Annotated in this window: 41 protein-coding genes; 24 read left to right on the top strand and 17 right to left on the bottom strand. The window is 69.2% G+C overall.

The window, feature by feature from the left end; all coding sequences use genetic code 11:
* The 3 genes from KBI44_10925 to KBI44_10915 all read left to right on the top strand — a co-directional run.
* A partial coding sequence (locus tag KBI44_10925; protein MBP9144987.1) for a DEAD/DEAH box helicase occupies positions 1 to 1,500 on the top strand: 1,500 nt, incomplete at its 5' end.
* A gap of 133 nt (positions 1,501 to 1,633) precedes the next feature.
* Positions 1,634 to 2,101 (top strand): hypothetical protein, encoded by a 468-nt coding sequence (locus KBI44_10920; GenBank protein ID MBP9144986.1) that lies wholly within the window; start codon positions 1,634 to 1,636, stop codon positions 2,099 to 2,101.
* Positions 2,098 to 2,829: a class I SAM-dependent methyltransferase gene (locus tag KBI44_10915; protein MBP9144985.1), complete on the top strand. Its 732-nt coding sequence runs from the start codon at positions 2,098 to 2,100 to the stop codon at positions 2,827 to 2,829. Before KBI44_10920 ends, KBI44_10915 begins: the two co-directional genes overlap by 4 nt.
* Here the strand turns inward: KBI44_10915 and KBI44_10910 are convergent.
* The gene (locus KBI44_10910) at positions 2,826 to 5,309 is read right to left on the bottom strand and encodes a DNA translocase FtsK (GenBank protein ID MBP9144984.1); all 2,484 of its coding nucleotides are present in this window, start codon (positions 5,307 to 5,309) and stop codon (positions 2,826 to 2,828) included. The two genes, KBI44_10915 and KBI44_10910, sit on opposite strands and share 4 nt — an antisense overlap.
* Positions 5,306 to 6,196, bottom strand: a complete 891-nt coding sequence (gene rsmA, locus KBI44_10905; protein ID MBP9144983.1) for a ribosomal RNA small subunit methyltransferase A — start codon at positions 6,194 to 6,196, stop codon at positions 5,306 to 5,308. Before rsmA ends, KBI44_10910 begins: the two co-directional genes overlap by 4 nt.
* Before the next feature lie 76 nt (positions 6,197 to 6,272).
* On the opposite strand from rsmA, the gene KBI44_10900 reads away from it, so the two are divergent.
* The 9 genes from KBI44_10900 to lat all read left to right on the top strand — a co-directional run bounded on the left by KBI44_10900 (position 6,273) and on the right by lat (position 16,697).
* Positions 6,273 to 7,325, top strand: coding sequence for a MoxR family ATPase (locus KBI44_10900; GenBank protein MBP9144982.1), 1,053 nt, complete (start codon positions 6,273 to 6,275; stop codon positions 7,323 to 7,325).
* A gap of 14 nt (positions 7,326 to 7,339) precedes the next feature.
* The gene (locus KBI44_10895; protein MBP9144981.1) at positions 7,340 to 8,284 is read left to right on the top strand and encodes a DUF58 domain-containing protein; all 945 of its coding nucleotides are present in this window, start codon (positions 7,340 to 7,342) and stop codon (positions 8,282 to 8,284) included.
* Positions 8,281 to 9,312 (top strand): hypothetical protein, encoded by a 1,032-nt coding sequence (locus KBI44_10890; protein MBP9144980.1) that lies wholly within the window; start codon positions 8,281 to 8,283, stop codon positions 9,310 to 9,312. Before KBI44_10895 ends, KBI44_10890 begins: the two co-directional genes overlap by 4 nt.
* Positions 9,309 to 10,304 (top strand): VWA domain-containing protein, encoded by a 996-nt coding sequence (locus KBI44_10885; protein MBP9144979.1) that lies wholly within the window; start codon positions 9,309 to 9,311, stop codon positions 10,302 to 10,304. The genes KBI44_10890 and KBI44_10885 overlap by 4 nt, the downstream gene beginning before the upstream one ends.
* On the top strand, positions 10,301 to 11,323 hold the full coding sequence (locus tag KBI44_10880; GenBank protein MBP9144978.1) for a VWA domain-containing protein: 1,023 nt from the start codon (positions 10,301 to 10,303) through the stop codon (positions 11,321 to 11,323). Before KBI44_10885 ends, KBI44_10880 begins: the two co-directional genes overlap by 4 nt.
* 32 nt (positions 11,324 to 11,355) lie before the next feature.
* Positions 11,356 to 12,213: a hypothetical protein gene (locus tag KBI44_10875; protein ID MBP9144977.1), complete on the top strand. Its 858-nt coding sequence runs from the start codon at positions 11,356 to 11,358 to the stop codon at positions 12,211 to 12,213.
* A complete protein-coding gene (locus tag KBI44_10870) occupies positions 12,210 to 14,018 on the top strand; it encodes a protein BatD (protein ID MBP9144976.1) in 1,809 nt (602 codons plus the stop codon). Before KBI44_10875 ends, KBI44_10870 begins: the two co-directional genes overlap by 4 nt.
* 73 nt (positions 14,019 to 14,091) lie before the next feature.
* Positions 14,092 to 15,243 (top strand): sensor domain-containing diguanylate cyclase, encoded by a 1,152-nt coding sequence (locus KBI44_10865; GenBank protein ID MBP9144975.1) that lies wholly within the window; start codon positions 14,092 to 14,094, stop codon positions 15,241 to 15,243.
* 110 nt (positions 15,244 to 15,353) lie between these two features.
* A complete protein-coding gene (lat, locus tag KBI44_10860; GenBank protein ID MBP9144974.1) occupies positions 15,354 to 16,697 on the top strand; it encodes an L-lysine 6-transaminase in 1,344 nt (447 codons plus the stop codon).
* Between the two features lie 24 nt (positions 16,698 to 16,721).
* Here the strand turns inward: lat and KBI44_10855 are convergent, their stop codons facing one another.
* The gene (locus KBI44_10855) at positions 16,722 to 18,758 is read right to left on the bottom strand and encodes an O-antigen ligase family protein (GenBank protein ID MBP9144973.1); all 2,037 of its coding nucleotides are present in this window, start codon (positions 18,756 to 18,758) and stop codon (positions 16,722 to 16,724) included.
* 221 nt (positions 18,759 to 18,979) lie between these two features.
* On the opposite strand from KBI44_10855, the gene KBI44_10850 reads away from it, so the two are divergent.
* Positions 18,980 to 20,515 (top strand): aldehyde dehydrogenase family protein, encoded by a 1,536-nt coding sequence (locus KBI44_10850; protein ID MBP9144972.1) that lies wholly within the window; start codon positions 18,980 to 18,982, stop codon positions 20,513 to 20,515.
* 39 nt (positions 20,516 to 20,554) lie between these two features.
* Here KBI44_10850 and KBI44_10845 read toward each other — a convergent pair whose 3' ends face one another.
* The 6 genes from KBI44_10845 to KBI44_10820 form a co-directional block, all read right to left on the bottom strand.
* Positions 20,555 to 22,111, bottom strand: a complete 1,557-nt coding sequence (locus KBI44_10845) for a PAS domain S-box protein (protein ID MBP9144971.1) — start codon at positions 22,109 to 22,111, stop codon at positions 20,555 to 20,557.
* Positions 22,112 to 22,187: 76 nt separating this feature from the next.
* On the bottom strand, positions 22,188 to 22,871 hold the full coding sequence (locus tag KBI44_10840; protein MBP9144970.1) for a class I SAM-dependent methyltransferase: 684 nt from the start codon (positions 22,869 to 22,871) through the stop codon (positions 22,188 to 22,190).
* Positions 22,872 to 22,878: 7 nt separating this feature from the next.
* Entirely contained in the window at positions 22,879 to 24,609 is a 1,731-nt protein-coding gene (locus tag KBI44_10835) for a TRAP transporter large permease subunit (protein MBP9144969.1), read from the bottom strand.
* 50 nt (positions 24,610 to 24,659) lie between these two features.
* A complete protein-coding gene (dctP, locus tag KBI44_10830) occupies positions 24,660 to 25,718 on the bottom strand; it encodes a TRAP transporter substrate-binding protein DctP (protein ID MBP9144968.1) in 1,059 nt (352 codons plus the stop codon).
* Positions 25,711 to 26,691, bottom strand: coding sequence for a hypothetical protein (locus KBI44_10825; protein ID MBP9144967.1), 981 nt, complete (start codon positions 26,689 to 26,691; stop codon positions 25,711 to 25,713). The genes dctP and KBI44_10825 overlap by 8 nt, the downstream gene beginning before the upstream one ends.
* A 79-nt stretch (positions 26,692 to 26,770) precedes the next feature.
* On the bottom strand, positions 26,771 to 29,683 hold the full coding sequence (locus tag KBI44_10820) for a TonB-dependent receptor (protein MBP9144966.1): 2,913 nt from the start codon (positions 29,681 to 29,683) through the stop codon (positions 26,771 to 26,773).
* A gap of 327 nt (positions 29,684 to 30,010) precedes the next feature.
* On the opposite strand from KBI44_10820, the gene KBI44_10815 reads away from it, so the two are divergent.
* Positions 30,011 to 32,326, top strand: coding sequence for a TonB-dependent receptor (locus tag KBI44_10815; GenBank protein MBP9144965.1), 2,316 nt, complete (start codon positions 30,011 to 30,013; stop codon positions 32,324 to 32,326).
* 66 nt (positions 32,327 to 32,392) lie between these two features.
* Here KBI44_10815 and KBI44_10810 read toward each other — a convergent pair whose 3' ends face one another.
* Positions 32,393 to 33,295 (bottom strand): diacylglycerol kinase family lipid kinase, encoded by a 903-nt coding sequence (locus KBI44_10810; protein ID MBP9144964.1) that lies wholly within the window; start codon positions 33,293 to 33,295, stop codon positions 32,393 to 32,395.
* A gap of 114 nt (positions 33,296 to 33,409) precedes the next feature.
* Here KBI44_10810 and KBI44_10805 point away from each other — a divergent pair, with 114 nt between their 5' ends.
* From KBI44_10805 to KBI44_10795, 3 genes are all read left to right on the top strand, one after another.
* The gene (locus KBI44_10805) at positions 33,410 to 33,736 is read left to right on the top strand and encodes a (2Fe-2S) ferredoxin domain-containing protein (GenBank protein ID MBP9144963.1); all 327 of its coding nucleotides are present in this window, start codon (positions 33,410 to 33,412) and stop codon (positions 33,734 to 33,736) included.
* Entirely contained in the window at positions 33,727 to 34,335 is a 609-nt protein-coding gene (locus tag KBI44_10800; protein MBP9144962.1) for a carbohydrate-binding family 9-like protein, read from the top strand. Before KBI44_10805 ends, KBI44_10800 begins: the two co-directional genes overlap by 10 nt.
* A gap of 110 nt (positions 34,336 to 34,445) precedes the next feature.
* Positions 34,446 to 35,021: a DNA-3-methyladenine glycosylase 2 family protein gene (locus tag KBI44_10795; GenBank protein MBP9144961.1), complete on the top strand. Its 576-nt coding sequence runs from the start codon at positions 34,446 to 34,448 to the stop codon at positions 35,019 to 35,021.
* 42 nt (positions 35,022 to 35,063) lie between these two features.
* Here the strand turns inward: KBI44_10795 and KBI44_10790 are convergent, their stop codons facing one another.
* The gene (locus KBI44_10790) at positions 35,064 to 37,553 is read right to left on the bottom strand and encodes a sulfatase-like hydrolase/transferase (GenBank protein MBP9144960.1); all 2,490 of its coding nucleotides are present in this window, start codon (positions 37,551 to 37,553) and stop codon (positions 35,064 to 35,066) included.
* Between the two features lie 190 nt (positions 37,554 to 37,743).
* Here KBI44_10790 and KBI44_10785 point away from each other — a divergent pair, with 190 nt between their 5' ends.
* The gene (locus tag KBI44_10785; protein ID MBP9144959.1) at positions 37,744 to 40,440 is read left to right on the top strand and encodes a TonB-dependent receptor; all 2,697 of its coding nucleotides are present in this window, start codon (positions 37,744 to 37,746) and stop codon (positions 40,438 to 40,440) included.
* Positions 40,441 to 40,593: 153 nt separating this feature from the next.
* Positions 40,594 to 41,235, top strand: a complete 642-nt coding sequence (gene folE, locus KBI44_10780; protein MBP9144958.1) for a GTP cyclohydrolase I FolE — start codon at positions 40,594 to 40,596, stop codon at positions 41,233 to 41,235.
* Here the strand turns inward: folE and KBI44_10775 are convergent.
* Positions 41,232 to 42,545, bottom strand: coding sequence for an MATE family efflux transporter (locus KBI44_10775; protein MBP9144957.1), 1,314 nt, complete (start codon positions 42,543 to 42,545; stop codon positions 41,232 to 41,234). The genes folE and KBI44_10775 overlap by 4 nt on opposite strands.
* Positions 42,546 to 42,658: 113 nt before the next feature.
* On the opposite strand from KBI44_10775, the gene KBI44_10770 reads away from it, so the two are divergent.
* The gene (locus tag KBI44_10770) at positions 42,659 to 44,602 is read left to right on the top strand and encodes an oligopeptide transporter, OPT family (GenBank protein MBP9144956.1); all 1,944 of its coding nucleotides are present in this window, start codon (positions 42,659 to 42,661) and stop codon (positions 44,600 to 44,602) included.
* A gap of 57 nt (positions 44,603 to 44,659) precedes the next feature.
* On the opposite strand, the gene KBI44_10765 is transcribed toward KBI44_10770, so the two are convergent.
* Positions 44,660 to 45,382, bottom strand: coding sequence for a hypothetical protein (locus KBI44_10765; protein MBP9144955.1), 723 nt, complete (start codon positions 45,380 to 45,382; stop codon positions 44,660 to 44,662).
* A 152-nt stretch (positions 45,383 to 45,534) separates the two neighbouring features.
* Between KBI44_10765 and KBI44_10760 the strand changes: the two genes are divergently transcribed.
* From KBI44_10760 to KBI44_10750, 3 genes are all read left to right on the top strand, one after another.
* A complete protein-coding gene (locus KBI44_10760) occupies positions 45,535 to 47,556 on the top strand; it encodes an alkaline phosphatase family protein (GenBank protein ID MBP9144954.1) in 2,022 nt (673 codons plus the stop codon).
* Positions 47,553 to 49,427: a DUF2723 domain-containing protein gene (locus KBI44_10755; GenBank protein ID MBP9144953.1), complete on the top strand. Its 1,875-nt coding sequence runs from the start codon at positions 47,553 to 47,555 to the stop codon at positions 49,425 to 49,427. Before KBI44_10760 ends, KBI44_10755 begins: the two co-directional genes overlap by 4 nt.
* Positions 49,428 to 49,607: 180 nt before the next feature.
* Positions 49,608 to 49,991 (top strand): hypothetical protein, encoded by a 384-nt coding sequence (locus KBI44_10750; protein ID MBP9144952.1) that lies wholly within the window; start codon positions 49,608 to 49,610, stop codon positions 49,989 to 49,991.
* Between the two features lie 166 nt (positions 49,992 to 50,157).
* On the opposite strand, the gene KBI44_10745 is transcribed toward KBI44_10750, so the two are convergent.
* Positions 50,158 to 51,033 carry a sugar phosphate isomerase/epimerase gene (locus KBI44_10745; protein ID MBP9144951.1) on the bottom strand — a complete coding sequence of 292 codons (876 nt, stop codon included), beginning with the start codon at positions 51,031 to 51,033 and terminating at the stop codon, positions 50,158 to 50,160.
* A gap of 10 nt (positions 51,034 to 51,043) precedes the next feature.
* Positions 51,044 to 52,513 carry a hypothetical protein gene (locus KBI44_10740; protein ID MBP9144950.1) on the bottom strand — a complete coding sequence of 490 codons (1,470 nt, stop codon included), beginning with the start codon at positions 52,511 to 52,513 and terminating at the stop codon, positions 51,044 to 51,046.
* Between the two features lie 194 nt (positions 52,514 to 52,707).
* Between KBI44_10740 and KBI44_10735 the strand changes: the two genes are divergently transcribed.
* A complete protein-coding gene (locus tag KBI44_10735) occupies positions 52,708 to 53,679 on the top strand; it encodes a TlpA family protein disulfide reductase (protein MBP9144949.1) in 972 nt (323 codons plus the stop codon).
* Here KBI44_10735 and KBI44_10730 read toward each other — a convergent pair.
* Both KBI44_10730 and KBI44_10725 read right to left on the bottom strand, forming a co-directional pair.
* Complete coding sequence (locus KBI44_10730) at positions 53,676 to 54,131, bottom strand: type II toxin-antitoxin system VapC family toxin (protein MBP9144948.1); 456 nt, start codon at positions 54,129 to 54,131, stop codon at positions 53,676 to 53,678. The genes KBI44_10735 and KBI44_10730 overlap by 4 nt on opposite strands.
* Entirely contained in the window at positions 54,128 to 54,385 is a 258-nt protein-coding gene (locus KBI44_10725; protein ID MBP9144947.1) for a hypothetical protein, read from the bottom strand. Before KBI44_10725 ends, KBI44_10730 begins: the two co-directional genes overlap by 4 nt.
* Between the last annotated feature and the right edge of the window lie 875 nt (positions 54,386 to 55,260).

Raw genomic sequence — 55,260 nt, 5'->3', positions numbered from 1 at the left:
GACCTTCACCCCGATCTGCTGAAGGGCGTGAAGTCCCTGGGCTTCACCCGCCCGACGCCGATCCAGAACGACGCCATCCCGCCGGCCCTCGAGGGCCGCGACGTCCTCGCCTGCGCGATGACCGGCAGCGGCAAGAGCGCGGCGTTCCTGCTCCCGATCATGAACCGCCTGATGGGCAAGAAGCGCGGCACGACGCGCGCCCTCATCCTCACCCCGACCCGCGAGCTCGCCGCCCAGATCGACGAGCACCTGCGCGATCTCGCCGTCCACACGCCGCTCTCGGGCGCCGCGATCTACGGCGGCGTCGGCATGGGTCCGCAGGAGCACGCCTTCCGCAGCGGCGTCGACGTCATCGTCGCGACGCCCGGGCGTCTCCTCGACCATTTCCAGTACAAATACGCGAAGCTCGAAGGGCTCGAGGTGCTCGTCCTGGACGAGGCCGACCGGATGCTCGACATGGGCTTCCTGCCGGACATCCGGCGAGTTCTCAAGCATCTGCCGACCAAGCGCCAGACGCTGTTCTTCTCGGCGACGCTCCCCTATCCGATCATCGAGCTGTCGCGCGAGATGCTCAAGGACCCGGCGATGATCTCGATCGAGCGCAAGTCGGCGCCGGCCACCGGCATCACCCAGTCGGTCTTCCCGGTTTCGCAGGAGCTCAAGACGTCGCTCCTGGCGTCGCTCCTCGAGCGCGGCGAGATCACCAACGCCATCGTCTTCACACGCACCAAGCACCGCGCCAACCGTCTCTTCGAGCAGCTGGAGAAGCGCAAGATCAACGTCGCGCGGATCCACGGCAACCGCAGCCAGGCGCAGCGCACCGAAGCGCTCACCGGCTTTCGCAGCGGGCGTTACCGGATTCTCGTGGCGACCGACATCGCCGCCCGCGGCATCGACGTCGAGGCGCTCTCGCACGTCGTGAACTTCGACGTGCCGAAGATCCCGGACGACTACATCCATCGCGTCGGCCGCACGGCGCGCGCCGAGGCGACCGGCGATGCCATCACTTTCGTCTCGCCCGACGAGGAGAACGAGTTGCGGGCCATCGAGCGCGCCATCGGCAAACGGCTGCCGCGCGTCACCGTGCCGGACTTCGACTACAGCCACAAGCCGGTCGAAAAGCTCGAGATCCCGCTGCAGGACCGGATCGCCGAGATCCGGGCCAGGAAGTCCGAAGAACGCGCCCGCGCCAAGGCCAACGCCGACCGCCGCGGCGGAAGCCGGCCCGGCGCCGCCGCCCCGGCGCGCGGCTCGCGTCCCGCCGCCGCAGGGGGCCGTCCAGCCACCGCCGGAGGAAGGACCAGCGCGGCACCGTCACGTCCGTCCGGTGGACCGGCCCGCCCGCGGGTTGCGGACGGCAACACCGGCGGCGCGCCCGCGAATCCGAGCGGCGCTCCCCGGAGCGTCTTCGGACGCGGCCCGGCGCCGGCCTCGCGCGGCGCCGCGCCCAGCGGGAACCGTTACGGCAAGACTCCGCCCGGACGCCGCCGCGACCGCTGACCGCTCGTGCGAAGCGCGGGAGGCCAGCGGAGCGAAAGGTAGGAAAGAAGAAAAGGACCGGTAAAGGGAAAAAAGAGCTGGATGATTCGGCCGTGAGGGACTCAGCGCCGCCTGTCTGATGCAGGATAGGCGCATGAGATCCTCCCGGCCGATTCCTTTCTCCTTTCTATTTACCGGTCTTTTGCTTTTCGGTTGTGGCGCAACGGCTGCTCCGACCGACCCCGCTACGTCTGCAGGAGAGAACCTGGTGAAGCCCGACGCCGCTGGCCGGTTCGACCTTTCCGTTTCCGATCGAGCCGAGGTAGCTCCCGGGATCGTCCTGACTCTCGAGCGGGTGGTGGCCGACAGCCGATGCCCGGTCGACGTCACCTGCGTCTGGGCGGGCGAGATCCGGCTTGCCTTCGCCCTCGAGTCGCCGCAGGGCGAGGCACCGCGCTTCGAGTTCGAGCTCGCAACGACGGCGCCGACTGCCGAGGTACGCGGCCTGCGCTTCGAGCTCCTCGGTGTTACCCCCGAGGCGCGCTCGACGCGAAAGCTCACCGCCGCCGACTATGGGATCGCGCTGCAGGTCACTCCCTCCGCGTCGCGGGATCTCCAGTGACGGCTTTGCTGCAGAGCGCCGGGCACTGCCCCACCTGCGATCGCGACGTGACCTTCGTCGCCTCGCAGGAGTGGCTGCGCGACTACTTCGCCTGTTCGCACTGCGGCAGCATCCCGCGCGAACGGGCGCTGATGCTCACCATCGAGCGTTTCTATCCCCGCTGGCGCGAGCTCGTCATTCACGAATCTTCGCCAGGCAGCCGCGGCGCGAGCGTGCGCCTCGCGGCGGAGTGCCCGAGCTACATCCCGTCGCACTACTTTCCCGGCACGCCCTCCGGAGGCTCGGTCGGCGGCGTGCGCTGCGAGGATCTCGAAGCCATGTCGTTCGCGGACGGCAGTGTCGACCTCCACGTGACGCAGGACGTGCTCGAACACGTCTTCCGGCCGGACGAGGTCTTCCGCGAGATCGCCCGCACGCTCAAGCCCGGGGGCGCCCACATCTGCACGGTGCCTTTGGTCCACAAGGAGCGCCCCAGCCGGCGGCGCGCGCGGCTCGGCCAGGGTGGCGAGGTCCTCCACCTCGAGCCCCCCGAGTACCACGACAATCCACTCACTCCGGAAGGCTCGCTGGTCACGTTCGACTGGGGCTACGACATCTGCCGTCACATCTTCGACGCCTCCGGCCTGTTCACGGAGATCGCCTGGATCGACGACCTCTCACGCGGCATCCGCGCCGAGTACATCGAAGTGCTGGTCACCCTGAAGCCGGCTGCCGGAGGCAGAGCCTAGCGGTCGAGCGTCTCGTCGACTTCCGTGAAGTAGTTGGGCGGCACGAGGACGTCGCGCGGCTTGCTGCCCTGAGCGGGCCCCAGGAGGCCTTCGCGCTCCATCATGTCGATGAGGCGCGCGGCGCGCGAGAAGCCGACCCGCATGCGGCGCTGCAGGAAACTCGCGGAGGCCTGGCGCTCCTGGACGACGAGCCGGGCGGCCTGGTCGAAGAGGTCGTCGTCGATCGGTCCCGCGCCCCCTTCGTTGCCATTCTCCTCCGGACCCGCGAGTACCGCCGGGTCGAGGACGGGCTTGCCCTGCTTCTTCAGCCAGCGCACCAGCGCGGCCGTCTCCTGCTCGGAGATGTACGGACCGTGCAGGCGGATCGGCCGACTGCTGCCCGGGGGCAGGAAGAGCATGTCGCCCTTGCCCAGGAGCTTCTCGGCGCCGACGCCGTCGAGAATCGTCCGCGAGTCGTGCCGGCTCGCCGTCGCGAACGACAGCCGGCAGGGGAAGTTCGCCTTGATGGTGCCGGTGAGAATGTCCACCGACGGCCGCTGGGTCGCTACGATGAGGTGGATGCCGACCGCGCGCGCCATCTGGGCGAGCCGCGCGATCGAGGTCTCGACCTCCGCCGCCGCGACCATCATCAGATCGGCGAGCTCGTCGATGATGATCACGTAGTACGGCAGCGGCTTGAGATCGGATTCGCGCACCGGGCCCTCGGTGTCGGTCAGCTCGAGGCGCTTGCGGACTTCGGGGTCGCGGATCGCCCGGTTGTAGAAGTCGATCGACCGCACATGCACCTCGGCGAGGAGCTTGTAGCGCCGCTCCATCTCGGCCACCGCCCAGCGCAGGGCGTTCGCCGCCTTCTTCGGTTCGACCACGACCTCGGTCTTCAAGTGCGGGATATCGGCGTAGACCCCGAGCTCGATGCGCTTCGGATCGATGAAGATGAACTGCACCTGGTCGCGCGTCGCCTTGTAGAGGATCGAAGTGATGAGGCTCTGCAGGCCGATCGACTTGCCCGATCCGGTGGCGCCGGCAACGAGCAGATGCGGCATCGTCGCGAGGTCGGCGTAGTAGGGTTCGCCGTGGATCGTCATGCCGATGGCGAGCGACAGCAGCGAGGGCGACCGGCGGAACGCGTCGTTGGCGAGCATCGAGCCGAGCCGGATCATCCCGCGGCGCGGATTCGGCACCTCGACGCCCAGGGTCGACCGCCCCGCGATCCGGTCGATGCGCACCGACTCGGCCTTCAACGCGAGCGCCAGATCGTCCTGGAGGTTGACGATCTGGCTGACCTTCACCCCGGGGGCGGGCTGGAACTCGAATACCGTGATCACCGGGCCCGGGCCGATGCCCTCGATGGTGCCCTCGACCCCGAATTCGTGGCAACGGGAGCGGATCGCCTCGCCGAGGCGGACGAGCTCGTCCTCGTCGATCGTCGGCTTCTCGTTCTCGAGCTGGAGGAGATTGAGCGGCGGCAGCTCCGACTCGGTCTGGGTTTCGACGAAACCGAACTCCTTCTGCTTCTCCTTGCGCGCCGGCGTCTCGGGGGCAAACGCGCCGGTGGATGGAGCGAGCGCCGACGCCGCTCCGCCTGGCAGCGGCATCGGATTCGAGGGTGCTGCGACCCGACGGACCGTGACCGGGCGGTCCGCCGGCCGGTCGGGGCCGCGCAACGGCAGGTCGAGGCGGCCGCCGGCCGCCGGCAGCGCGACCTCTCCCGAGGAAGGATCGGCACCGGTGTCGGAAGCCGGGGAACCCGGACGCTTTCCCGACGCGACACCGGCGAGCCTGTCGAGACGCTCCTGTTTCTCTTCGGCGACACGCTGCAGGTGCTTGACGACGACGCGATTGCGCGAGCGCTCCTTCTCCTTGCGCTCGGCCTTGCGGGCGCGCGCCAGCCGCCACTGATCGAGCATGCCGGAGAAGCGCCGCCGCCAGCGGTCGAGGAGCTCGCCGAGGCTCGTCTGGACGAGCAGCGCGACGCCGACGATGCAGAGCGCCAGCAGGAGGACGAACGCGCCGGCGAAGTTCATCCGCTGCGCGAGAGCGCCGGAGAACACGACTCCGAGGGCGCCGCCGGAATCGATCGCCTCGCCCCTCCAGAGGAGCGACGGAACCAGCAGTTGCAGCAGCGCCGGCAGACTCCCCATCATCAGGACCGCTCCGGCGCCCCGCCCGACGACGGTCGGCCGCGCCCGGGGGCGCAGCCGCCGCAAGGCGGCGACAGCGAGGAGGAAGGGGATCAGCAGGCAGGTCAGGCCGAGCAGGCCGAATCCGGCGGCGGCGATCTCGGCACCGAAGCCACCGATCCAGTTGCGGGTCGGCGCGGCGCCGGAGACCTGGCGCAGGAAGCTCGGGTCGGAAGGCGCGAAGCTCGCGAGGCTGGCTCCGCAGAGGAGCGCCAGCGCGGCGAAGACGACGCCGACGATCTCGCGCCCCTTGTCGGGGGAGATCTCGACCCGGGGCTGCTCACGACGCGGTTCGCTCAAGGTTTTCTAGGGTTTCCCGTGCTTTCGATGGCACCGAGAATACCACCCGGCGCAGCGGCCTCCGTTCCGGCGTGCCCGGAAAGGGCGCGGGAAAGGGCCAGAAAATCGTCCATCGCCAGACTCTCAGCGCGCGTCTTGGGGTCGTAGCCGACGGTCGCCAGGGCGGTTTCGACAGCCGGGCGCGAAAAGCTGCTGGTAAAGGAGTTGAGAAGCGTCTTGCGCCGCTGACGGAACGCGGCGCGCAGGAGCCGCTCGAACTCCGGCATATCGCTTTCAGGGAGCGGCGCAGGGTGCAGACGCAGACCGACGAAGGCGCTGTCGACCTTGGGTGGCGGGACAAAGGAACCGGGCCGGACGATACCCAGGCGGATGACGCTCGCCCTCGCCTGTGTGAGCAGCGACAAGGAGCCGTACTCGGGATCCCCGGGTTTGGCCGTCAGCCGGTCGACGACCTCGCGCTGCAACAGGAACGCCGCCCGCTCGACCTGGGGATAGGCGCGCAGGACGCGGTCCACGATCGCCGTCCCGATCTGGTACGGCAGATTTCCGCAGACCAGCGTCCCGGAGGGCACGGCGGACCAGTCGAACTCGAGAACGTCGCCCACCTTTACCGAGAGCTTTTCGCTCGCCAGGCGCGAGCGCAGGGTCTCCGCCCACTCCGGATCGAGCTCCAGGGCGAGAACCTCGGCGCCGGCGGAGAGCAGTTCGGCCGTCAGCACGCCCCCTCCCGGGCCGATCTCGACGACGAACGGGGGTAAGGCTGCCGGCCCGGTACTCGCGAAGAGAAACTCGAGCAGCGGCCGGCAGAGGCTCCCCTCCCGCAGGTGATGCTGCCCCAGGGCCTTCTTGCGGCGGGGCCGCGCCGGGAATGTAGTCTCTGCCTTCAAGTTGTCGCTCCGCCGCCATCTTGGCACAGCGCGGATGGCATTTCCCTTGCAGCCCGGGCCTCATGGGAGTGTGTGCATGGAACCCCAATGGAATCCTGATCCGACCGCGAGCACCCGAACCTCGACGCCGCCGGCCCCTCCCGCGGCGCCGGCAGCACCCGTCATTCCGTCCATCGAGCGCGAGTCTCTCGCCCTGAAGCAGGTCGAGGCCGAGATCCGGCGCGTCATCGTCGGCCAGGACTACCTCGTCGAGCGGCTGCTGGTGGGCCTGCTGGCCCGCGGCCACGTTCTCATCGAGGGCGTCCCCGGCCTCGCGAAGACGCTGGCCGCGAAGACGCTGGCACGAACGCTGGCCATCGACTTCAAGCGCGTGCAGTTCACGCCCGACCTGCTGCCGGCCGACCTCGTCGGCACCCTGATCTACGATCCGCGCAAGGGCGAGTTCGAGCCCCGGCGCGGTCCGATCTTCACCAACGCGCTGCTCGCCGACGAGATCAACCGAGCTCCCGCCAAAGTGCAGTCGGCGCTCCTCGAGGCGATGGAAGAGCGACAGGTCACTCTCGGTGACACGACCTACAGCCTCCCCGAGCCCTTTCTCGTTCTCGCGACGCAGAACCCGATCGAGCAGGAGGGCACCTATCCCCTCGCCGAGGCGCAGATCGACCGCTTCATGCTGAAGCTCAAGATCGGCTACCCGACCCGGGCCGAAGAGGAGGAGATCCTCGAGCGCATGATGGTCGAGCACGAAGTGGAGATCCACCCGGTGCTCGACCAGGCGCGCCTGATCGAGTTGCGTCGCGCCTGCGACGCGATCTACCTCGACGGCAAGCTCCGCGGCTACCTGCTCGACCTCGTCACCGCCACGCGGCAACCGGCGGCGGCCGGGATGAAGGAGCTCGCGCCGCTCATCGCCTTCGGCGCCTCGCCCCGCGCGACGCTCTTTCTGGCGCGCGCCGCCAAAGCGATGGCGCTGCTTTCCGGCCGCGGCTACGTCATCCCGGAGGACGTCAAGGAGATCGCCCCCGATGTCCTGCGGCATCGCGTCGTGCCGACCTACGAAGCCGAAGCGCAGAACCTGACCAGCGACGACCTCGTCGCCCGGCTCCTCGACCGCGTCGAGGTCCCTTAAGTTCGGGCACCCTGATGCTCTCCGCGCTGCGCGAGCGCTGGCGGCGCCGCGAAGCGGCCGCCCCCGCTTCGACGAAAACGGTACGACGAGTACCGGCCGACCTGCTGGCCAAGGTCCGGCGGATCGAGATCTCGACCCGCCGCCTGGTCGACCAGGGGGTCGCCGGCACCTACCACTCGGTCTTCAAGGGCCGCGGCATGGAGTTCGCCGAGGTGCGCCCCTACCAGCCGGGGGACGATGTCCGCACCATCGACTGGAACCGGACCGCCCGCATGGGCGCGCCGTTCGTCAAGCAGTTCGTCGAAGAGCGCGACCTCACGGTCTTCCTCGCCATCGACGTCTCGGGCAGCCTCGGCTTCGGCTCGCGCGCCATCCTGAAGCGCGAGCTCGCCGCCGAGATCTCCGCCCTGCTCGCCTTTGCCGCATTGCGCAATCACGACCGCGTCGGCGCGGCCCTGCTCTCGGACCGTCTCGAGCTGTTCCTGCCGCCGCAGCGGCGACGCAACCAGGTATTGCGGCTCGTGCACGACGTTCTGCAGCATCCGGCCGCCGGCGGTACCGACCTCGAGCGGGGTCTGGGCGCGGTGCTCTCCAACCTCCGCCAGCGCTCGGTGTTGTTCGTGGTCTCGGACTTCGTCGGCGCGCCGCCGGTCCAGGCGCTGCAGCGCGCTGCGACCCGTCACGACGTCATCGTCGTCGAGCTCGCCGACCCGAAGGACCTGCAACCGCCGGCCGCCGGACCTCTGGTGCTGCGCGACGCCGAGACCGGCGAGGTCGCCTTCTACGACGGCAGAAGGAACGCCGCCGCGGAGATCGCGCGGGCCCGCGGCGAGCGCGAAGCACTCCACGCCACGATCCGCAGCCTGGGCCTCGATCACCTCGTGCTCGCCACCGATCGCCCCTACATGCCGGAGCTGGTGGCCTTTTTCGAGTCGCGTCGAAAGCGCCTGCGCCGATGAGAATCCTGCGGTCACTCGTCGCCTTCGCCTTGCTCCTTTCGGCGCCGCAGACCGCGTCATCGGCATCTCCAACGGCGGCCGGCACGGCTCCCGGTGCGACAGTGGCCGCCCCACCAGAGGCGCGGGTCGGGGTCGAGCTCGAACCGGCTGCCCTCGCCGTCGGGGATCCCGTCTCCGCCACCCTCACGCTCGAGCTTCCCGGCGCCGACGCTGCCCGAGAGGCGACGTTCCCCGACTGGTCGAGCGGCTGGGGCGACGTCGAGGTGCTCGCGGCCTCGCCGGTCGAAAAGACCTCCACTCCAGCAGGGGTAAAGCTGGTGCAGCGGCTCCGGCTCACTGCCTTCCGGCCGGGCAGAACAGCGCTGCCGCCGGTCGAAGTTCGACTTTCGGGCGAGCCCGGACGACGCGCCCTCACGCCGCCCGATCTGGCACTCGAAGTACGGTCGGTGATCCCGGCGGACGACAAGGAGCTCGCGCCGGCGCCGCCTTCGCCGCCGCGGTCGCTCGCGGTGCCACGGAGCTTCTGGTGGACCCTCGCGACCGCCGGCGCGCTCACCGCTCTCGCGGCCGTGCTCGCCTGGCGCCGGCGGCCGGGCATCGATCCGCTCGCCGCTCCGGAGCTCTCGCCGCTCGACGAGCTCGAGCGCGCGCTGGGGCTGCTCGCCGCGGAAGCTCCGGCGGGGGCGTTCGTCCACCTGAGCCAGGCGCTGCGGCGCTACCTCGGCCGCCGCCTCGGTTTTCGCGCCCTCGAGAGCACGACGACCGAGGTGCAGCGCCGGCTTGCCGCTGAGCGTTTCGACCCGGCGCTGGTGCAGCGCGCCGTTCGACTGCTGCGCCTCGCCGACCAGATCAAGTTCGCGCTCCGCCCGGCGGAGAGCGCGGAGGCGGCGGCGCGCATCGGCGAGACCCGCGAGCTCGCGGGCGCGATCGAGAGCCACCTCGCACCACCGGTCGCAGTCGAGCCGGCTGCAACGGCAGCTGCCACGGCGGCGGGCGGTTCGGCGGCCGGGGGACGGGGCGCGGCATGACCAGCCTGCCGCAGTTCGCCGATCCGCTCTGGCTGCTCGCCGCGCTGCTCGTGCCGGCTCTCGTCTGGCGTCACCATCGCCGCGGCGGTCGCGGCGCCCTCCTCGCCAGCCGCCTGCCGCGCACCACGGGCGGCGCCTGGCGCCTCCACCTGCCGTTCTACTTCCGGGTGATTGCGCTGCTGGCACTCATCGTCGCTCTCGGGCGGCCCCGGCTCGGCTACTCCTGGGAGGAGGCGACAACCGAAGGGATCGACATTCAGATCGTCATCGACACTTCGGGCAGCATGGGGGCGGAGGACTTTCAGCCCAAGAACCGCCTCTCCGTCGCCAAGCAGGTGGTCCGAGAGTTCATCGCCAAACGTCCGGGCGATCGCATTGGAGTCACGATCTTCGGCGGCACCGCGCTCACCCGGTCGCCGCTCACGACCGATCGCGCCATGCTCGACGAGCTGGTCGCTTCGATCGAGCTCAACATCGTCCAGGACGGGACGGCGATCGGCGTCGCCCTGGCCAACGCCGCCAGCCGGCTGAAGGACAGCAGCGCGAAGTCCAAGGTCGTCGTGCTGGTCACCGACGGTGTCAACAACGCCGGCGAGATCGACCCGCTCTCGGCGGCCGCGGTCGCCAAGGGTCTGGGCCTGCGCGTCTACACCATCGGCGTCGGCCGCGAAGGCCGCGTGCCGGTGCCGGTGCAGGTGCGTGATCCGCTCACCGGACGGATCGAGACCCGCCGCGTTCCGATGGAGGTCCAGGTCGACGAGAAGCTCCTGCGCGCGATCGCCGAACGCACCGGCGGCGCCTTCTTCTCCGCAGTCGATCCGGGCACGCTGCGTGCCGTCTTCGACCGCATCGACCTGCTCGAGAAGACTCCGATGCAGGTCAAGCGCTACATCCGCTACCGCGAGAGCTTCCAGCCGTTCGCCTGGACGGCGCTCGCCTTTCTCCTTCTGCCATTCGTCGCCGGCGCCCTGCGGATGACCGCCGAGCCATGAACTTCGCCGATCCCCGCCTGCTCTGGCTCGCGCTCGCGGCGCCGCTCGCCGCGGCGGCCGCATTCTGGCTGCACCGCCGCCGCGCCACCGCCGAAGCCGCCTGGGCCTCGCGTGCCATCGAGCCCCGGCTGCGCTCCGGCAACCGGCCGCGCGCCGCGGCGTGGGCGGCGATCCTGCTCGGTTTCGCGACCCTGTGTCTCGCGATCGCGCTCGCGCGCCCGCGGTGGGGCGAATCGATCGAGAAGGTCGAGCATCGCGGCGTCGACATCGTCTTCCTGCTCGACACGTCCGCCTCGATGGCGACCTACGACGTTCTGCCGTCGCGGATCTGGCTGGCGCAGTCGTTGGTGCGCCGCATGGCGCAGGAGCTGCCCGGAAACCGGGTGGCGCTGGTCCAGGCGGAGGGCGTGGGCGTGGTCATGGCGCCGCTCACCGTCGACGTCGCCGTGCTCGATCTGCTTCTCGACGCCGTCGAGCCGGGCTCCCTGCCGCTTCCCGGCACGCAGTTCGCTCCCGCGCTGTCGCGCGCGATCGACCTCTTCCCGGCCGGGCACGACAAGCAGCGCGTCCTGATCCTGCTTTCCGACGGTGAGGACCACGACGAGGAGCTGTCACCGGTGATCGATCGCCTGGTCGAAGCCGGAATCGTCGTGCACACGGTCGGAGTCGGCACGAAGCAGGGCGCGCCCGTTCCGGTCGCCGGTGCCGAGGGCGAGTTCAAGCGCACCAGCACCGGTGAGATCGTGATCAGCCGCCTGCAGCCGGCCGTGCTGGAACGGCTCGCCAAGGCCACCGGCGGGATCTACCTCGAAGCGACGAACGCCGGTGTCGATCCGCGGCCGCTCGTCGAGCGAGTCTCGGCCATGCAGAAGCGCGGCATCTCGAGCTCGACGGTGGCGACCCTGGAGGAGCGATTCCAGTGGCCGCTCGCCGCTGCCGGCGTGGCGCTCGCCCTCTGGCTCACGCTTTCGCCCTATGTCCGCTGGCCACGCCGCGCGGCGCGCGAGGAGGCACCCTGAAGCGCCTCGGCCTCCCTGCCGCCCTGCTCACGGTGATCGCTCTGTGCGCCGCCGACGCTCCCGCCGCTGCGCAAGCGGCGGCCGGCACGCCGCCTGGCGGCCCCGGAACCCCCACCCCTCCTGCCACTCAGGGCACCCCGGTGCTCGAGCCCTATCGCTTCAACGCCCGCGAACGCACCGCGCGCGCACTTGCCGCCTGGGAGAAGGGGCGGCCCGAGGAAACGGTCGCTCCACTCGACAGCGCACTGCGGCTGCAGCCGGGCGACCCGCTCGTCGAGTACAACGCCGGCACGGCCCACCTCGCCGCGAGCCAGCCGGACGCCGCGCAACTGCTCGAGCAGGCGGCGAAGCATGCGCCGCCCGAGCTCGCGGCGGATGCCCTCTACAACCTCGGCAACGCGCGTCTGGCGACGAAAGACGCCCGGGGGGCGATCGAGGCCTACAAGAGCTCGCTGCGTGCCCGGGCCGACCAGGCGGGCGCGAAGCGCAACCTCGAGCTCGCGCTGCGCCTGCTCGAGGAGCAGCAGCGCCAGCAGGAGAAGCAGCAGCAGAAGGACTCGCAGGAGAAGCAGAAGCAGGAGGACGGGGAGAACCCGAGCCCGCAGCAGGGCGGCGGCAACGAGCCGCAGGACCGGCAAGGGCCAGCGCAGCCGGACCCGAAGCAGCAGACGCCTCCTCAGCCCGGCGACGGCCAACCCCAGACGGGACAGCCGCCGCAGGCGCAACCACCGCAGAACCGGCCGCTGCCGCAGTTCCAGGAGCAGCAGGATATGACTGCAGAGCAGGCAGCGGCGATTCTCCAGGCGGTCGAGAATCTCGAGCGCCAGCAGCGCCGTGATCAGGCGCGTGCCCTGGCGCGCGCCAAGACCAGCGTGGAGAAGGACTGGTGAGCCGGCTCGCTGGCGCCACCTGCCTCGCGGCGCTGCTCCTCGCGCCGCCGGCTCCCGGCGCCGCCGCCGAGCCACCGGCGTCCGCCACGGCGGTCCTCGAGCCCGCGGTCATCGGGGTCGGCGAGCTCGCGAGCTTCACCATCACGGTGACCTCCGGCGGCTTCGGCGGAATCGACGCCCAGCCGGCGTTCGAGCTCGACAACCTGGAGGTCGCCGGTGGGCCGTCGCAGTCGCACAGCCAGAGCTGGGTGAACGGCAAGACCTCGAGCAAGCTGCAGCTCACCTGGCGCCTGCGCCCCAAGGGCGTCGGGCCGGCGCGCGTGCGGTCGATCGCGCTCACCGTGGCGGGCCAGGCGCTGCGGCTCTCGGACAAGGAGATCGAGGTCCGGCAGGAGCCGCCGCCCCGCCCGCAGCCCGCGCCCGGCCAGCCGGGAGCGCCGGGCGCCCGATCGTTCGACCCATTCGAAGATCTGTTCGGGCGTGCCGGTGCCGGCCGGCGGCGGAATCCGTCGGCGGCCGAGATCGCGCGGCCCAAGGTCTATCTGCGTGCCGAGCTCCAGCCCGCCGCGGTCTACGCCGGCCAGCAGATGACCTACACGCTCTGGCTCTACACGCAGACGGATGTCGGCGCCTACCAGCCGACTCGCCTGCCTGCCTTCAAGGGGTTCTGGGTGCGGGAGATCCCGCAACCGGCAGAGCTCAAGCCGGACTGGCTCGAGCCGAACGGCGAACGCATCGCCCGCTTCGCCATTTTGCGCCGTGCCCTCTTTCCGCTGCAGGCCGGGCGGTTCTCGATCGAAGCCGCAGAGGTCGATCTCGTCGCGCGGATGGCGGAGATCGGCCCGTTCGGAACCCCCTTCGGCCGGTCGGAAACACTGCACCTCAAGACCGAGCCGATCGCGCTCGAAGTCCTCGCCCTGCCCCCCTCGCCGCCCGGCTTCACCGGCGCCGTGGGCGACCTCACCGTCTCGGCCCGTCTCGACCGCTCGACGATCGCCGTCGGCGAGGCCGCCACACTCACCATTCGCTCCACCGGAAACGGCAATCTGCAGAGCCTGCGCGCGCCGCAGCTGCCGATCCCGGACGGCATCCGGACCTTTCCTCCGCGTCAGGAGAGCGCCGAGCGGCTCACCGACGGGAGTCTCGTCTCGTCCCAGGAATGGAGCTACGTACTCGTCGCCGAACGGCCCGGGAGCTTCGAAGTACCGGCGCTCGCGTTGCCCTACTTCGACCCGGCGAAGAGGGAGTTTCGCCAGGCCTCGACCCGCCCGCTGAGACTCGCCGTCACAGGAGATTCGGCGACGGCCGCGGCGCCCCCGCCCGCCGCCCCCCCAGAGCCGTCACCCGCCGCGGCCACGGAGCCCGCCCCGGCCCCGCGCTCCGGCAGGATCTGGCTCTGGGCTGCGGGCGGGGGTCTTCTCGTCGCCGGCCTGCTGGGCGGGGCCGCCCTGGGGCGCACTCACCGGACGTCACGCTCGCGCGGCACCGGCAGGCCGCTCGCCTCTGCCCTGCGGGCGATCGAGGCCTCGGCCACGAAGGCAACGCCGCGCGAGACCGCAGCGGAGATCGAAGAGGCGCTGCGCGCCCACCTGGAGGCGCGCTTCGAGATCGCGCCCGGCACGCCGGTCTCGCATTGGCATGCGCTACTGACCGCCGCGAGGGTTGATCCGGCGACGGCAACGGAGGTCGCCGAGCTCACCCGGGAGCTCCACTATCTGCGTTATGCCCCCGAGCTGGCCGCCGCCGACGAGCTTCGTTCCGATGCCCTGTCGCGGGCGCGGCGCCTTGCTCGGGCCCTGCGCTAGGCGACTGCACAGCTGCCTCTGCGCTACTTCTGGTATCTTTCGCCCGAGTTTTGAGCGACCAGAGCGCTTCGGCATGAGCGAAGTCTTCAGCCTCGACCCCCACGCACTCGAGCAATTCCTCGAGCGTCGACGTGCGTCCCTGCCGAATTTCGAGCCCGAGATGAGCCTCGCGGACAATCTCGTCGAGGTGCTGCGCAAGGCGAACGAGTTCGTACCCTCGCAGGCCGGGTCGATCCTGCTCGACAACCCGCGCCTGAAGCAGGTCGATCGCAGCCGCAACCGGCTCACCTTCCTCGCTGCCTTCGGCGACAAGGCGCAGCTTCTGGTCGGCCAGACACTGCCGGCCGACCAGGGTATCGCCGGACATGTCTACCTGTCGGGCAAGGCCTATTCGTCGAGGGATGTCGCTTCGGACCGCTTCTTCGACGCCTCGATCGACGCTGAGACCCAGTACCGGACCCAGTCGCTGGTCGCCATCCCGATCCGTATCGGAACCGACGTCTGCGGAGTCCTCGAGTTGATCAACCGCCGGGGTGCCGACTCCTACACCGAGCAGGAACGCGACCTGCTCGAGATCTTCGCTGACTACATCTCGATCTCGATCCAGAACGTCCTCGACGGCAGGCTGGCCCAGGAGGCCGCAAAGCGCGACAACCTCACCGGGCTCTTCAACGACCGCTACCTCCACTCGGCGCTCGAGCAGACCCTCGTGCGCTGCCGCACCGAGGAGCTCGACCTGGCGCTGCTCTTTCTCGATCTCGACTACTTCAAGCTGGTCAACGACCGGCACGGGCACCTCGCCGGCTCGCAGGTTCTGCGCGAAACCGGGCAGCTTCTGCGGCGGTCGGTCGGCCTGGCCCGCGCACTGGTGGCGCGCTACGGCGGCGACGAGTTCGTGGTCGTCCTGCCGGATGTTCCGGCAGTGGAGGCGATGGCGATCGCCGAGCGCCTGCGCGCCGACATCGAGCAGGCGGTCTTCTGCAACGCTCCGGGCGAGATTCAGCCCGAACCTCTCTTTCTCTCCGGAATCGGCTGCTCGATCGGGGTGGCGACGCTGTCGCGACACGTCCCGAGAGAACAGAGCCTCGCGATCGCCAAGAGCCAGTTGCTGCGCCTCGCCGATTCGGCGATGTACCGAGCCAAGGAGTCGGGCCGGAACCGTGTGATGCTCGCCGACACCGAAGCCGACCTGAACTCCGGCCTGGCGCGCACCGCGGCGCGTTGACCCCTTCGCGACCGGCCTGATAGGCTGGTGCTGCAGCGCAAGCCCCTGCGAAGGCCTTCCTGCCTTTCGAATCAATGACTTCCAGTAGCCCGATCGACGCGAGGCCCCCGATGACGATCCCCGTCCACAACTCCGTTCGCTTCACCCCGCAAGAGGTGCGAGAGGTTCTTTCGCGGCACATCCTCGTCGACGGCTATCACATGGTTCAGGACATCGAGAAGAGCCATGGCGTGTTCCTCCACGACGCCGTCCGCGGCCGCGACGTGCTCGACTTCTTCGGCCATTTCTCGACCTCGCCCCTCGGTTTCAATCATCCCAAGCTCGCCACCCGCGAGTTCGCCCAGCGGATCCTGCCGGCGGCCCTGAACAAGCCTGCGAACTCCGATATCTACACCACGTTCATGGCCGAGTTCGTCGAGACGTTCGCGCGCACGGTACCGGAGGCTTTTCGCCGGCACCTCTTCTTCATCGAAGGCGGAGCGCTGGCTGTAGAGAACGCGCTCAAGGTCGCCTTCGATTGGAAGGTGCGCAAGAATCTGGCCGCGGGCAGGGGCGAGCTCGGGTCACAGATCCTGCACTTCCGCCAGGCGTTTCATGGCCGCAGTGGCTACACTCTCTCGCTCACCAACACCGCCGATCCGCGCAAGACCCAGTACTTCCCCAAGTTCCCCTGGCCGCGGGTCGTCAATCCGATGCTGCGCTTCCCGCTGACACCGGAGGGGCTCGAGACGACGATGGCACTCGAGCGCCAGGCCGTGACCGAGATCGAGACCGCGGTGGCGAAGCACGGCCACGACATTGCCGCCCTCATCGTCGAGCCGATCCAGGGCGAAGGTGGCGACAACCACTTCCGCGCCGAGTTCCTGAAGAGGCTGCGCGAGCTCGCCGACGAGCACGAGTTTCTGCTGATTTTCGACGAGGTCCAGACCGGCTTCGGCACGACGGGGAAGTGGTGGTCGTTCGAGCATTTCGGCGTCGAGCCGGACCTCTTCTCGTTCGCCAAGAAGACCCAGATCTGCGGCCTCGCCGCCGGTCCGAGGATCGACGAAGTCGACTCGGTGTTCAAGATCTCGTCGCGCATCAACTCGACCTGGGGCGGCAACCTCGTGGACATGGTGCGCAGCCAGCGGATCATCGAAGTCATCGAGGAGGATGCGCTGCTCGCGAACGTCACCGAGGTCGGAGCCCACCTCCTCGAAGGCATCGTCGAGCTCGAGCGCCTCTTCCCGGGCAAGGTCACCAACGGACGCGGCCGGGGCTTCTTCCTCGCTTTCGATCTGCCGGACACCGACACCCGGAACCGCACGCTCACCGCTCTCAACGACAGCGACGTGCTGGGCCTCGCCTCCGGCGACCGCGCCATCCGCATGCGCCCACCGCTCGTGCTCACCCGCGGCGAGGCCGACCTCGGCCTGCGCCGCATCGAGCGCGCCCTGGCGACCATCCTCGGCTGACCTGCGCCGGGCAGCCCTCGCGGCTTACAGCGGCGCGCAGCGGTCGCGCGGGAAGGCGGCGGGGGAGGACTCGTGCATGGCCGCAGCGGAGGGTAGCTTCATCCGACGCACGGCCGCCCGTTCGACCCGGATGCGCGCCACGTCCGCGGGCCAGGGTGACCGGCGGAAAAGGTGCAGCGAGACCGCGAGCGCCGGTGTCGTGTCGATCTGGGCGGCGAGCTCCACCTCGTCGACGGCCCCACCAGGCGATCCGGGTGCCCCCGGAGCCAGTACCGCGTCGGCCGCCTGCTTCAGCATCTCGACCCGCCAGCCGGCGTCGACCCCCGGCCAATGTTCGAGGCGCAACAGGGCCCGCTGGAGGAGCTCTTCGCGCCCGCGCCAGGCGCTCGCCGCCGCGAGGCGCGGTTCGGCGAGCAGGGCTCGTGCTGCACAGTCGACGGCCGAGCTCCTCTCGCGGTCGCCGGCGACCGCCGCGAGATCCCTGCTCATCGTCGCCAAGTGAAACGGTGCGAAGCCGCTCAACGGGTCGAGCGCCAGGGCGCGCTCCGACGCCTCGCGTGCCAGATCCGTCCGTCCGGCTTCGAGCGCCAGCGCCCCTGCCCGCAGCCATAGCGCGGCGACGCCGCGGGCGCTGCGGGCGGCCGCAATCGCCTCGACCGCCCGCTCGCCGACCGGAGCGTCCGAAGACCATGCCCACCGGGCCCTGTAGAGCGCGAACTCCGGGTCGAGCGCCATGGCCTGCGCGACGAGCGGCGCGGCCTTGGCCCGCGTGCGCAGTCCGGCGGCGCGATCGTAGAGTGCCTGGGCGCGGGCGAGCGGCAGGAGAATCGTCACCGCCGCCGCGACATAGAGCCAGACCGGAGCCCCCCAGGCGTCGAGGCGCCGGAGCCGACCTCTACCGGAGGACGCCTGGCGCTGCCCGAGGATCTTGCCCGCCGCGCCTTCGCCGGCCAGGGCCGCCCCCGCCGCCAGCGCCGCCGCCAGCGGCAGGGCGGTGACCGAGAGTTGGGCTCCGCCCAGAGCGGTGAGCAGGAAACCGGCGACACCGGCGAGGCCGGCCTCCACGAGCGCCCGGTCGGCGGCCGACGCAAGGCCACGCCAGCGCCGGAGGCAGAACAGTCCGACGACGGCGCCGGCGAGCGCCAGCCCGACGAATCCGAGCTCGTAGGCCAGTGCCAGCGGCAGCGAGTGCATCTCACCGACGACCTCGCCCGGGGGGTTCACTCCCGGCAGCGGCTGCAGCTGTTCGGCGAGCGTCCAGGGGGTTGATCCGGGTCCCCATCCGGCCACAGGCCTCTCGATCACGCCATGCCATCCGGCGCGCAAATAGACCTCGCGCGCCGAGGCCGAGGAGTCGTCGCCGCGCGCGATCGCCACGGCACGCGGCACCAGCAGCGCCAGTCCGAGGAGGGCCAGGCCGCAGACCAGATGCCGGGCGCGCTCGAAGCGCGCCGCGCCCGCGAGCGCCAGCAGCGCGAGCGCCGCACCGCCGACGAAAGAGCGCGTTTCGACGAGGGCGACGACCGACGCCACGACGGCGACGAGCGCCAGCCAGCGCCCTGCCCCGCGACGGCGCAGCGCCGGCATGGTGAGCGGCAGGGCGATTACCAGGAAGGCTGCGAGGAGGTTGTGGTGGCCGAGCGGCATCGCGGTGCGCGAGCTGCTGTGCTGCACCTCCTGGGCGACCGCCCAGATCGCGGTCGCGCCGACTACGGCGCTCCAGGCCGCGAGGCCGACCTCGCGCCGGCGGTCGGTCGACCAGCAGCGGGCGACGAAGGACGGCAGCAGGAGATAGGCCGGAAGGAGCAGGGCCCCGACGCGCCCCGCGCGCGCCACGGGCGAGACCACGAGGCTGAGAGCGACCGCCGCGACGAGAGCAGCGGCGAGCCAGCGTCCGGCCGGGCCGAGGCGTAGCGGATCGCGCCAGGAAGCGGCGCCGACGATCGCGGCAGCGAGCACCAGTCCCTGTCCGACGGCTCCGGCCGGGAAGGCGGCGGCGCCAGGGAAGGTGCCGCTCCAGAAGGCGAAGCTGGCGAGGAGAAGCGCAGGAAGCAGGGGCATCGAAGCTCCGCATTGTATCGGCAGGCGTCGGCCGGCGTCGGCAGGAGTCGGCGGGAGTCGAGAGGCGATGCCGCTCCCGTCCGGCTCCGCCCGCCCGGAAGCACCTCCGCTGGCCGGCTGCGATAGAATTGCTCGTCTGCGCACGACGCCTCCGGCGCCCGTCCGAACCCGTTCGAGCCACGTCGAAGCGAATCCCCACCGAACCCGAAGCGGAGATCCTCATGACCGTCGCCAGTCCGTCCGAAGTTTCCTCCCTCCTCTCCCGCCTCGGCCTCGCCGAGGAGAACTCCGGCGCCTTCGCCGGCGAATGGCTCGAGACCGCCGGACCGCGGGTCGAGTCGATCAACCCGGCCACCGGAAAAGCGATTGCCGCCGTCCGCGACGCCACCTCCGCCGACTACGAGAAGGTCGCCGCGAGCACCGCGCAGGCGTTCCACGAGTGGAAGCGCTGGCCCGCACCGCGCCGCGGGGAGGTCGTGCGGCAGTTGGGCGAGGCACTTCGCCGCCACAAGGACGACCTCGGCCAGCTGGTCACGCTGGAAGTCGGCAAGGTCCGCACCGAGGGTCTGGGCGAGGTGCAGGAAATGATCGACATGGCCGACTTCTGCGTCGGCCTCTCGCGCCAGCTCTACGGCCTGTCGATGCATTCCGAACGGCCCCTGCACCGCATGTACGAGCAGTGGCACCCGCTCGGCCCGGTGGGCGTCATCTCGGCCTTCAACTTCCCCGTCGCCGTCTGGGCCTGGAACGCGATGATCGCCGCGGTGTGCGGCGATTCGACGCTCTGGAAGCCCTCGGAGCAGGCACCGCTCTCGGCGATCGCCGTGACCCGGATCGCGCAGCAGGTTCTCGCCGCCAACGGCGCGCCGCCGATCTGGAACCTCGCGGTCGGCGACCGCCATGCGGTGGGTGCGCCGCTCGCCGCCGACCGCCGCTTCCCGATGATTTCGGCCACCGGCTCGGTCAGCATGGGCAAGTCGATCGGCAAAGTCCTGGCGGACCGCCTCGGACGGGCGCTCCTCGAGCTCGGCGGCAACAACGGCATCATCGTCACCGCCGACGCCGATCTCGACCTCGCCCTGCGCGCCGTGCTCTTCGCCGCCGTCGGCACGGCCGGCCAACGCTGCACGACGACCCGCCGCCTCTTCCTCCACAAGTCGATCGCCGCGGAGATGAAAGCCAAGCTCGTCAAGGCCTACGGTTCGGTGCGGATCGGCGATCCGAGCGATCCGACGACGCTGATGGGACCCCTCGTGCACGCCAAGGCGGTCGCCGACTATCGCCAGGCGCTCGAAACCGCGGTCGCGCAAGGTGGCAAGATCCTCTACGGCGGGAAGACTCTCGACCGCCCCGGCTTCTTCGTCGAGCCGACGCTCGTCGAGGCGACGGCGCACATGCCGATCACCTGCGAAGAGACCTTCGCGCCGATCCTCTACCTGTTCGAGTTCGAGAGCCTCGACGAGGCGATCGAGATCCACAACAGTGTGCCGCAGGGCCTCTCCTCGGCGATCTTCACGCTCAACATGCGGTCGGCCGAGAAGTTCCTGTCCGTCGACGGCAGCGACTGCGGCATCGCCAACGTCAACATCGGGACCTCCGGCGCCGAGATCGGTGGAGCGTTCGGCGGCGAGAAGGAGACCGGCGGCGGCCGCGAGGCCGGGTCGGACTCCTGGAAGTTCTACATGCGCCGCCAGACCTGCACCCTGAACTTCGGCGAGACCCTGCCGCTCGCCCAGGGTGTCACCTTCGACTTCTGACGCCCTGCCTGTCGGGCCGGTCCCCCGCGGGCCGGCCCCTCAGGAGTCCGGGCAGAGCGCCTGGCGCAGGACCCCGGCGAGCTCGGGAAGGGTCAGCGGCTTCTTCACCAGTGCCCGGACGCCGACCTCGGACAGGAGGTCTCCAGGGAAGTCCTCGATGTGCCCGGTGAGCATGACGACGCCGAGCCCGGGCCTCATCCGGCCGATCTCCCGCGCCAGATCCACGCCGGTCATTCGCGGCATCAGGAAGTCCGTAATGACCAGATCGAACGCCTCGGGCGTCGCGCGCAGCGTCGCCATCGCCAGGAGCGGGTCCGAAAGGGCCGTCACCTCGTAACCGAGGGCGATGAGGCGCCTGCGACCGAGCTCAGCGAGAGCCGGCTCGTCGTCGACGAAGAGGATGCGCTCACCCCTGCCCCGCGGCAAGACGGGCTCGAGGCCGACCTCCTCTGCCTCTTCGGTCTCGAGCGCGGGAAAAAGGCAGCAGACGGTGGTTCCCTGATCCTGCTGGCTCTCGATCCAGGTCGCGCCGCCGTGGTCGCGAACGATACCGTGGACCATCGCCAACCCGAGCCCCGTGCCCTGGCCCTGCGCCTTCGTGGTGAAGAACGGCTCGAAAGCTCGCGCCAGGGTCTCCGCGCTCATGCCGGTTCCGCGGTCACGAATGCGCAGGAGCGCGAACGGGCCCTCGCGCAGCCCGGGGTGGGCGCGGGCGAAACTGTCCTTGGCGTAGAACGGCTCGACGCCGATCTGGATCGCTCCGCCCGCAGGCATCGCATGGGTGGCGTTGGTCACCAGATTCATGACCACCTGGTGGACCGAAGTCGGATCGGCGAGGATGCGGTTGGGAGTGCGATCCAGGTCGAGCAGAATCTCCACGGTCGACGGCAGCGTCGGCCGGAGGAGACGGGAGGCTTCGATCAGCGTCTGCCTGAGATCCATCGGTCGCCGGACGACCTCCTGCCGCCGGCTGAACACGAGAATGCGCTCCACCAGTTCCTTGCCGCGAGCCGCGGCCTCGAGGACCCGCTCCAGGTCGCCGTCGTTCTCCCGCCTCGCTGCCGAGTCGCGAACCAGCTCGGTGTAGCCGACAATGACGGCCAGGATGTTGTTGAAGTCGTGCGCGATGCCGCCCGCCAGGCGACCTACCGCCTCCAGCTTCTGCGCCTGGCGCAACTGCTCTTCGAGCCGCTGATGCTCCTGCTCCGCCGCTTTGCGGGCGGAGATGTCGACGATCGAGCTGATGACGAAGAGACCCTCGCCGGTCGCTACCGGAGTGAGGCCGATCTCGACCGGGAACTCGCTCCCGTCCTTGCGCAACCCGAAGAGCTCGCGTCCAGCGCCCATCGAGCGGACCCTGGGGGCGGCGAAGTAGGTGGCTCGCGAACCGGGGTGGGCGCCACGGTAGCGCTCCGGCACGAGCAGCTCGACCGGCTGCCCGAGCAACTCCTCGCGCGAGCGTCCGAAGAGCCGCTCGATCTCCCGGTTGACCAGCACGATCCTTCCTCCCTGATCGATCATCAACAGGCCGCTGGGCGACGACTCGACCGCCGCGCGCAAACGAACGTCGACGACCCTTGGCGCATCCGGGCACATGCGAGCCACTCCTTTCCTTTCGCGGGCGCCTGCAGGGCGATCCGCCCCTACCCGTTGAGGCGGTTCGAGTGTACCCCTAATCGAGGTGGGGAGCTGCGCAGGCCTGGCTGCTGCGCTCGAGTGCCGCAGGCAGCTCGGCGAGATCCGGCGCAAGCCAGCCGTGGCAGCCGACGCCGGTAAGGCCGAAAGAAGAAAAAAGCTTCTGGTAAAGGGAGGGCGGTCGCAGTTTCAGCGCCAGCTGGTCGCCCTCCACCTCTTCCTGGTTCGTCAGGAGCTCCAGGTAGGCGAGGCCTCCGGTCAGCGTGACGAGCGCCGCTAGTCCTCTCTCGATGGCATCGACTTCGAGGTAGTGCAGGACGTCGGCGCAGATCACCAGATCGAACGGTCCGTCCAGGTTCAGGCTCTCGAGATCGGTGAAGCCTCCCTGGACGATGTTACGGCGTTTGCCGAACCGATTGACGGCATAGGCCGAGGGTTCGACTCCTTGATAGAAGAGCTTCGGGCGCAATCGCAGGAGCTCGGTGCGCCACCTCCCTTCGCCGCAGCCGACGTCGAGCGCCGAGCGGATCGGGCGCTCGAGGAAGCGCTCGGCCATCGCCACCGCCAGCGCCACTCTGCGGCGCAGGGCCGACGGGCCTTCGATGCGGCTCGCGTCGCGCCGGTACCAGCGGTCGAAGTACTCGCGATCGTAGGTCTTTTGCCTTTCCTTTACTGGTCTTTTCGCTTCTGCCTTGTCTCGAACCGCGCTCTCAGTTTTCACCTGCGGCTCACCGGTCGAGAAGGACCAGCGTCAGCCAGGGGAGATAGGTGATCGCGAGCACTCCCACGGCGCGGATCGCCAGCCAGGGCAGCACCGCCAGAGTGATCTCGGACATCGGGCGCTCGAATCGGTACGACGCGAGGAAGAGATTCACCCCGACCGGCGGAGTCAGAAAACCCAACTCCAGGTTGGCGATGAAGATGATCCCGAGATGGATCGGATCGACACCATAAGCGAGAGCCAGCGGCACGATCAGCGGCACGACGACCGCGGTGGCCGAGAAGATGTCCATCAGGCACCCGACCACGATCAGCAGCAGATTGAGCGCCAGGAGAAAGACCCACTTCGAGCCGATGTGCGCCTGCGCCCATTCCAGCAGGTGCATCGGCACCTGCGCGTCCACCAGGTAACTCGTCAGCCCGAGCGCCACGCCGAGGATGAGCAGCACGCCGCCGACCACCAGCACGCATTCGCGCAGCACGTGCGGCAGGCGGCGCCAGGAGATGTCGCGATGGACCGCGAGCCCGACGACCACGGCGTAGAGGACGCTCGCGCCCGCCGCCTCGACCGCCGTGGCGCGGCCGGTGAGCATCAGCACGACGATCAGGACGGGCAGGAGGATCTCCCACTTCGCAGCCCAGGACGCGCGCGCCAACTCCCCAAAGGAGAAAGGCTGGCCACCGATTCCGGACCGCCGCCCTTCGCGGAGGCCCCAGAAAGCGACCGCCCCGACCATCAACATGCCGGGAAGGATGCCGGCCTTGAAGAGGTCTGGGATCGGAACGGAGGCCACGATGCCGTAGAAGATGAGCGGCAGCGCCGGCGGGAAGAGCAGGCCGAGCGCGCCGGAGGAGGTCAGCAGCCCGAGCGAGAAGCGCTCGCGGTAGCGCTCCGCCTGAAGCGTCTGGAAGAGCAGCGCGCCGAGCGCGAGGATCGTCACCCCCGACCCGCCGGTGAAGGTGGTGAAGAAGGCGCAGAGCACCGCCGTCACCACGGCAGTGCCGCCGGGCAACCAGCCGACGGCGGCGCGGAAGAGCGCCAGCAGGCGCAGGGCGGCCTTGCCTTCGGCGAGCAGGAACCCGGTCAGGGTGAAGAGCGGAATCGACGGCAAGGTCGGGTGCACCGCCAGGCGGTAGCTCTCGATCGGCACCACCGCGATCGGCACGCCGTCGGTCAGGAACAGCCAGACGGCGGCGCCACCGAGCAACACGAAGAGCGGCGCCCCGGCCGTCGCCCCGAGCAGCAGGACGACGAGACCCGCGAGCTTGGGAGCGCCCTCTGTCCACAGCGGATACTGCCCGAGGAGCGTGCCCACGACGAGCCCCAGGGCCGCCAGGGCCCGTCCGCTCAGGAGCGGCGAGGCCATCCAGGCCAGCCGCAGCGCGAGCACGACGAAGGCGACCGGCAGCACGAGCTGCGCCACCCAGATCGGAATGCCGAGCGCGACCTCGCCGCCGGCCTCGCGGTCCAGCCGCACCATCTCCAGCGAAGCTCGCGCCAGGAGGATCGAAACCGCGGCGCCGACCGCGCCGGCGAAGATCGCCGCTGCGTGCCGCCATCGTCCTTCCGGAAACAGCGCCGAAGAGGCGATCGCCAGGAGCTTGCCTTCGCGTGCGGCGTAGGCCGCCCCGAGGAAGCCGAGCCAGAGCGTCAGGTGCTGGACGAGGGGCAGCGCACCGGGCACGCCGCTGCCGCCGAGCTGCCGGAGCACGAGCTCACTCGCGACGATGAGCGCCATCGCCGCGAGCGGCAGGATGGCGAGAGTCGATTCAGCGCGGCGCAGGAAGCTCAGTTGCCAGCCCCTCCGCCCGGAGCCGCCGCCGGGCGGGAACGGAACTTCGCAATCGCGGCCTCCGCCGCGGCGAGGATCTCCGCCGGCACCCGTCCGTCGCGCGCCGCGACGGCGAATCGCTGCGCCTCGCCGCGCCAGGACTTCTGCTCCTCTGCACCGATCTCGACGACCGACAGTCCACGCTGGCTCATCTGGTCGATGGCACTCTTGTCCTGCCGCGGAACCTCGGCTTCGAGCCCTTTCTCGGTCGCCTTCGCCGCCGCGAGGACCAAGGCCTGGTCGGCGGGCGAGATCTTGTCCCAGGCGCCCTTCGTGAGCACGACGCCGCCCACCAGCGGGGCCAGGCCCATGCCGAGCATGTAGGGCGTCTGGCGGTACCACTGCAGCGAAAGCGCGGCGATCGGCGTCGTCGGAACGACGTCGATCATCTTGGTCTGGAAGCCGAGCAGAATGTCGGTGGCGGCGAGGGGCACCGGCTGATAGCCGTTCTTCTTCCACGCCTGCACCGCGCTGTCGTCCCCCGCCCAGACGAAGAGCTTCTGCTGCTTCAAGTCGGCCAGGGTGCGAATCGGCTGGCGCGAGAAGAGGTGGATCCAGCCGCCGTGCCCCCAGTGCAGCAGCACGTAGCCCTTCGCCGCCAGCCGCGCCTCGAGCGCCGGGCGCAGCTCGGCGAGCACGAAATAGAGCTCCTCGAAACTCTCGAAGTACATCGGAATCTGGAAGACGTTGAACGCGCTGTCGATCTCCGTCAGCCCGGCCACCGTGATCGCCAGACCCTGGAACTGTCCGGCCCGGGTCTTCCTCATCGCATCCGACTCGTCGCCGGCGACCCCTCCGGCGTAGATCCGCAGTTGCACCCTCCCCGCGGTCTCCTTCGCCCAGCGCTCGCCCATCGCGCGGATGGCCTGATCCCAGATCGAGCCCTGCGGGGCGAGCGTCGCCATCTTGAGCGTCTGCGCGTGGAGGGCCGTTGTGAGAGAGAGGAGCGCCAGCAGCCATGCCGCGGCGACCGTGAGTCGCGCCGGCCGGTGCCGGGACGTGTCAGTTCTATTCATCAGGAGCCTCCTCCCCCGCCGCTGGCGGGAGCTGACCTTCGGATTCGTCGGCTTCATCGACGAAGAAGAAATCGTCGATGCGATCGAGCAGCGTCCGCGCACGGCGCTGGGAGACGAGATTCAACAGACGATCGGGAGGCGAGGCATCCGGGTCGATCGCCAGCGCCTTCTCGAGCGTCTCCCGGTATTCGCGGCGCGCCTGGCGAGCCACCGCCGAAGAGCGCGCCCAGGTGACGTAGGGGCTCGCACGCCGGCCATGCGAGAGCTCGATGGCGCGGTCGAAATGCTCGCGCGCGCGCGCGGCGGACCCGCCCATCATCGCCGGCATCGAGTCGAAGACCAGCAGCGCTTCGTGCAGGGACCCTTGATCCCAGGCCTCTTCGAGCGCCAAGGCGCGCTCGAAGATCGCGCGCACGGTGGGCAACTGGGCCACTCGCTCCGGACGATCGAGACCGAGCGCGACCGCCGAGCCCCAGGCGACGCCGGTCCAGTAGAGCGTCTCGACACCCTGCGCCGAGACCCTGGAGAGCGCGGCGTCGAGCTCCGCGGGAGAACCTTCGAGATCCCCGCCGGCACCGTCGAAGTCGAGATCGAGGGCCCGCTTGCAGTAGCCGAAGGCCCGCAGATAGAGCCTCTCCGCCCGCAGGCGGATCTGCTTCGCGCGTTCGAAGGACTCGACCTCGATCGCCTCGGCCTCGGGCTCGAGGAAGCCGCCGGCGTAGCTCGAGTAGCCGCGGCAGAGACCGAGCTGGAGGCCGGTGTGCCGCGGAGCCTCCTGGGCCAGACTCTCCATCGTCTTGAGCGCGAACGGCAGAGCGTCGCGGACCAGCTCCGGATCGTCCTCCGTGCTCCAGGAAGAGCCACCCTGGGTGAGCGCGGTGCCGACCTTTCCGGCCACGTAGCTGTTCACGGAACAGCCGGCCAGAAGGAGAGCCGCGGCAGAGAGCGGCAGCAGGGGGGAGACGCGAGCCATGGTCGAGGTCATTCTAGACAAAAAAAAGAGAGGGGCGTCGCCGCCCCTCCCTCTCCCTGCGGATTCGTCTTCCGAAAGATCAGAAGTCGAAACGGACGCCGAACTGGATGGTGCGCGGCGTGCCGAAACCGGTCTCCTTGCCGAAGTTCGCGTTCGTCGGCGTGGAACCGGCGGCGTTGCCCCAGGACATGTTGACGCCCGGGATGAAGCGGTTCGCCGCATCCGTGCAGTTGAAGCACTCGGCGAAGATGCCGATGACGCCGGGGCCGACGGTGATGTCCTTGCCGATCCGCAGGTCGAGCGAGTAGCCGTCGGGCTGACGCTCGCCGTTCCTTTCCTGATGCACGCCGAGGATGGTCGGACGGTCGACGTTGTTGGTGTCGAGGTTCACGTCCGAGCCCGCGGTGATGGTCCACGGCGAACCGGTCGCATAGCGGAACGAACCCGCGACATTGATCCCCCACCAGCCGGTGTCCCAGAGACCGCTCAAGAGACCGCGCCAGGCCTGGTCGCGGTTCGAGACGCCGTAGTTCAGGTCGAGATTGTTGACGTCCTCGGCCTGGATGCCGGCGAAGTTGCGCTCGTTCGAGTCGTGATCCTTGTCCTGCGACCAGGTGATCGCCGCGTAGTACTGGAATCCGGCGCTCATCCGGCGCTTGGCGAGCACGGTGATGCCGGTGAACGCCGACTCGGCGTCCGAGAGGCTGGTCGTGACGCGACCGTAGTAGGCGTTCGGGCGGGTCCGGCTGTAGCGCGGCAGTCCGTTCGCCGCCAGCGTGCCGTCGTACTGCAGGTTGGTGTCCGTGAGGCGCTGCAGCTGCTTCGCCTCGGCATAGGTGATGTCCATGCCGACGACGGTCTGCGAGGCCACTTCACGCTCGAAGCCGAGGGTGAGCCGGTCGGTGTACGAATTCTCGAAATCCTCGTCGATAGTGAAGACTCCCGGCGCGCGTGGCGTCGGAACCCGAGTGAAGTCGATACGCTCGGTACCCGAAACCGTGAAGTTCGTCCCCCAGCCGGGCGCCAGCGGATCGGTCGGCGGCAGCACAGCGCCGCCCGGTCCGGTCGGCGCGTTGATCTGGTACTGGGTTCCCTGCAGGCCGTTCGAGGTGAAGAGCTGGGCCATCAGAATCGCCGGCGTCCGCGACCAGAAACGGCCGGCCGAGAATCGCAGGACCGACTTCTGGTCGCCCGGCGACCAGGTGAGGCCGAAGCGCGGCGAGATCTGGTCGGTGATGTCGGCGTCGGGGATCTCGGTCGACAGGTTGTAGGAGCCGTTGGCGTTGCGATCCCGCGGGTTCAGGATCGGGTCGTTCGGATTGTCCTGGCTCTCGAAACGGACGCCCGCCGAGATCGTCAAGTTCGACTTCATGAACCACTGGTCCTGGATGAAGAGCGCCGTCTCCTTCTGACCGAAGTCCGCCCGGCCGGCCTCGTCGGCCGTCAGGCCGCCCAGACCGCCGAACTGGTTGTAGGAGGCCCAGCGGCCGGCCAGGAAATCGGCGCGGCTGTTGAACCGGAAGACGCCGCGCCAGTTGCCCTTGAAGATCTGGTCGATGCTGGTGTCGTTGTACTCACCGCCGAACTTCAGGATGTGGTCGCCGGTCAGCCAGGTCACCGTGTCGGCGATGCCCTTGCGCTCGGTGGTCGAGACGATCGGCAGGAACGACACCTCGCCGTAGGCGCCCAGGCCGGAGACCTGGAAGTCCGGCAGGTCGAGGCCCTTGTCTTCGCGCGGCGTGTCTTCGACGATGTAGTTGATGTTCAGGTCGTTGAGCACGTTGTTGCCCCACTGCGAGCTGTAGCTGGCGACCCAGGCCTCGGTGTCGAGGCCTTCGATGCCGTTGTACGACTCGGTGCGGGTGGTGGCGCTCGAGGTGCCGTTCACGCCGGTGTAGTTGGTGAAGTTGCCGCGCAGCATCAGGCGGTGCTCCTGCGTCGGCTGCCAGTCGAGGCGGCCGAAGAGCACGTCACCATCCTGACCGAAGGTATAGGTGTCCGGGGAGGCGAGCTCGGGATAGCGCGCGAAAACTCCGGCGTCCAGAACGCGCGGATCGATCGGCACCGTCTCGCTCTTGTTCACTTCGTCGTAGGAGAGGAAGTAGAACAGCTTGTCGCTGACGATCCGGCCGCCGATCGAGCCGCCGTACTGGTCCTTCTCCTGGTCGGCCGGCTCGGTGCCGTTGGCGAAGTCGGAGATCAGGCTCTGCGGCTGGTTGTAGTAGAAGGCCGAGCCGTGCAGGTTGTTGGTGCCGCTCTTGGTGATCACGTTGACGAAGCCGCCGCCCGAGCGCCCGAACTCGACCGAGGCGCCGTTGGTGATGACCGAGAACTCCTTGATCGACTCCTGCGAGACGGAGAGCGGAGCGCGGCCTTCGGCGCCGCCCACCGTGCCGCCGAAGAAGGCGTTGTTGAAGTCCACGCCGTCGAGGGTGACGTTGGTGTTGATGCCGCGCTGGCCCGAGATCGCGAGGTTGCCGCGCTCGCTGTCGAACCGCGTCTGCGGCGTCAGGAGGACGAGGTTGCGGAAGTCGCGCGAGGCGAGCGGCATCTTCTCGATCTGCTCGGTGAGAATCGTCGTCGAGTTCGAGGTGTTGGTCACCTCGATGACCGCGATCTCCGAGGTCACGTCGATCGTCTCGACGATCGCCGAGACCTGCATCGTGAAGTCGATCGTCGGCGTCGAGCCGAGGACCAGGCGGACATCCGCCCGGCTGGAGGTGGCGAAGCCGTCGAGCGCGGCGGTGAAGCTGTAGTTGCCGGTCGGCAGGTTCAACAGGCGGTAGAAGCCTTCGCCGTCGGTGGTGGCGGTCACGACCAGGCCGGTCGCGAGATTCGTCGCCGTGACCGCGACGCCCGGGAGGACTGATCCGTCCTCGGCGCTGATCGTGCCGGAGACGCGCGTGGTGGTGACGTCGGTCTGGGCCCAGACCGTCGCGGCGAACGCCGCGGACATCAGGCCTGCTGCGAGAACCCTCTGCAACCTCTTCATAAAGTCAATCTCCTTGAAACAGGGAAGGAAAGCGGTCCATCCAGACAGCTGCGAGCGCGAGAACATCCCTCTGCGAGGCACGGCGCATTTCCAGGCGAAGGCGGAACGACGACGGCTGAACTTCGTATACGGAATCCTACCCGACCGGCGGGAGCCTGTCAGCCGCACAAGGAACTGTGCAGTTCGCCCCTCCCGCGCCCTCCTCCCGGATTCGGGAACCCTTGTCGCGCCTGCCTCCAGTGGGGCTTCGAGGAGCTCGAAAGACACGCTTTTCACGCCGAGTCCGGGTGTTACACTCTCGCAAAATTTCAACAGGAGACTGCAAACATGGCCATCTTGCCGTCGCGGAGAAACCTCGCAGCCTGGATCGCTTTCGCCCTCCTGCCGTTCACAAGCGGCGCCGGCTTCGCCCAGCAGGCGGAAAGCCAGGCGCCGCCTGCGGCGCCCGCCGGGGCCGCCGAGTCCGCCGCCACGGAAGAGGAGACCGCGGTCGTCCTCGACGAGATCACCGTCACGGCGCAGAAGCGGGAAGAGAACGTCCAACTCGTGCCGCTTTCGATCACCACCCTCGACACGGCGAAGTTCAACCTCCTGACCTCCGGCGCCGGTGACGTCAAGGCCCTCTCTGGACGGGTCCCGAGTCTCCTGCTCGAGTCCTCTTTCGGCCGCGCCTTCCCGCGTTTCTATGTGCGCGGCCTCGGCAACACCGACTTCGACTTGAACGCCTCGCAGCCGGTCTCGATGGTGGTCGACGACGTCGTCCTCGAGAACCCGGTGGTCAAGGGCATGCCGCTCTTCGACGTCGCGCGCACCGAAGTCCTGCGCGGCCCCCAGGGGACGCTTTTCGGGCGCAACACCCCCGCCGGCATCGTGAAGTTCGACACCGTCCGGCCGTCCCAGGAGCGCGACGGTTTCGTCAGCGCTTCGTTCGGAACGTTCAACACCGTCGACGCCAAGGCGGCGTTCGGCGGCGCCCTCACCGAGACGCTTTCCGTGCGGGCCTCGGTGCTCTACCAGTCGCAGTCCGACTGGATCGACAACGGTTTCACCGGTGAAAGTGACGCCCTGGGCGGCCACGAGACCGGCGCCTACCGCCTGCAGCTCCTCTGGGAGCCCAACGAGCGCCTGAGCGCGCTGTTCAACATCCACGGCTGGGAGCTCGACGGGACGGCGCGCGTCTTCCGCGCCAACATCATCAAGTCGGGGACCAGCGACCTGACGAGCGACTTCTCGCAGGACAAGGTCTACCAGGACGGCCGCAACTTCCAGGAGATCAGCGCCCAGGGCGGCGCCTTCACGCTCGACTACAAGTTCGACTTCGCGACTCTCACCGCCATCACCGGCTACGAGACGCTCGACATGCTGAGCCGGGGCGACATCGACGGCGGCTTTGGAGCGGTCTATGCGCCGCCCTTCGGCCCCGGGTTCATCCCCTTCACCTCCGAGTCGGCCGACGGCATTCCGGACCTCGACCAGTTCACCCAGGAGATCCGTCTGGCGAGTGACACGGGAGGCGCCTGGGACTGGCTCGTCGGCTTCTTCTATTTCGACGAGAGCCTCCAGGCCGACAGCTTCAGCTACGACACGCTCGGCGGAGGCGTCCAGGACGGGTACGCCTTCCAGGTCCAGGACACCGAATCCTGGGCGCTCTTCACTTCGGTCGATTTCCGGCCGACCGATCGCTGGTCGCTCAAGGGCGGCCTGCGCTACACCACCGACGAGAAGGAGTTCTCGGTCGAGCGCCCGGACCCGACCTTCCAGACCCCGACGGCGGGACCGATCCGGGCGTCGACCGACGCCGACCTCGTCACCTGGGACCTCTCGGCGAACTACGAGGCCACCGAGACCGTGAACTTCTACGGCCGCGCCGGCACCGGTTTCCGCGCCCCGTCGATCCAGGGGCGCATCCTGTTCTGCGCCGACTTCCAGGGCGGCACGAACCCGGCGACGAACTGCGTCTCGATCGCCGACGAGGAGGAGGTGCTGTCGTTCGAGGTCGGCATGAAGAGCGAGCTGCTCGACCGCAAGCTCCGGCTGAACCTCGCTCTCTACGAGTTCACCGTCGACGGCCAGCAGCTCGTCGCCGTCGGCGGGCAGTTCAACACCGCGACGCTCCTCAACGCCGACCAGAGCAAGGGCTACGGCTTCGAGGCCGACATCGACTGGATGCCGGCCGCCCACTGGCTGATCAACCTGGGTGGCAGCTACAACCACACCGAGATCGACGATCCGAGCCTCGGGGTGACCCCTTGCGGCGGCGGCTGCACGGTGCTCGACCCGATCGTCGGCGGCCTGGCGCGCGTCGACGGCAACCCCCTGCCGCATGCGCCGGAGTGGATCGTGAACGGCATCGTCGACTACCGGCGCCCGGCCGGTTCAGGCCTCTTCTCCGCCAGCCTCGACTGGGCCTACCACAGCGAGAAGAGCTTCTTCCTCTACGAGTCGAAGGAGTTCAACGGCGACTCGCTCGAGATCGGCGCCCGCGTCGCCTATGCCTTCTCCGACGCGCGCTACGAGCTGGCGATCTTCGGCCGCAACCTGACCGACGAAGAGATCGTCCAGAACGGCATCGACTTCAACAACCTGACCGGCATGACGAACGACCCGCGGACGGTCGGCGTCGAGTTCGTCTTCAGCTTCTGAGGCGAGCCGCATCGGCCCGGCCCGGCGACCCCGGGCCGGGCTTCCTCGCTTCACCCGTCCCAGACTTCACGCTAGCCTTCCCTCCTGCGAGCGCACGACGGCGAGCCGCTTCGGCTCGAGGCTCACTGCGAGTCCGCCGGCCGCATCGCCGGACAACGAAGCCATCGGCACCGGGGTGATCGCTTCGCCGTCGCCATAGAGCATCGACGGACGATCGAAAGCGAGGCGGGCCCGGCTGGTGCGCAGGATCGAAACCGCCGGGTGCGTGAGGTGCCTGCCGGAGTAGACGCGCGGAAAGACCGAAAGCAGCCGCAGGCGAGAGACGCGGTGCACGATCACCACGTCGAGCAGTCCATCGGTCGCGTCGGCGTGCGGAGCGATGTGCATGCCGCCGCCGAACCAGCGGGTGTTGGCGAGCGAGACGAACATGACCTCGCCCTCGAACCTCCCGCCGTCGTGGTCGAGCGTCGCGCGGAGCGGCGTGAAGCGCGCCAGCACCCGGATCACCGACCAGACATAGACCAGCGGGCCGCGCAACCGGCGGACGCTCTTCGCGTACTCGGCGCACTGGCTGTCGAAGCCCGAACCGGCGACGCCGCAGAAGATCCCCTCGCCAGCCCGGCCGAGGTCGATGCGGGTGACCGGACCCTCGACGGCGCGACCGATCGCCGCGATCGGGTCGAGCGGAAAGCCGAGCTCCCGCGCCAGATCGTTGCCGGTACCGAGGGCGATCGGGGCGAGCGCGCAGGCGCTGCCGGCGAGGCCGCGCGCCGCCTGGTGCCAGGTGCCGTCGCCGCCGCCGACCAGCAGGCGCTCGATCCCGTCACCGGCGGCGCGCCGCGCGCACGCCGTCAGATCCGCCGCACTCTCCGGAACCTCGACCTCGATGCCGTGCCGGCGCGCCGCCGCGGTGATCGCCGCAATCGAGCGCCGGCCGCGGCCGCGCCCGGCGGCAGGATTGAGGAGCATGCGTGCGGTCATTCAGGGGGCCCGGGCAGGATCCTAGCCCGGATCTCTCGCCAGCTTTCTGGCGCAGCGCCACTTCTGACCGCGCCTGCTGCGTCGCTTCGCTAGTATCCACGCATGCCGAAGCCGCAATCCCAGGTGCTGGTGTGCGTGAACGAACGCGGTCCGGACTCCGAGAAACCCTGCTGCGCCGCGCGCGACGGGCTCTCCGTCTATCAGGCATTCAAGGACCTGGTGCGAGCCCGCGGGCTCAGGGACGAGGTGCTGGTGACACGCACCGGCTGCCTCAAGCACTGCAGCCGCGGGGTCACCGTGGTGGTCTGGCCGGGGAATCTCTGGTTCGCCGGCGTGACGCTGGGCGACGTCCCCGAGATCCTCGAGCGCTCGGCGCTCGCCGGCGAGGCGGTCGAACGCCTGGCGATGCCACCCGGCCCATGGGAGTGACGCCCCCGCGGGTCGGCGTCGTCCACCTTGGCGCTGGCCGGACGGAGCTCACCGCGTTCGTGCGTGCCGATGGCCGGGCGCAGGCGTGCTGGCCGACGCAGGTCGAGCTCGCGTGGGAGGAGTCGCACCTCCACGTCCGTTTCCACTGCTGCGACGACGACGCCTGGGGCACCTTCACCGAGCGCGACGACCCGCTCTGGCAGCAGGAGGTCGTGGAGCTCTTTCTCGCTCCGGGCGAGGCGGTGCCGACCCGTTACTTCGAGTTCGAGCTCAGCCCGGCCGGTGTGCTGTTCGATGCTCGGGTCTTCAATCCCCACGGCGATCGCATCGGCATGCAGGTCGACACGCAATGGAACTGCAGCGGCCTCGAGTGGGGCGCCGAACCGACCGGCGAGCGTGCCGACTGGCGTGCCCACCTCGCCATCCCATGGCGCGGCCTCGATCTCGCAGCGCCGCCGTCGACGCTCAGGGCCAACTTCTACCGCATCGAGCGTCCGCACGGCGGAGAGCCGGAGTTCTCGTGCTGGTCGCCGACCTTCACTTCGCCCGCCGATTTCCATCGTCCGAGTCGATTCGGCGTTCTCGACCTGATCCGCTAGACTCCCGCCTCCCCGAAGCAGAGGAGGCCACGCAAATTCGCGACACCAACGTCTCACCGCTGTTCGACGTCGACACCGCCGTGGCGCATCTCTCCCGCAAGGATCGGACGATGGCGCGGCTCATCCGCGAGGTCGGCCCCTGCCGGCTCACGATCGCACCGCGGCAGACCCCCTACCAGGCGTTGCTCGAGTCGGTGGTCTACCAGCAGCTGACCGGCAAGGCGGCCGCGACGATCTATGCCCGAGTCTGCGCGAGCTTCGGCTCGCGCCGCTGCCCCGGTCCGGAGAAGATCGCCGACGCCCCCGAGGAGCTCCTGCGGGCCGCGGGGCTGTCGCGCAGCAAAGTCGCCGCGGTCAAGGATCTGGCGCAGAAGTCGTTGGCCGGAGAGATTCCCACCCGGCGGGCGGCCGAGAAACTCTCGGACAGCGAGCTCGTCGAGCGCCTGACGAGCGTCCGCGGCATCGGCACCTGGACGGTCGAGATGTTCCTGATCTTCACTCTCGGCCGGCCGGACGTGCTGCCGCTCGACGACTACGGCGTACGCAAGGGCTTCGCCCGCACATTCGGGAGGGAGGTCCTGCCCAAGCCCAAGGAACTGCTCGCGCTCGGAGAAAAGTGGCGACCGTATCGAACCGCCGCCAGCTGGTACCTCTGGCGCGCGCTCGAGCTCGAAGCGAAGAGCTGACCGCCCTTCACCTCCGTTGACTGAAAACTCGCAGCGCCGGATCTAGGAATCGGGATCGGCGGGCGCGACCTTCGCCCGCGCGTTGCCCACAATCGCGGCGCGGGCCTCGGCCTCCTTGCCCAGCTGCGCTTCCCTTGCCGCATCGCCGGCGCGCCCCTGACGGCCGTAGGCATCCGCCAGGACGTAGTGCCCCAGCGGCGCAAACGGGCCTTGCGCGTCGATCTCGAGCCCGCGGCGCGCCTCGCGTTCGGCGCCGGCCAGATCCCCGGTCGCGAGCAGCGCCCGCGCCAGAAAAAGGCGGCCCATCGCGTACTCGCCGTTGATGGCGACGGCGCTCTGCAGGGCCGCGAGCGCTCCGGCCCTGTCCCCCATCGCTTCGAGCAGCCGGCCGAGATTGAAGAACGCCTTGAAGCTCCCGGGATGATCGGAGATCTCCTGGCGATAAGCGGCGGCCGCCTCGGCGAGCCGGCCCTCCGCCTCGAAGATCAGGGCGCGGTTGTAGCGCGCGTGCTTGGCTCGGGGGTCGATTCGCTGGGCACGATCGAGCGCCGCGTGGGCCGCCGGCAGATCCTTCCGGCGAAAGGCGACGACCGCCAGACCGACCTCGGCGCGCGCCGTCCGCGGTTCGACCTCGAGGGTCTTCCGCAGGCCTTTCTCGGCGTCTGCATCACGGCCGGCGTCGAGCTCGACCTGGGCCAGCCGATAGAGAATCTGGGCGTTCTTCGGATCGACCTCCAGGTACTTGCGATAGCCGGCGACCGCAGCGTCGATCTCGCCGCGGGCGACGTAGGTGTCGGCGAGGCCGATCATCGCCCAGTCGTGATCGGGGCGGCGCGCGAGCGTCTCGCGGTAGTACTCGGCGGACTTCGCCCAGTTGCGCTCGCGATAGTGCACGTTCGCGAGAGTGAACCAGGCGTCGACGACCTCCGGGTCCTCCGCCAGCACCTCTTCGAGCAGGGAGATGGCCTTCTTCGAGTCCTCGCCACGCGCCAATCCGCGCGCCCGGCCCATCTTGGCGAAGACGTCGAGCCGGTCCTTCGGGTCGGGCAGGTCCCGGAACGACTTGCCGGTGTCGAGCGCCTGGCCGCCGATATAGCCGAGCGCCGCCAGCGCCCGCATGGTCTCCTCGTCCTCTTCGACGGGCGCCGTGCCGGAGGCCGCGGGCTGGACGGTGGCATCGAGCGCCGCGAGCTCCGCCCGGAGCTCGCGGACGACGCGGCGCTCGTCATCGGCCAGGTTGCGCACCTCGCGCGGATCGGCCTCGACGTCGTAGAGCTCGGCGCGCGGCGCCTCGATGAAGTGCCAGCGGTCGCGCCGCAGGGAGCGCAGCTCCGACCAGCCGTAGTGGAGGCGCGGCAGGAAGATCTCGCTGTAGGCGCGCGGCGGCGACCCTGCCGGGTCGGCCTCGCCGGCGAGGAGCGGCACGAGGCTCCTCCCCTGTCCCGGCTCCAGGCCGCCCGCGACTCCGGCGAGCTCGAGCAGCGTCGGCGCGACGTCCGCATGGCCCACCGGGGTCGGCACGACCCGGCCTTTCGCGGCAGCGAACGGGGCATCGAGCAGAAAAGGCACCCACGACGTCGAACGATAGATGAAGTAGCCGTGGTCGAGCTCGCCATGGTCGCCCAGGCCCTCGCCGTGATCGCCGACGACGGCGACGATGGTGCGGTCGCGCAGACCACGCGCCTGCAGGTATTCGAGGAGCCTGCCCACCAGGCTGTCCGTCCAGGCGATCTCGGCGTTGTAGGGCGCCTCGGGGTAGCGGCTCTTCCACGGTTCGGGCGGGGTATAGGGTGTGTGCGGATCGTAGAGGTGCACCCAGGCGAAAAAGCGTTCGCCCTGTCCGGCGGCGCCGTTCTGCCCCGCCTGCAACCCATCGATCCACTGCATGGCGTGGGCGATCGTCTCGTCGCCGGGGCGCTGGATCTCCCCCAGGCTCAGGGTCTTCATCTTCTCGAGGTCGAAATCGTCGAAATACTGCTCGAACCCCTGGGCGATGCCCCACTTGTGGTCGAGCACGTAGGCCGAGACGAAGCCGCCGGTGCGGAAGCCGGCCGCGGAGAAGGCCTCGGCCAATGTCTTGCGGTCGTCCGCGAGCCGGTAGCCGCCGTTGTCGCGCACTCCGTGGGCGGCAGGCAGGAGTCCGGTCATGAGCGTCGCATGCGCCGGAAGGGTGAGCGGGGTCACCGAAGCCGCGTGCAGGAAGTTCGCACCGGTCGCCGCCAACCGGTCGAGCACCGGAGTCTCCGCCGCCGGTGCGCCGAGCGGTCGTCCATAGACGCCGATGCGGTCGGCGCGCGTGGTGTCGAGCGTCACCAGCAGGACGTTGAGCTGGTCAGGCCGGACACCCGACGGGAGGGGGCCAAGCGTCTTCTCGACCGTGAGGCCGCGGGAGGACACAGCCGCGTCCGAGTCGCCGGCGCCGCCAGAGCCACCGCAGCCGAGGGTGGCGAAGGCGCCCGCGAGGCACACGGCCAGGCCGAGCCCGATCCAAATCGGCGGAGTCCGTCCATGGGGCCGTCGCAGCGCGGGCATCCCCTTTATCCTACGAAATCACCAGACTGGGCGCCGCAACCCTTGTCGGCTCTCGCCTTCGGCGCTATTGTGCCCGCCACGAACCGCGTACCGGATACATGGCAGTGATCTTGCGCTCGCCCATCGAGCCAGGGTCGCGATGCCGCGAACCTTCTTCGGACTTCCGAAGGCGAACAAGGAGGCTGGAAAGATGACAAGTCGGTTTCGGAGCACACTGGGAATGGCCCTCTGCGCGGCGCTCCTCGCGTCGGGCGCATGGGCACAGAGCAAGACAACGGCCGCGCTGACCGGAACGGTGACCGACGAATCGGGCGCTGCGGTGCCCGGCGCCAGCGTCGAAGTCTCGAGCCCTTCGCTGATCGGCGGCGCCCGCACTTCGGTCACCGAAGAGAGCGGACGCTTCCGCTTTCCCGAAGTGGCGCCCGGTCTCTACTCCGTGACCGTCAGCCTCGATGGTTTCCAGACCGTCCGCCTCGAGGGCGTGACACTGGTGACCGGAGCGACCCAGGACGTCGCGGTAAAGCTCGGCGTCGCGACCGTCAGCGAGACCCTCGTGGTGACCGCTGACGCCGCGACGGTCGACACCGCGAGCTCCGCCACGAACACCAACCTCGACAGCGACTATCTCCAGAACCTGCCGACCGGCCGCTTCCAGCCCGACGTCCTGAATCTCGCACCCGGAATCAACAACGATGTCGCCTTCGGTTCCGCCGGATCCGGACTCGCCTATCAGCTCGACGGGGTCGATACTTCGGACCCGGAGGGCGGCACGGCCTGGTCGTTCGTCAACTACAACATCGTCGAGGAGGTCCAGCTGGTCGGCCTCGGGGCGCCGGCAGAGTACGGCAGCTTCACCGGCGTGGTCTTCAACAGCGTGACCAAGTCGGGCGGCAACGAGTACAAGGGTTTGGTCGACGCCTACTACTCGAACAAGAGCCTCTCCGACAGCTTCAGCGGCGAGGAGTTCGAAGGCTTGAACCCGACCAACGAGTCGTTCATCGACACCACCGCGCAGATCGGCGGTCCGTTCATCCAGGACAAGCTCTGGTTCTTCGTTTCCGCCCAGTACTTCAAGGAGGAGAGCTCCAACGGCGGCCCGATCCGCACCGAGGAATCGCCGCGCCTCTTCGGCAAGCTCTCCTGGCAGCTGAACGAGCAGAACAGCATCGACGGCTGGCTCGAATGGGACCGCTACGACATCATCGGCCGCGGCGCGGATTCCGTGACGCCGCTCGAGGCGACCGTGACCGAGGACGCCCCCGAGTACGTCGGCAACGTCTCCTGGCGCTCGATCCTCTCGGAGAACACCATCCTCAACGTCTCCTACGGCGGCTACGACGGCTACTACTACCTCGATCCGAACCAGGGCTACGACATCGCCGGACGGTACGACGGCGCGACCGGCCTCTACAACACCAACTCCAACTTCTTCTACCTTGCCGATCGCACGCGCAACCAGATCGTCGCGTCGGTCTCGCACTTCGCCGACGACTTCATCAAGGGCGATCACGACTTCAAGTTCGGCATGGAGCTCGAGCGCTCGACGGTGCGCAGCCGCTATGGCGCGCCGACCGGTGTCTGGTTCTACGACAACTACGGCTACTACGACGACCCGGGCACGGAAGAGTACGACTACGTCCCCTACACCCAGGGCTATTACAACTACAGCTACGACCTGAAGGGCACCGTCGAGCGCCAGTCGCTCTTCGCGCAGGACAGCTGGCGGATCACGCCGACCTTCACGGTGAACGTCGGCGTCCGCGCCGAGTTCAACCACGGTTCGGTTCCCGGCGAAGGCAACATCTTCGACAACACCGCCGTCGCGCCCCGGCTCGGCTTCGCCTGGGACATGACCCGGGACGGCAAGACCGTCCTGAAGGGGCACTACGGCCGCTTCTTCGAGAAGTTCGTCGCCACCGAGTTCTACTACGCGAGGGAGGGCGCCTACACGCCGCTCGAATACCGCAACATCTATCCGAGCGGCTACATCGAGGACCTGGGCCAGGTGACCCCTGGCGTCGTGGTCATCGAGGAGGACCTCGATCAACCCTACATGGACCAGTACACCCTCGGTATCGACCGCGAGCTGGGGGGCGGCATCACGGCCTCCTTCACGTACATCCACCGCGAGAAGAAGGACTTCATCGAGACCGTCAGTCGGGATGGCATCTTCGTGCCCATCAACGGGATCGTCGAGGAGACCGGGAGACCCGCGACGGTCTACGACTATCTGAACCCGGAAGACGACGTTCTCGTCTACCGGAATGTCCCGGACCTCCACCGCAAGTACGAAGGCTACATGTTCGTCCTCAACCGGCGGCTGCGCGACAACTGGCAGATGCTGCTCTCCTACGTCTACTCGGAAGCGACGGGCAACATCGACAACCTGAGCGCCAGCGGTCAGTACGGCGGCGACAATGCCAGCAGCTTCCTCGACACGCCGAACTCGCTGGTCTTCGCCGAAGGCAAGCTCACCAACGATCCGACCCACGCCGTCAAGCTGCAGGGCTCCTACGCCATCCCGAAGCTGAATCTGCTGTTCTCGGGCAACTACACCTTCAACACCGGCGACACCTACAACCTGCGTTCGACCTGCCTGGTCGTCGATGGCGACTGCTACGACTTCAACCAGGGCACCGTGCGCTTCCACGGTGAGCCGCGCGGTTCGCGACGCCTCGAGGACAAGAGCGAGCTCGACCTGCGGGCCGAGTGGTTCATGAACGTCGGCGACGCGGATGGCCGCTTCGGAATCTTCCTCGACATCTTCAACGTCACGAATCAGGCGCGATTCACCCTCGTGCAGGATCGGGCGGGCAGCACCTTCGAGGAGGGGCGCTCGACGAACTCGCCGCGCACCTACCGGTTCGGGGCGAAGTACAGCTTCTGATTCCGCCCTGAAGGCGGAGGCAGTCCGAAAGCTGGGGGCCGGCGAGCGTTCGCCGGCCCTTTTTCCGTTCCGGGCTCGCCGCAGGCGCCGTCTCACCGGAAGTTCATCTGGCCACGCCTTCTGCCGCGTAATGAGAGCGGAGGAAGTCGAATCATGGTCACGCATCCGAAGCTGTCGCTCCTGCCGCACAACCTCTCCCCGGCGCCGCACGGCTTCGATCGCCCCCGGATGGAGAGGGCCGTGCGCGAAATGCTGCTCGCCATCGGCGAGGATCCGGCGCGCGAAGGACTTATGGACACTCCGGCCCGGGTCGCGCGCTCCTGGCAGGAGCTCTTTGCGGGACTGGGAGAGGAGGCCGGCGTCCACCTATCGAGGACCTTCGAACAGGAGTCCGAGGATCTCGTGACGCTGGCCGACATCGAGTTCACGAGCTTCTGCGAGCACCACCTCCTCCCCGTATTCGGCCGGGCGCACATCGCCTACCTGCCTTCTCAGCGCCGTGTCGTCGGTCTCTCGAAGCTCGCCCGCACGGTCGAGGTCTTCGCCCGCCGGCCGCAGCTTCAGGAACGGATGACGGCGCAGATCGCGGACGCGCTGATGGAGCACCTCGCCCCCGTGGGCGCCCTGGTCGTCGTCGAGGCCGAGCACATGTGCATGAAGATGCGCGGCGTTCGCAAGCAGCAGCCAGTGATGAAGACCATGGCGGCCCGGGGGCGCCATCGGGAGGACGCCGGGCTCCGCGAGGAAACCCTGCTCCTCCTGCTGGGCCGCCCCGCCGGGGAGCACCTGGCCTAGAGCAGAGCGGGGGTCCGAGCCGGCCCGCGCCAGGCCACCCAGGCGACCGACAGGCCGGCGACCACGGCGAGGCCGAGAGCCAGTCCCCACCAGATGCCGACCAACCCCAGCCGCTCGGGACGCCCGAGCCAGGCGGCGAGTGGAAGCCCAAGTGCGTAGTAGCCGAACAGATTGAAGAGTGCTGCCGGGCGCGTCCTGCCCATGCCGCGCAGAACGCCGCTCCCGACCACCTGCAGGCCGTCGAAGAGCTCGAAGGCGGCGGCAATCGGCAGGAGCGTCGCCACCAGGGCGACGACCGAAACGTCGAGTGTGAACCAGGTGGGGATGATGTTGCGTCCGCCGACGAACAGCAGCGCGAAGAGCGACATCACCCCCCCTCCCAGAACGAAGGCGACCCACGCCGCGCGTTGTGCGGCCCGCGGTTCGCCGGCACCGATCAGGTTCCCGACCCGGGTCGCGGCGCCTAGACTGATTCCCAGCGGCACCATGTAGGTGATCGAGGCCAGGTTGAGCGCGATCGAGTGCGCCGCGAGCTCGGTCGGGCCCAGCCAGCCGGCCCACATCGAGGAGATCGCGAAGGCCCAGTACTCGAGCGCCAGCATCACCGCGACCGGCAGCCCGAGGCGCGCGATCTCCGACAGCCCCTTCACCCGCAGCCGCGTGAGGTCCAGCACCGTGGCGGCCCCGCGCTGCAGACGGAATCGGCGGATCAAGAACAGCAGCGCCAGCAGCATCATCGCCTCGGTGACGGCCGTCGCGACGCCGGCGCCGACCGCCCCCATCTTCGGCACCCCCCAATGGCCGAAGATCAGCAGCCAGTTGAGAAACGTATTGAATCCGCAGGCGGCGAAGCTCACCCACATCGCCGGCCGCACGATGCCGCGCGCCTGCAGGTACTGTTTGAGCGCCACGAAGAGAAGAAAGAACGGCAGGGCGGGGATCTGCACCACGACGTAACGATGCGCGAGGGCGACCGTCGCCGCATCCTGGCCGAGAAGCAGCAGCAGGCGCTCCGTGCCGAGCCAGAGGGCGCCGAGTGGCAGGCTGATGCCGAGCGCCAGCACCCCGGCGTGGAGCAGGACGTCCCCGAGCCGCTCGCGATCGCGCGCCCCATGCGCCTGGGACGCGATCGCGTCGATCCCGAAGATCAGTCCGATGGCGCAGATCGAGGTCCCCATCACCCAGATGCGGCCGAGCGAGACGGCATTGAGCGAGAGGACGTCGATTCGCCCGACCATCAGCAGATCGATCGTCCAGAGCAGCATCGACGAGAGCTGGGTCAGGGCCACCGGCGTGGCCAGCACGGTCAAGCGGCGAACCTCCCGCCAACTGGCGCTCGAAACCCCGAAGGACATCGCTGCAAACTATCGCGCCGCGGGCGATTTCGCTCATGTAGTATCCAGGTCTTCTAGCGGAGATCGACATGACACGCGACCCCCTCGCCCTGCGCTCCGAGAGCGTCGCCGAGTTCACCTTCAAGGCCGTCGCGGCCGGAGTCGTCCTCGGCGTGCTCTTCGGCGCCGCCAACGCCTACCTGGGCCTGAGAGTCGGCATGACCGTTTCGGCCTCGATTCCGGCTGCGGTGATGGCGGTCGTCGTCTTCCGCGCGCTCAAGCTGCGCTCGACGATTCTCGAAGTGAATCTCGCCCAGACCATCGGCTCGGCTTCGACCGCGCTCGCCACCGGCACGATCTTCACCATCCCGGCGCTCTTCCTCTGGGGAATGGTGCCGCCCTACATGCAGGTGGTGGCGCTCTGCTTCCTGGGCGGCCTGCTCGGTATCTCGGCGATGATCCCGCTGCGTCGCCTGCTGATCGTCGATGCCCACGACGAGCTCCCCTACCCCGAGGGCCGAGCCTGCGCCGAAGTGCTGCGGGCGTCGGAGAGCGGGACGAGTGCCGGCGTCTGGATCTTCCGCGGCATGGCGGTCGGCGCGGCGGTGAAGATCCTGATCTCGGTCGCCTTTCTCTTTCCGTCGGAAATCTCCTACCTGCTGCCGGTCCTGCCGAAGGCGCAACTCGCGCTCGAGCTCTCGCCGGCGCTCTTCGCCGTCGGTTTCATCCTCGGCTACCGCCAGGCTGCGGTCTGCGTCGCGGGCTCGATCGTCTCGTCGCTCGTCCTCATTCCGCTCATCGCCTGGATGGGCGCGCACCTGGGAGCGCCGCTCTATCCCGAGACGGTCCGCCTGGTCACCGACATGGGGGTCGGGGACATCTGGTCGCGCTATGTGCGCTACATCGGCGCCGGCGCGGTGGCGACCGCCGGCATCCTCACGGTGGCGCGCAATTTCCCGACCATGGTCGCGTCTTTCGCCGCGGTCGCCAAGGGCCTGAAGAAGAAGGCGGCGACCGCTGGCACTGCGATCTCCGCGGAGAGCCGGCTCGCGGCCGCGACCACCGACCGGGATCTCCCGGGCGGCTTCGTCTTCGGCGGCATCGCCACCGTCGTCACCGTCTCGTGGCTCGTCCCCGGCATCTTCGCCGGCGGCATGGACCTCACCCAGCGCGCCGTCTGCGCAGCGGGCGTCGGGCTCTTCGGCGTGCTCTTCGTCGCCGTCGCAGCGCGCATCGTCGGCATCGTCGGAGTCTCATCGCAACCGACCTCCGGCATTGCCCTCGTGACGCTGCTCGGCGTCGCCTCGGCCTTCGCTGCCGCCGGCTGGGTGGACGGCGGCGCCCGCGCCGCAGTGCTCACCGTGGGAACGATCGTCGCCATCGCCGCGTCCAAGGCCGGCGACATCGCACAGGACCTGAAGACCGGGTATCTCGTCGGCGCGACGCCGGCCAAGCAACAGCTCGGCCAGCTCATCGGCGCTTCTGTGGCCTGCTGGGCGGTCGCCGGTACGGTGCTGCTGCTCGGCAACACCTACACGTTCGGCGGCAAGGAGCTCGCGGCGCCGCAGGCGACGCTCATGAAGACGATCATCGAAGGGGTGTTGTCGGGCAACCTGCCCTGGGATCTCGTGGCGACCGGAGCCGGTGTTTCCATCTCGGCGATGCTCTGTGGCGTCTCGGGCCTCGCCTTCGCGATCGGGGTCTACCTGCCGCTTTCCTCGATGGCCTGTCTCTACGTCGGCGGCCTGGTGCGCAAGCGGTTCGAAAAGAAGGCCGCCGCGCCGGGCGAAAAGAGTGCCAACGAGAGCGATCCGGGAATCCTCGCCGCCTCGGGTCTGGTCGCGGGCGAGGGCCTCGCCGGGATCGCGATCGCCGCCGCGGCGGCGCTCAAGTGGATCCCCAAGAGCGCGGACCCGAAGGTCGGAGGCCTGTCTGGCGAGCTGCTGACGCTCGCCGTCATACTCGCGGTGCTCGGATTCCTCTATGCGGCCGGCAGATCGACCGCGAAGACGCCGACTGCGAAGTCGGCTTGAGGCGGAGACTCCGCAACCGGACCGCGCGGGGACCGCGAGGGTGCGGGCGGACGCGCACTACCGGCGAGTCTCCCGGCGGACAATATGTTCGTTGACCCGGAAACGGAGGGGATCGTCGATGCGACGCGGTCCGCGCTCGATGGCGACCCAGTCCGGGTCGAGATGGACCGATGCGACAATGTCGCCGCTCGTCGCCACCGCTTCGACGAGTTCGAAGATCAGCCTCGTCGGATCTCCGTAAGGGCGCCAGAAGTGATCGTCATCCTGCGCTCCGGCGCGATGCGCCCAGGACCAGTCCTCGATCAGGTAGATCCCCCCCGGGCGCAGGAGCGGGAAGAGGGTTTCGAAGGCAGGCTGCAGGCACTCGAGAATATGGGCCGCGTCGTCGATGATGAGGTCGGGTGCTCCCCGGAGCTTGCCGCGGGCAAGGTCGAGAACGACGCTGCGGTCGGACTGGTCGACTCCCCAGATCGTCTCGACCGAGCCGGGCTCGGCGCGCCGTGATGCCCAGGTCCTGAACTCCGGGCTGTCCTCACGCTGAGCGAGGTCGAAGGCGACGTGGCGCAGAGGACGGAAGACCTGGTTCCAGAACGCGACGCTGCCACCCTCCCAGATCCCCATCTCCAGGATGCGCTGCGGCTGGAACTCCGGGCGCAGCCGGAAGAAGCCCATCAGGCTCTCGACGAAGGCTCGATTCTTGAAGAAGCGCAGCTCCTCCGGCGCCACCGCCGGTGGCGTCCCCACCTCTTCGAGGCGAAAGACCTGTCCGTCGAGCCTCATCCGGTCCTCGTCCCAGACGACTCGATTCCAGACGGACCCCGCTGCGCGAACCAGGGACGGACCCGCGGACTCGTCCATGGCAGCAGATCCTCCCATTGCGCCGCGGAAATGGAAACCAGGGCGCGACCTCCTGCTAGCATCCTGGCCACTCGATGCGCCCCGTTCCCTGCCTCTCCCTTGCGGTTCGCTTCCGGCGCCGAGTCGTCGGCGCGCTCGTCGCGCCGGCGCTCCTGGCCGCCCTCGCCCTCTCGTCGTGTGCTCCGAGCGAGCGCCGGGTGCTCGTCCTCGGCTTCGACGGACTCGACCCCGACACGGTCGACCTGATGCTCGCGGAGGGCAAGCTCCCAAACTTCGCGAAGCTGCGCCGGGGCGGCGCCTACGGGCGGCTCAAGAGCTTCCAGCCGATGCTCTCGCCCATCCTCTGGACGACGATCGCCACGGGCAAGACCCCGGACCAGCACGGCATCGGCCACTTCGTCGTGCACGAGGCCGGCAGCGAGCGCACGGCTCCGGTGACGAGCGAGATGCGGCGCGTCAAGGCTCTCTGGAACCTCTTCTCCGACGCCGGCAAGCGTGTCGGCACTCTCGGGTGGTGGGCGACCTGGCCGCCGGAGAAGGTCAACGGATTCATCGCCAGCGACCATCTCGCCTGGCACTTCCTCTTCGCGCAGGGTTTCGAGCAGCAGAGCGGTCCGGGCGCGACCTGGCCTCCCGAGCTCGAAAGCCGGCTGGCGCCCCGACTCGTCCGCCCGCAGCAGATCGGCGCGGCCGAGCTGGCGCCGTTCGTCGATGTGACGGCGGAGGAGATCGCCCGTCCGTTCTCACTCGGGGACGATCTGCAGCACTTCCGCTGGGTGCTCGCGACCATGCGCACCTATCGCGACCTCGGCCTCGAGCTCTGGCGGAGCGAACGCCCTCACCTCATGCTCACCTACTTCGAGGGCACCGATTCGACGTCCCACCTCTTCGGTCACCTCTTCCGTGCCCAGGGGCTGGCCGGTGAGTTGGCCCTCCAGCAGCGCCGTTATGGCCGCGCCGTCGAGGCGGTGTACGAGTATGCCGACCGGATTCTGGGCGACTTCCTGGCCGTACTCGACTCAGGAACGACACTCGTCGTGCTCTCCGACCACGGCTTCGAGCTCGGCACGCTGCCCGACGATCCGAGCCGCTTGCGCGACATGCGGCGCGTCTCCGAGAAGTTCCACGACGAGGAGGGCGTGCTCTTCTTCTACGGCGCCGGCGTGCGGCCCGGAACGCGGCTCGACGGTGCGACGCTCCTCGACATCGCGCCGACGGTGCTCGCCCTGGGCGGCCTCGCGCCGGCGGCGGACATGCCCGGCAAGGTCCTGCAGGCGGCCTTCCGCGATCTCCCGCAGCTCGATCGCATAGCGACCTACGAAAACAGGCGCGAGAACAGTGGCGGGAACGCCGGCCAGAAGGGCGGCGGCGAGACCGGCGCCGCGCCGTCCCGGGACGGCAAGGTGGACGAGGCGCTCGTCGAGCACCTGCAGAGTCTCGGCTACCTCGCGGGGGGCAGCTCCCCCGAAAGCGACCGCAACCTCGCCGCCATCGCCTTCGAAGAGAAGCAGTTCGAGCGCTCGGCGCGGATGTACCAGGCGCTGGTCGAGCGCGATCCCGAAGATTCCTCCCTGCGGACGAGTCTCGCCGGGGCCCTGGGCGCGCTCGGGCGCTACGAAGAGGCGCTCGTCCAGCTCGCCGTGGCCCTGAAGCTCGAGCCGCTCAACCCCGAGGGGCACTACAACCAGGGACTGGCCCTCGAACGGCTCGGGCGCGCCAGCGAGGCGGTCACGAGCTACCGGCTGGCGCTGCGCTACCAGCCGGGCTACGAACCGGCCCGACAGGCACTGCTGCGACTGACCGGGAGCTCCGGTGAGTTCGTGGCCGCGAACGCGGCCGAGGCCCGGGCCCTGGCGCTCGCCGAAGCGGCGGCGACGGCCGCCCGGCGCGGCGCCTATCCCGAGGCGCTCGCGCAGCTGGCCGAGGCCGGTGCCGTTGCGCCCCGCCTGGCCATCGTCTGTCAGTACGAATCGAACGTCGCCTACCTCGCCGGGGACCGGCCGCGCGCCATCCGCGCGCTCGAGCGCTGCCTCGCTCTCGAGCCCGACAACGCGCTCTTCCAGCAGAACCTGAAGCAGCTGCAGGGAGGGCCGTGAAGCCGACGGAAGGAGCTCCGGCGACGACGGCAGCGGCGGCCAGGGTGGACCGCTGGATCGGTGTCGCGCTCGCCTGTCTCGGATTTGCAATTTACGCCACCGGAGCCTGCAGGACGATCTACGTCGGCGACAGCGGCGAGCTCACGACGGCGGTGTACGTCCTCGGCATCCCTCACCCCAGCGCCTATCCGCTCTACGTTCTCCTGGGCAAGCTCTGGACGATGTTGCTGCCCGCGGGCTCGATCGCGTTCCGCATGAGCCTCTTCTCTGCCGCGTGCGCGGCGGCGACTCTGGGACTGCTGTTCAGGCTGGCGCGTCGCCTGGGAATGGAACGACCGGTCGCTCTCTTCGTCGCCGGCCTCCTCGCCGTCGCGCCGAGCTTCTGGGGCGAGGCCAACATCCAGCGGGTCTACGCCCTCGGCGCGCTCTGTCTTGTGGCGGCGCTCCTCGCGGCGTTCGCCTGGGAGGGTGACCGGACGCCGCGCCGGCTGGCTGCAGTCGCCTTCCTCTGCGGCCTCGGAGCCACCAACCACACCTTCATGCTGGTCGCAGCCGCCGCCTTCGCCGGCGCCGCGAGCCTCGTCGAGCCGCGCCTCCTGCTGCGCTGGCGCGAGCTCGGCGTCGCTGCGGCCGCCTTCTCGGCCGGCCTCCTCCCTTACCTCTTTCTGCCGTGGCGTTCGCGCAGCGACCCGGCGCTCGACTGGGGGGACCCCGAGACGCTCGACCGCCTTCTCGCCGTCGTCACCCGGCGCGGCTTCTGGGAGAGGCGCTGGCTCGAGAGCGCCCGCGACTGGGCTGCGATCGCCAGCGACTTCGTGGCGAGCTTCGGCGCCGAGCTCACTGCCGGCGGCGCCTTCCTCGCACTGCTCGGCACCCTCGTTCTGCTCGCGAGTGGCCGGCGACGCTTCGCGCCCGCGATCCTCCTGCTCTGCATTCTCGGCAATCTCGTCGCTATGGGACTGCACGGCTCGAGGAGCGATCTCTTCATCTGGCACCGGTACTACATCCCGGCCTACCTCTGCGGGGCACTCCTCGCCGGCTTCGGCGCCCAGGCGCTGGCCGCGCGGCTCCCGCGGCGGCTCGCCTGGCTGCTCCTCGCCCTGCCGGCGCTCGGCCTCATCACCGGTTGGAACGCCTTCGACCGCAGCCGCTACCGCATCGCCGAGGACTACAGCCGGAGGCTCCTCGCGCAGCTCCCCCCCGGCGCGCATCTGGTGGCGAGCGACGACAACATCCTGTTCGTGCTGCTCTACCTGCGCCACGTCGTGGGGCTGCGGCCCGACGTCGACCTCGTCGCCCAGGGAGTCCAGGGGGCCGACGAGACGCCGCGTCCACCGCTGCGCTTCGACCCCGACCGGAGCCGGCTCTACTTTACCCACCATCCCAACTGGAACCTGCCCCCGCTCGAGATCCTCCCCGAAGGGCTTCTCTTCCGCGTCGCGCGGCGCGGCGCACCCGGAGATCGCCCGAACGAGTTCGCCGCTGGCTCCGACATCGCCGCCATCGCCGACGCCGACGAGCTCGCGGGCGAGAGCGATCCGCGGGTTCCCAAGGACTACCTGACGAGAAATCTCATCGGCGAGTTCCACTACATGCGCGGCCTCACCGCCGAGCTCCGGGATCCGGAAAGGTCGGCACGGGAATTCCGCCTCGCTGCAGAAGCGGCACCGGACAACGATGTGCTGTTCTACAACCTCGGCCTGATCCACTCGCGGGCCGGCCGCCTGCCGGAAGCGCTCGCCGCTTTCGAGCGCTCGCAGGAGATCAACCCCCGGCATCTGGCGAGCGGCAGCCGGCCGCGCGCCGCCGACCGCATCGCCGAGCTTCGCGCCGCGCTGGCACAACCGCGGCCGTCGCCCCTTCCCCACTAGCCCGGGTGGGTGCGCCCGCCCCCTTTGCGGGTATCGCGCGCCGACGCCCCGGAGGTGCAGAGTTGCCACAGAGGGCGCCCTCCGCGAGTGACTCTCCGGACCGGAACGCCCTTCCGGGGGTGGAGGATGAGAACTCTGTCGAACGTCGTATTGCGATCCTTCGTCACGCTGGGTGGATGCATGACTCTTCTGGCGCTCGGCCTCGCGGGCTGCAAGGCGCCGCCGCCGGCGGTCGACGCCGCGCCGATGAGCGTCGACGTGGAGGGGCCGGCGATCCGCCAGGCGCTCCACGAATTCGTCGACCGCACCCCCGGGGCCAAACCTCTCGACCTCGAGGTCGCCCAGGTGGGGGTCGACTCCGGCTACGCCCTGGTCACCTGGATGCACGAGAAAGAGGCCGGCCAGGCGGTGCTGCGCAAGCAGAACGGAGCTTGGCAGGTCCTCGAGTGCGACGCCGGCTGGTTGGGCCTGCGCGGTATCTGCAAGGAGCAGGTCCCGGAGAAAGTGGCGCAGCGCCTGCTCGATCAGATCGATCCGAAGTGGGGCTCGTACGAGACCCCCTGAAGCGATCGCCGGGCCACTGAATCGAAGCACCTCAAAGCCCATTCCCGGGTAACTCCCGCTCTGCCCCTCGGGCTCGCGGCGTGGACGGAGTCTTACCCGGAAGGGCGGCTTTTGCCACGCGCGGAGAGGATCGTCACTTGGCGATAGGCGATTGCGGCTATCGCCTTCAGGCGGCGGCACGCTCGCGATGCAGGCGGCGCAGCAGATCGGCCGACACGCGCGCCCGGCGCAGCAATCGAGCCGTGTCGTCCTCCGGCGCGAGCTCCAGAACGAAAGCGCCCGAAAAGTGCTCCGCGGTGAGCTGGCGCAGCAGCTCGGGCCAGGCGATGCCGCCTTCCCCCGGCGCGAGATGGTCGTCGCACTCGCCGTGGTTGTCGCTCGCGTGCACCATCCAGAGATGCCCGGAGAGCTTGTGGGCGACATGGCTCAGGTCGCCGGAGAGGTAGGCGTGGCCTGTGTCGAGGCAGATGCCGACGTTGCTCGAGGCGAGAGCGCCGAGCAACCAGAGAAGGTCGCGTACATGGCCGGCGAACAGATGCGGCAGCATGTTCTCGAGCACCAGCCGCACCCCGAGCTCACCGGCGCGCCAGGCGATGCGATCGAGCGCTTCGACGGCGCAGTCCATGCGGTCGAGGCGCTGCTCGCGCGGCACGCCGGTCGTCTCGGGTCCGGGATGCAGGACGAAGAAGCGCGCCCCGATCGTGGCCGCCGCCTCGGCGGCGCGGGAGATCTCGTCGACGGCGGCGTCCCGCACGCGGGCGTCGAGGGCCGAGATGTCGATCCGGTCGGCGAACGGAGCCTGGAAGGAGTGCACTTCGAGCCCCAGCGCGCGGATCCTCGCCGCTGCGGCGAGGCAAGCCGCCGGATCGTGGTAGTCGAGATGCGTGGGCGACGACGAGACCTCGATCTGGCCGAAGCCGGCCTTGCGAATCGGCTCCAGACAGTCGATCAGGCGGGTCCGCCAGAACGAACCGGTCGAGAATCCGATCGCGAGCTCTCCGGCCGCCGCGGCGAGCACCGGCCTCTCGGCCGTTTCGGCCATCCCGGCCATCTCAGGCGTGTCCACCACCGCTCTGCGCGGCGGTCCGCAGAGCCTCCAGGTTCCACGGGCAGCCGGTTCCTGGGCAGAGGAGCTTCTCCTGCGTCGAGGTGCAGTTGAAGTCGACCATCTGGTCGTTGCCGACCGCGATCAGCCCGGCAAAGAACCGGGTGTAGATCTCGGCCCGCATCGCCGCATCATGAAAATGGAAGTCCGCCAGCCAGCCGAAGGGGCGTTCGTACTTCGACCGGATGAGGCCGGCGATGTGCCGCGGATGCCAGCCCTGCGCGAGCAGGGTCCGCACCACGAGCTGAATCCCGCCCGGCTGCAGGAGCAGGTCGTTCGGATGCCCGAGGATGCGAGCGACGCAGGCGGGCAGGGCGCCGAGGTCGATCCGGTCGTAGGTGTTCGTCCAGAGCTCCGGAGGGTCGGGCTCCTGGGCATAGAACCGGCGATGGAAGTCCGCCAGCTCACTGCTCTCGTAAGCCGCGATCAGGCCCGCCATGGCGAGCGACGCATCGGGAATCGTCGTGTGGGTGCGTCGCGCGAACGCCGCCGCGAGATCGGGATCGCGCATGATCCGGATGCCCTCGTCCTCGTCCCCCGAATCGGGAATGGCGACGAGTCGGGGCAGCGCCGCCGGTGGGGGCGGAATCCAGCCGCGCCGCTCCGCCTTGAGATAGGCGGTGAACGGCATGCGAACCGCCCGCTTGTGCAGCGGATCGGCGTACTCCGAAAGGTCGATGGCGACGATCTCGCGGCCGTGCGCACCGGGGCCGACCACGACCGCGGTGAATTGCACCGGCACCGGAGACGGGCCACTCGCCGCGAGGATGCGATGGCCGAGGTACTCCATCACCTTGCCGAGGCCGTTCCATGCCGCGCCCGCGGGCGCGCCAACGGCCTTTCCGGCGAAAGGCCGTCGCGTGCCATAGGCGGTTCTCTGAGCCTCGCTGAGCGTTGCGAGACGCACCAGAGCCGCGAACGCCGCCGAACGCCGCCCGATCTTCCAGACGAAGTGATGGCCGCGCCCGGTGAGCAGGTGGAGCGCCTCGATCCCGAATTCGGCGAGCAGGGCGGAGATCGCGGCGACGACGTCCCTCTGCACGAAGAGGCTGCGCTTGGGATAGATCAGCGGCTCCCAGGGCGCGTCGAAGTGCACGTGCTCGATGTCGAGGTGGACGAGGAGGGAGTTCTTGTCCCAGAGCGAGCGCGCAACCTCGAGCTCGCTCGAGAGCATCACCGGCAGGTCGGTCACCGGACGAAAGCGCGCCGGGGGATCGGGCGTCGGAGAGGGCGAAGTCAGATAGGCCGTCGGTGACGTCTCGAGGCTACGTCCGCCGAGATACTCCTGGTGGCGGCGCCGCACCGACGGATGGGCGTAGAAACGCCGCCACTCCGCCGCCGCCTTGCGCCCGCCGTTCGTTCCCGCCGGTGCCGCGCCGGAAGCCGCCGGCCGGAACACCGCAGCCAGCGCGGCCATTGGATCCAGTGGGGCCAGCGGGTCGACCTGCGCCAGCGGGAGCAGCGGAGCGATCGGAAGGCGCTGAGGGCGCGAGGGGCGCGGAGGGCGAGCGGCCATGCTCTCAAGGTACTGCCGGCCGCGACCCCGGGCACCACCCGGTCAGGCGGGGCGGTGCGAGCGCGCGCGGCATGGCCTGTGCAGCCTGCCGCCGGATGCGCCAAGCTGACTCGGATCTCTTCCGCCGCGGCCGCCGCAGCCCGTTGCTGAAACTCGGCGTTCGCGCCGCGGGAATGCTGCTGCTCCTCCACTTTGCCGGCAGCGCGCTCTGCGCCGGCGAGCTCACCCGCACGATCCGGCTCAAGCTCTCGGCCGGCGACCTCGCGAGCGGCGAGGCTGCACTCGAGGATTGGAAGCGGACGAACGGCGAGGACGGCGAGTACCTCGACGGACTCGCCTGGCTCGCTCGTGGTGCCCTGCTCCTCGGCCGGGACGACCAGGCCCTCGCCTATGTTCACGAAGTCCGGCTGCGAATCCCCGCCGAGACGGCGGCCACCGGCAACGCCCTCGGCGCGGCGATCGAGGTGGAAGGCCGGGTCCTCCTGGAGCGCGAGGGTCGCGGCAGCGCGCTGCGCTTCTTCGAACAGGAGCTCGGGCGGGCTCGCGACACCGCCCTGCGCTCGCGGATCTCGAAGAACATCAACCTCATCGCACTCGAAGGGAGCCCGGCACCGGAGCTCCTGCCGGCAGCTCACGTCGGCCCGACCCCGCCGGCGCTCGCCGATCTGCGCGGTCGACCCGTGCTCCTCTTCTTCTGGGCGCACTGGTGCGGCGACTGCAAGGCGCAGGCCCCGGCGATCGCCCGCCTGGCAGCGAACTACGGCCCGCGCGGCCTCGCGGTGCTCGCGCCGACGCGGCTCTACGGCACCGGCAAGGACGACCAGGAGGCGACGCCCGCGGGCGAGACCGCGCGCATCGCCGAGGTGCTGGCCGAGTCCTACCCCGGCTTTGCCTCGATTCCGGTGCCGATCAGCGAGGCGGCCATGGTGCGTTACGGCGCCTCTGCCACCCCGACGCTCGTCCTCGTGGACCGCTCCGGCCGCGTCCGTCTCTACACCCCCACCCGGATGACCGAAGCCGAGCTCGAGCGCCGCATCGAAGAGCTGCTCGCAGAGCCGGCGAGCTAGCGAGGATTCTCGCGCGTCGCCCGATCGTCGAGAGGATGGCGCCAGCGCAGTCCGGGAAAACGCGCGAAGTCTCGATCGGCGGTGATCCAGACACAGTCGTGCTCGAGCGCCAGCGCCGCGTGAGCGGCATCTGAAACGAGATTGCCGCGGGCGTCCGCGTGGGCGCAGGTCTGGCGCAGGATCTCCCAGTACCGCGGGCCGGCGCGCAGGAGGCGGCAGCCGGGCAGCGCGAGCAGCGCGTCCGCGAACTGCATCGCCGCGACGAGCGGCGACGGTCGTGCGAAGACACGCGGGTGGGTAACGACTCTCAGAAATCCCACGAGGACGGGCTCCGAGATTCCGAATGCGGCGCCGGAACGAGTCTCGGCGAAGAGCCACTCCCGATACTCGTCATGCCGCTCGGCGTCGCTGCGATAGGCGCCGACGAGTACGTTGACGTCGGGGAGGATCACCGCAGACCGTTCATCACGTCTTCGAGCTCGGCGTTGTTCTCCAGCCGCACGCCAGGCAGAAGCCCGCCCCCGAGTTCCGACACCGGCAGGTCGCGACCGATGCCGACCACTGCCTCGCCATGGGAGGCGGGGCGAGCCAGGTAGGTCGAGTAGATCGCCTCGGCAATCACCTCTCCCAACGAGGCATCCTCCTCGGCGGCCTTGCGTTTCGCCAACTCGAGAGCCGACTCCGGAAGGTTGATGGTGGTTCTCATGGAGCGAATGTAACGACTTCGCATCATGATGTCAACCCGTGATGCGTTGATGCTTGCCAAGCTGATGGTACATCCGCCGCCTCACCGCCCAGACTTCGGCAGAGCGCTCCCAGAGGCTGCATGCCCAAAATTTTGCATCGATCGCGCTCCTGTCTTACGACCGCCTTGTCGCAGGAGCTGGCCATGTCGCCGGCGTCCTGCCGACGCTCGCCACTGCGGACTTCGACGGGTGCCATCCCTGCATGTAACCCGACTCCTGGGACTGGTGGGTGAGCGGTGGGCCTTGGATTGGCTTGCTGGCGGCTGAAGTCGACAGCCTTGCGGAAGCTGGAAGACTAGAAGGGACGCTGAACGGAAGGTGGTTCAGGAGAGGGGCTCAACGTAGCCGGGTCGGTGATCTTCAGGATGCGGAGAGCCTCCCGATTGGTGCGCCAGAAGGTAGGGTTCGGCGACGTCGGAACGGAGCCGAAAGAGGCGACTTCGCTCGCCGAAGTGAAGAGCGCGTCACAGCTCGCACCCATTGCACCGCCGGCAGGAGCGTCTTGCTGGGGCACGCCGATGACGAGATACGCGGACCGGGCGGAGCTGGCGAGCCTCTTGAGGCTCCTGCAGGGCAGGACTCTGGTCTCCACCGGCAGGCGCCGGATCTCTGACGGGAGAATAGCGAGCTCCCGCAGAACCAGCACCTGGTCGCCCGGCTGGACCCGTTGTGCGAGCCAATCGATCGCCTCGACGCGCGAATCACGCCGGACGAGACCGTCATGAAATCGAACGAGGCCGGCCCCGAAGGAGAGGGCCACCGCGACGGCAGCAAGGACTCCGACAGATCGAGCCCTGAGGGACGACTTCTCGCCTTGCGGCCTTCCGAACGCGCC

It is taken from the genome of Thermoanaerobaculia bacterium (genome assembly GCA_018057705.1).
Taxonomy (GTDB): domain Bacteria; phylum Acidobacteriota; class Thermoanaerobaculia; order Multivoradales; family JAGPDF01; genus JAGPDF01.
This window is presented reverse-complemented; position numbering and strand designations above follow the sequence as displayed.

What these genes read in the sequence shown, in the direction of transcription:
- KBI44_10920 (MBP9144986.1), top strand. Translation starts at nt 1,634, where the DNA reads ATGAGATCCTCCCGGCCGATTCCTTTCTCCTTTCTATTTACCGGTCTT.
- KBI44_10900 (MBP9144982.1), top strand. Translation starts at nt 6,273, where the DNA reads ATGGAACCCCAATGGAATCCTGATCCGACCGCGAGCACCCGAACCTCG.
- KBI44_10895 (MBP9144981.1), top strand. Translation starts at nt 7,340, where the DNA reads ATGCTCTCCGCGCTGCGCGAGCGCTGGCGGCGCCGCGAAGCGGCCGCC.
- KBI44_10890 (MBP9144980.1), top strand. Translation starts at nt 8,281, where the DNA reads ATGAGAATCCTGCGGTCACTCGTCGCCTTCGCCTTGCTCCTTTCGGCG.
- KBI44_10885 (MBP9144979.1), top strand. Translation starts at nt 9,309, where the DNA reads ATGACCAGCCTGCCGCAGTTCGCCGATCCGCTCTGGCTGCTCGCCGCG.
- KBI44_10880 (MBP9144978.1), top strand. Translation starts at nt 10,301, where the DNA reads ATGAACTTCGCCGATCCCCGCCTGCTCTGGCTCGCGCTCGCGGCGCCG.
- KBI44_10865 (MBP9144975.1), top strand. Translation starts at nt 14,092, where the DNA reads ATGAGCGAAGTCTTCAGCCTCGACCCCCACGCACTCGAGCAATTCCTC.
- lat (MBP9144974.1), top strand. Translation starts at nt 15,354, where the DNA reads ATGACGATCCCCGTCCACAACTCCGTTCGCTTCACCCCGCAAGAGGTG.
- KBI44_10855 (MBP9144973.1), bottom strand. Translation starts at nt 18,758, where the DNA reads ATGCCCCTGCTTCCTGCGCTTCTCCTCGCCAGCTTCGCCTTCTGGAGC.
- KBI44_10850 (MBP9144972.1), top strand. Translation starts at nt 18,980, where the DNA reads ATGACCGTCGCCAGTCCGTCCGAAGTTTCCTCCCTCCTCTCCCGCCTC.
- KBI44_10845 (MBP9144971.1), bottom strand. Translation starts at nt 22,111, where the DNA reads ATGTGCCCGGATGCGCCAAGGGTCGTCGACGTTCGTTTGCGCGCGGCG.
- KBI44_10835 (MBP9144969.1), bottom strand. Translation starts at nt 24,609, where the DNA reads ATGGCGCTCATCGTCGCGAGTGAGCTCGTGCTCCGGCAGCTCGGCGGC.
- dctP (MBP9144968.1), bottom strand. Translation starts at nt 25,718, where the DNA reads ATGAATAGAACTGACACGTCCCGGCACCGGCCGGCGCGACTCACGGTC.
- KBI44_10825 (MBP9144967.1), bottom strand. Translation starts at nt 26,691, where the DNA reads ATGGCTCGCGTCTCCCCCCTGCTGCCGCTCTCTGCCGCGGCTCTCCTT.
- KBI44_10820 (MBP9144966.1), bottom strand. Translation starts at nt 29,683, where the DNA reads ATGAAGAGGTTGCAGAGGGTTCTCGCAGCAGGCCTGATGTCCGCGGCG.
- KBI44_10815 (MBP9144965.1), top strand. Translation starts at nt 30,011, where the DNA reads ATGGCCATCTTGCCGTCGCGGAGAAACCTCGCAGCCTGGATCGCTTTC.
- KBI44_10810 (MBP9144964.1), bottom strand. Translation starts at nt 33,295, where the DNA reads ATGCTCCTCAATCCTGCCGCCGGGCGCGGCCGCGGCCGGCGCTCGATT.
- KBI44_10805 (MBP9144963.1), top strand. Translation starts at nt 33,410, where the DNA reads ATGCCGAAGCCGCAATCCCAGGTGCTGGTGTGCGTGAACGAACGCGGT.
- KBI44_10800 (MBP9144962.1), top strand. Translation starts at nt 33,727, where the DNA reads ATGGGAGTGACGCCCCCGCGGGTCGGCGTCGTCCACCTTGGCGCTGGC.
- KBI44_10795 (MBP9144961.1), top strand. Translation starts at nt 34,446, where the DNA reads ATGGCGCGGCTCATCCGCGAGGTCGGCCCCTGCCGGCTCACGATCGCA.
- KBI44_10790 (MBP9144960.1), bottom strand. Translation starts at nt 37,553, where the DNA reads ATGCCCGCGCTGCGACGGCCCCATGGACGGACTCCGCCGATTTGGATC.
- KBI44_10785 (MBP9144959.1), top strand. Translation starts at nt 37,744, where the DNA reads ATGACAAGTCGGTTTCGGAGCACACTGGGAATGGCCCTCTGCGCGGCG.
- folE (MBP9144958.1), top strand. Translation starts at nt 40,594, where the DNA reads ATGGTCACGCATCCGAAGCTGTCGCTCCTGCCGCACAACCTCTCCCCG.
- KBI44_10770 (MBP9144956.1), top strand. Translation starts at nt 42,659, where the DNA reads ATGACACGCGACCCCCTCGCCCTGCGCTCCGAGAGCGTCGCCGAGTTC.
- KBI44_10765 (MBP9144955.1), bottom strand. Translation starts at nt 45,382, where the DNA reads ATGAGGCTCGACGGACAGGTCTTTCGCCTCGAAGAGGTGGGGACGCCA.
- KBI44_10760 (MBP9144954.1), top strand. Translation starts at nt 45,535, where the DNA reads ATGCGCCCCGTTCCCTGCCTCTCCCTTGCGGTTCGCTTCCGGCGCCGA.
- KBI44_10750 (MBP9144952.1), top strand. Translation starts at nt 49,608, where the DNA reads ATGACTCTTCTGGCGCTCGGCCTCGCGGGCTGCAAGGCGCCGCCGCCG.
- KBI44_10745 (MBP9144951.1), bottom strand. Translation starts at nt 51,033, where the DNA reads ATGGCCGAAACGGCCGAGAGGCCGGTGCTCGCCGCGGCGGCCGGAGAG.
- KBI44_10740 (MBP9144950.1), bottom strand. Translation starts at nt 52,513, where the DNA reads ATGGCCGCGCTGGCTGCGGTGTTCCGGCCGGCGGCTTCCGGCGCGGCA.
- KBI44_10735 (MBP9144949.1), top strand. Translation starts at nt 52,708, where the DNA reads ATGCGCCAAGCTGACTCGGATCTCTTCCGCCGCGGCCGCCGCAGCCCG.
- KBI44_10725 (MBP9144947.1), bottom strand. Translation starts at nt 54,385, where the DNA reads ATGAGAACCACCATCAACCTTCCGGAGTCGGCTCTCGAGTTGGCGAAA.